Annotated in this window: 52 protein-coding genes, 1 tRNA gene, 1 pseudogene and 1 riboswitch (2 of these 55 running past the window's edge); of the genes and pseudogenes, 26 read left to right on the plus strand and 28 right to left on the minus strand. The window is 65.1% G+C overall.

Annotated features, from left to right (window positions below):
* Both D7S86_RS09135 and ggt read right to left on the minus strand, forming a co-directional pair.
* A protein-coding gene (locus D7S86_RS09135) for a 2-hydroxyacid dehydrogenase (RefSeq protein WP_121085599.1) crosses the window boundary here: on the minus strand, window positions 1-712 show its 5' portion. 302 nt of this gene lie to the left of the window's left edge; only the first 712 of its 1,014 coding nucleotides appear in the window; it begins with the start codon at window positions 710-712; its stop codon lies beyond the left edge, outside the window.
* 118 nt (window positions 713-830) lie between these two features.
* Window positions 831-2,732 carry a gamma-glutamyltransferase gene (ggt, locus tag D7S86_RS09140; RefSeq protein WP_420813222.1) on the minus strand — a complete coding sequence of 634 codons (1,902 nt, stop codon included), beginning with the start codon at window positions 2,730-2,732 and terminating at the stop codon, window positions 831-833.
* Between the two features lie 348 nt (window positions 2,733-3,080).
* On the opposite strand from ggt, the gene D7S86_RS09145 reads away from it, so the two are divergent.
* From D7S86_RS09145 to trxA, 3 genes are all read left to right on the plus strand, one after another.
* Window positions 3,081-4,793 (plus strand): glutamine--tRNA ligase/YqeY domain fusion protein, encoded by a 1,713-nt coding sequence (locus D7S86_RS09145; protein ID WP_121085603.1) that lies wholly within the window; start codon window positions 3,081-3,083, stop codon window positions 4,791-4,793.
* Window positions 4,794-5,138: 345 nt separating this feature from the next.
* Window positions 5,139-6,038, plus strand: coding sequence for a pirin family protein (locus D7S86_RS09150; protein WP_121085605.1), 900 nt, complete (start codon window positions 5,139-5,141; stop codon window positions 6,036-6,038).
* A gap of 61 nt (window positions 6,039-6,099) precedes the next feature.
* The gene (trxA, locus tag D7S86_RS09155; RefSeq protein WP_121085607.1) at window positions 6,100-6,948 is read left to right on the plus strand and encodes a thioredoxin; all 849 of its coding nucleotides are present in this window, start codon (window positions 6,100-6,102) and stop codon (window positions 6,946-6,948) included.
* A gap of 114 nt (window positions 6,949-7,062) precedes the next feature.
* Here the strand turns inward: trxA and D7S86_RS30135 are convergent, their stop codons facing one another.
* On the minus strand, window positions 7,063-8,109 hold the full coding sequence (locus tag D7S86_RS30135; RefSeq protein WP_121085608.1) for a tRNA threonylcarbamoyladenosine dehydratase: 1,047 nt from the start codon (window positions 8,107-8,109) through the stop codon (window positions 7,063-7,065).
* A 211-nt stretch (window positions 8,110-8,320) separates the two neighbouring features.
* Here D7S86_RS30135 and pdxH point away from each other — a divergent pair, with 211 nt between their 5' ends.
* The 3 genes from pdxH (at window position 8,321) to D7S86_RS09175 (ending at window position 11,711) form a co-directional block, all read left to right on the plus strand.
* Complete coding sequence (gene pdxH, locus D7S86_RS09165; protein ID WP_121085610.1) at window positions 8,321-8,956, plus strand: pyridoxamine 5'-phosphate oxidase; 636 nt, start codon at window positions 8,321-8,323, stop codon at window positions 8,954-8,956.
* A 206-nt stretch (window positions 8,957-9,162) separates the two neighbouring features.
* A complete protein-coding gene (locus D7S86_RS09170; protein ID WP_121085612.1) occupies window positions 9,163-10,389 on the plus strand; it encodes an SAM-dependent methyltransferase in 1,227 nt (408 codons plus the stop codon).
* Window positions 10,386-11,711: a DUF72 domain-containing protein gene (locus tag D7S86_RS09175; protein ID WP_121085614.1), complete on the plus strand. Its 1,326-nt coding sequence runs from the start codon at window positions 10,386-10,388 to the stop codon at window positions 11,709-11,711. Before D7S86_RS09170 ends, D7S86_RS09175 begins: the two co-directional genes overlap by 4 nt.
* A 239-nt stretch (window positions 11,712-11,950) precedes the next feature.
* Here D7S86_RS09175 and msrA read toward each other — a convergent pair whose 3' ends face one another.
* Window positions 11,951-12,565, minus strand: a complete 615-nt coding sequence (msrA, locus tag D7S86_RS09180; protein WP_121086088.1) for a peptide-methionine (S)-S-oxide reductase MsrA — start codon at window positions 12,563-12,565, stop codon at window positions 11,951-11,953.
* A 329-nt stretch (window positions 12,566-12,894) separates the two neighbouring features.
* Here msrA and D7S86_RS09185 point away from each other — a divergent pair, with 329 nt between their 5' ends.
* Together D7S86_RS09185 and D7S86_RS09190 are read left to right on the plus strand one after the other, a co-directional pair.
* Window positions 12,895-13,413, plus strand: coding sequence for a flavin reductase family protein (locus tag D7S86_RS09185; protein WP_121085616.1), 519 nt, complete (start codon window positions 12,895-12,897; stop codon window positions 13,411-13,413).
* Window positions 13,414-13,512: 99 nt separating this feature from the next.
* Window positions 13,513-14,706: an acyl-CoA dehydrogenase gene (locus tag D7S86_RS09190; RefSeq protein ID WP_121085618.1), complete on the plus strand. Its 1,194-nt coding sequence runs from the start codon at window positions 13,513-13,515 to the stop codon at window positions 14,704-14,706.
* A 118-nt stretch (window positions 14,707-14,824) separates the two neighbouring features.
* On the opposite strand, the gene D7S86_RS09195 is transcribed toward D7S86_RS09190, so the two are convergent.
* The gene (locus tag D7S86_RS09195; RefSeq protein WP_121085620.1) at window positions 14,825-15,463 is read right to left on the minus strand and encodes a peroxiredoxin; all 639 of its coding nucleotides are present in this window, start codon (window positions 15,461-15,463) and stop codon (window positions 14,825-14,827) included.
* A 281-nt stretch (window positions 15,464-15,744) separates the two neighbouring features.
* Between D7S86_RS09195 and D7S86_RS09200 the strand changes: the two genes are divergently transcribed.
* From D7S86_RS09200 to D7S86_RS09210, 3 genes are all read left to right on the plus strand, one after another.
* Window positions 15,745-16,047, plus strand: coding sequence for an ElaB/YgaM/YqjD family protein (locus tag D7S86_RS09200; RefSeq protein ID WP_121085622.1), 303 nt, complete (start codon window positions 15,745-15,747; stop codon window positions 16,045-16,047).
* A 237-nt stretch (window positions 16,048-16,284) separates the two neighbouring features.
* Complete coding sequence (locus D7S86_RS09205) at window positions 16,285-16,668, plus strand: phage holin family protein (RefSeq protein WP_121085625.1); 384 nt, start codon at window positions 16,285-16,287, stop codon at window positions 16,666-16,668.
* Between the two features lie 86 nt (window positions 16,669-16,754).
* Window positions 16,755-17,180 carry a DUF3318 domain-containing protein gene (locus tag D7S86_RS09210; protein ID WP_147432278.1) on the plus strand — a complete coding sequence of 142 codons (426 nt, stop codon included), beginning with the start codon at window positions 16,755-16,757 and terminating at the stop codon, window positions 17,178-17,180.
* Window positions 17,181-17,445: 265 nt separating this feature from the next.
* Here the strand turns inward: D7S86_RS09210 and D7S86_RS29055 are convergent, their stop codons facing one another.
* The 5 genes from D7S86_RS29055 to glyA form a co-directional block, all read right to left on the minus strand.
* The gene (locus D7S86_RS29055) at window positions 17,446-17,652 is read right to left on the minus strand and encodes a hypothetical protein (RefSeq protein ID WP_147432279.1); all 207 of its coding nucleotides are present in this window, start codon (window positions 17,650-17,652) and stop codon (window positions 17,446-17,448) included.
* Window positions 17,653-19,169: 1,517 nt separating this feature from the next.
* Window positions 19,170-19,808, minus strand: a complete 639-nt coding sequence (locus D7S86_RS09230) for a hypothetical protein (RefSeq protein ID WP_147432280.1) — start codon at window positions 19,806-19,808, stop codon at window positions 19,170-19,172.
* Between the two features lie 703 nt (window positions 19,809-20,511).
* The gene (locus tag D7S86_RS29485; protein ID WP_158601910.1) at window positions 20,512-21,168 is read right to left on the minus strand and encodes a pilus assembly FimT family protein; all 657 of its coding nucleotides are present in this window, start codon (window positions 21,166-21,168) and stop codon (window positions 20,512-20,514) included.
* Window positions 21,169-21,664: 496 nt separating this feature from the next.
* On the minus strand, window positions 21,665-22,165 hold the full coding sequence (gene nrdR, locus D7S86_RS09250; RefSeq protein ID WP_121085641.1) for a transcriptional regulator NrdR: 501 nt from the start codon (window positions 22,163-22,165) through the stop codon (window positions 21,665-21,667).
* A gap of 9 nt (window positions 22,166-22,174) precedes the next feature.
* Window positions 22,175-23,422: a serine hydroxymethyltransferase gene (gene glyA, locus D7S86_RS09255; RefSeq protein WP_121085643.1), complete on the minus strand. Its 1,248-nt coding sequence runs from the start codon at window positions 23,420-23,422 to the stop codon at window positions 22,175-22,177.
* Window positions 23,423-23,562: 140 nt separating this feature from the next.
* Window positions 23,563-23,662: riboswitch (ZMP/ZTP riboswitch) on the minus strand.
* Window positions 23,663-23,791: 129 nt separating this feature from the next.
* Between glyA and ybgC the strand changes: the two genes are divergently transcribed.
* The 11 genes from ybgC to D7S86_RS09305 all read left to right on the plus strand — a co-directional run bounded on the left by ybgC (window position 23,792) and on the right by D7S86_RS09305 (window position 33,046).
* Window positions 23,792-24,253, plus strand: coding sequence for a tol-pal system-associated acyl-CoA thioesterase (gene ybgC, locus D7S86_RS09260; RefSeq protein WP_121085645.1), 462 nt, complete (start codon window positions 23,792-23,794; stop codon window positions 24,251-24,253).
* A gap of 215 nt (window positions 24,254-24,468) precedes the next feature.
* Window positions 24,469-25,146 carry a protein TolQ gene (tolQ, locus tag D7S86_RS09265; protein ID WP_121085647.1) on the plus strand — a complete coding sequence of 226 codons (678 nt, stop codon included), beginning with the start codon at window positions 24,469-24,471 and terminating at the stop codon, window positions 25,144-25,146.
* A 10-nt stretch (window positions 25,147-25,156) separates the two neighbouring features.
* A complete protein-coding gene (gene tolR / locus D7S86_RS09270) occupies window positions 25,157-25,600 on the plus strand; it encodes a protein TolR (protein ID WP_121085649.1) in 444 nt (147 codons plus the stop codon).
* Window positions 25,597-26,613, plus strand: coding sequence for a cell envelope integrity protein TolA (tolA, locus tag D7S86_RS09275; protein WP_121085651.1), 1,017 nt, complete (start codon window positions 25,597-25,599; stop codon window positions 26,611-26,613). The genes tolR and tolA overlap by 4 nt, the downstream gene beginning before the upstream one ends.
* A gap of 281 nt (window positions 26,614-26,894) precedes the next feature.
* Window positions 26,895-28,208: a Tol-Pal system beta propeller repeat protein TolB gene (gene tolB / locus D7S86_RS09280; RefSeq protein WP_121085653.1), complete on the plus strand. Its 1,314-nt coding sequence runs from the start codon at window positions 26,895-26,897 to the stop codon at window positions 28,206-28,208.
* Between the two features lie 133 nt (window positions 28,209-28,341).
* Window positions 28,342-28,851: a peptidoglycan-associated lipoprotein Pal gene (gene pal, locus D7S86_RS09285; protein WP_121085655.1), complete on the plus strand. Its 510-nt coding sequence runs from the start codon at window positions 28,342-28,344 to the stop codon at window positions 28,849-28,851.
* A 15-nt stretch (window positions 28,852-28,866) separates the two neighbouring features.
* On the plus strand, window positions 28,867-29,616 hold the full coding sequence (gene ybgF / locus D7S86_RS09290) for a tol-pal system protein YbgF (protein WP_121085657.1): 750 nt from the start codon (window positions 28,867-28,869) through the stop codon (window positions 29,614-29,616).
* Window positions 29,617-29,995: 379 nt separating this feature from the next.
* A tRNA-Lys gene (locus D7S86_RS09295) sits at window positions 29,996-30,071 on the plus strand.
* Between the two features lie 629 nt (window positions 30,072-30,700).
* On the plus strand, window positions 30,701-30,952 hold the full coding sequence (locus D7S86_RS09300; RefSeq protein WP_121085659.1) for an antitoxin: 252 nt from the start codon (window positions 30,701-30,703) through the stop codon (window positions 30,950-30,952).
* A 200-nt stretch (window positions 30,953-31,152) separates the two neighbouring features.
* A complete protein-coding gene (locus D7S86_RS29490; RefSeq protein WP_158601911.1) occupies window positions 31,153-31,299 on the plus strand; it encodes a hypothetical protein in 147 nt (48 codons plus the stop codon).
* Between the two features lie 13 nt (window positions 31,300-31,312).
* Window positions 31,313-33,046, plus strand: coding sequence for a tetratricopeptide repeat-containing sulfotransferase family protein (locus D7S86_RS09305; protein ID WP_121085661.1), 1,734 nt, complete (start codon window positions 31,313-31,315; stop codon window positions 33,044-33,046).
* A 154-nt stretch (window positions 33,047-33,200) separates the two neighbouring features.
* On the opposite strand, the gene D7S86_RS09310 is transcribed toward D7S86_RS09305, so the two are convergent.
* The 16 genes and pseudogenes from D7S86_RS09310 to D7S86_RS09380 form a co-directional block, all read right to left on the minus strand.
* Window positions 33,201-35,813, minus strand: coding sequence for an autotransporter outer membrane beta-barrel domain-containing protein (locus D7S86_RS09310; RefSeq protein WP_121085663.1), 2,613 nt, complete (start codon window positions 35,811-35,813; stop codon window positions 33,201-33,203).
* 242 nt (window positions 35,814-36,055) lie between these two features.
* Window positions 36,056-37,288, minus strand: a complete 1,233-nt coding sequence (locus D7S86_RS09315; protein WP_121086090.1) for an acyl-CoA dehydrogenase family protein — start codon at window positions 37,286-37,288, stop codon at window positions 36,056-36,058.
* A 139-nt stretch (window positions 37,289-37,427) separates the two neighbouring features.
* Window positions 37,428-38,747 carry a sugar ABC transporter substrate-binding protein gene (locus tag D7S86_RS09320; RefSeq protein ID WP_121085665.1) on the minus strand — a complete coding sequence of 440 codons (1,320 nt, stop codon included), beginning with the start codon at window positions 38,745-38,747 and terminating at the stop codon, window positions 37,428-37,430.
* Between the two features lie 32 nt (window positions 38,748-38,779).
* The gene (locus D7S86_RS09325) at window positions 38,780-40,141 is read right to left on the minus strand and encodes an NtaA/DmoA family FMN-dependent monooxygenase (RefSeq protein ID WP_121085667.1); all 1,362 of its coding nucleotides are present in this window, start codon (window positions 40,139-40,141) and stop codon (window positions 38,780-38,782) included.
* A gap of 127 nt (window positions 40,142-40,268) precedes the next feature.
* Window positions 40,269-41,270 carry an ABC transporter permease gene (locus D7S86_RS09330; RefSeq protein WP_121085669.1) on the minus strand — a complete coding sequence of 334 codons (1,002 nt, stop codon included), beginning with the start codon at window positions 41,268-41,270 and terminating at the stop codon, window positions 40,269-40,271.
* 12 nt (window positions 41,271-41,282) lie between these two features.
* Window positions 41,283-42,887, minus strand: coding sequence for a sugar ABC transporter ATP-binding protein (locus D7S86_RS09335; protein WP_158601912.1), 1,605 nt, complete (start codon window positions 42,885-42,887; stop codon window positions 41,283-41,285).
* 176 nt (window positions 42,888-43,063) lie between these two features.
* Entirely contained in the window at window positions 43,064-43,687 is a 624-nt protein-coding gene (locus tag D7S86_RS09340) for a glutathione S-transferase (protein ID WP_121085673.1), read from the minus strand.
* A complete protein-coding gene (locus tag D7S86_RS09345; protein ID WP_121085675.1) occupies window positions 43,684-45,450 on the minus strand; it encodes an FAD-dependent oxidoreductase in 1,767 nt (588 codons plus the stop codon). The genes D7S86_RS09340 and D7S86_RS09345 overlap by 4 nt, the downstream gene beginning before the upstream one ends.
* Complete coding sequence (locus tag D7S86_RS09350) at window positions 45,447-46,160, minus strand: ABC transporter ATP-binding protein (RefSeq protein ID WP_121085677.1); 714 nt, start codon at window positions 46,158-46,160, stop codon at window positions 45,447-45,449. Before D7S86_RS09350 ends, D7S86_RS09345 begins: the two co-directional genes overlap by 4 nt.
* Entirely contained in the window at window positions 46,157-46,375 is a 219-nt protein-coding gene (locus tag D7S86_RS30635) for an ABC transporter ATP-binding protein C-terminal domain-containing protein (protein WP_420813223.1), read from the minus strand. The genes D7S86_RS09350 and D7S86_RS30635 overlap by 4 nt, the downstream gene beginning before the upstream one ends.
* 15 nt (window positions 46,376-46,390) lie before the next feature.
* Window positions 46,391-46,837 (minus strand): annotated as a pseudogene (locus tag D7S86_RS30640) (ATP-binding cassette domain-containing protein); the annotation flags it as partial.
* Window positions 46,838-46,902: 65 nt separating this feature from the next.
* Entirely contained in the window at window positions 46,903-48,159 is a 1,257-nt protein-coding gene (locus D7S86_RS09360; RefSeq protein ID WP_121085681.1) for a branched-chain amino acid ABC transporter permease, read from the minus strand.
* Window position 48,160: 1 nt separating this feature from the next.
* Window positions 48,161-49,102 carry a branched-chain amino acid ABC transporter permease gene (locus D7S86_RS09365; RefSeq protein ID WP_121086092.1) on the minus strand — a complete coding sequence of 314 codons (942 nt, stop codon included), beginning with the start codon at window positions 49,100-49,102 and terminating at the stop codon, window positions 48,161-48,163.
* Window positions 49,103-49,251: 149 nt separating this feature from the next.
* Complete coding sequence (locus D7S86_RS09370; RefSeq protein ID WP_121085683.1) at window positions 49,252-50,496, minus strand: ABC transporter substrate-binding protein; 1,245 nt, start codon at window positions 50,494-50,496, stop codon at window positions 49,252-49,254.
* A gap of 33 nt (window positions 50,497-50,529) precedes the next feature.
* Window positions 50,530-51,342: an SDR family NAD(P)-dependent oxidoreductase gene (locus D7S86_RS09375; RefSeq protein ID WP_121085685.1), complete on the minus strand. Its 813-nt coding sequence runs from the start codon at window positions 51,340-51,342 to the stop codon at window positions 50,530-50,532.
* A gap of 30 nt (window positions 51,343-51,372) precedes the next feature.
* The gene (locus D7S86_RS09380) at window positions 51,373-52,140 is read right to left on the minus strand and encodes an SDR family NAD(P)-dependent oxidoreductase (protein WP_121085687.1); all 768 of its coding nucleotides are present in this window, start codon (window positions 52,138-52,140) and stop codon (window positions 51,373-51,375) included.
* 308 nt (window positions 52,141-52,448) lie between these two features.
* Here D7S86_RS09380 and D7S86_RS09385 point away from each other — a divergent pair, with 308 nt between their 5' ends.
* Both D7S86_RS09385 and D7S86_RS09390 read left to right on the plus strand, forming a co-directional pair.
* Entirely contained in the window at window positions 52,449-53,165 is a 717-nt protein-coding gene (locus D7S86_RS09385; protein WP_158601913.1) for a GntR family transcriptional regulator, read from the plus strand.
* Window positions 53,162-53,959: an SDR family NAD(P)-dependent oxidoreductase gene (locus tag D7S86_RS09390; RefSeq protein ID WP_121085691.1), complete on the plus strand. Its 798-nt coding sequence runs from the start codon at window positions 53,162-53,164 to the stop codon at window positions 53,957-53,959. Before D7S86_RS09385 ends, D7S86_RS09390 begins: the two co-directional genes overlap by 4 nt.
* A gap of 16 nt (window positions 53,960-53,975) precedes the next feature.
* On the opposite strand, the gene D7S86_RS09395 is transcribed toward D7S86_RS09390, so the two are convergent.
* Window positions 53,976-54,725 carry a FadR/GntR family transcriptional regulator gene (locus tag D7S86_RS09395; protein ID WP_158601914.1) on the minus strand — a complete coding sequence of 250 codons (750 nt, stop codon included), beginning with the start codon at window positions 54,723-54,725 and terminating at the stop codon, window positions 53,976-53,978.
* Window positions 54,726-54,744: 19 nt separating this feature from the next.
* Window positions 54,745-55,632 (minus strand): fumarylacetoacetate hydrolase family protein, encoded by an 888-nt coding sequence (locus D7S86_RS09400; protein ID WP_121085695.1) that lies wholly within the window; start codon window positions 55,630-55,632, stop codon window positions 54,745-54,747.
* 138 nt (window positions 55,633-55,770) lie between these two features.
* On the opposite strand from D7S86_RS09400, the gene D7S86_RS09405 reads away from it, so the two are divergent.
* Both D7S86_RS09405 and D7S86_RS09410 read left to right on the plus strand, forming a co-directional pair.
* The gene (locus D7S86_RS09405; RefSeq protein ID WP_121085697.1) at window positions 55,771-57,498 is read left to right on the plus strand and encodes an FAD-dependent monooxygenase; all 1,728 of its coding nucleotides are present in this window, start codon (window positions 55,771-55,773) and stop codon (window positions 57,496-57,498) included.
* 11 nt (window positions 57,499-57,509) lie between these two features.
* Window positions 57,510-57,671 carry the 5' portion of a cupin domain-containing protein gene (locus tag D7S86_RS09410; protein ID WP_121085699.1) on the plus strand. The gene runs 786 nt beyond the window's last position, so the window shows 162 of its 948 coding nt (coding positions 1-162); the start codon lies at window positions 57,510-57,512; the stop codon falls past the right edge of the window.

The raw sequence follows: 57,671 nt of genomic DNA on the forward strand, positions 1-57,671 counted from the left end.
TATTGATCAGCATCGCGCCGGGCTTCATCGACGCGAGCGACGACTCGCGGATCAGATGCCGCGTGGACGGCATCAGCGGGCAATGCAGGCTCACGATATCGGCGCTCGCGAGCAGGGTGTCGAGCGAGACATAGCGGCCGCCGAGCGCGGCGATCTCGGGATGCTCGAACGGATCGTAGGCGAGAACGGTCGTGCCGAACGACGCCATGATCCGCGCGAACACCCGGCCGATCGTCCCCGTGCCGACGACGCCGACCGTCTTGCCATGCAGATCGAAGCCGAGCAGCCCGTTGAGCGAGAAATCGCCCTCGCGCGTGCGGTTGTTCGCCCGATGGAGCCTGCGGTTCAGCGTGAGGATCATGCCGACCGCATGTTCGGCGACGGCGTACGGGGAATACGCGGGCACGCGCACGACGACGATGCCCGCGCGCGCCGCGGCGGCGACGTCGACATGGTTGTAGCCGGCCGAGCGCAACGCGAGCAGGCGCGTGCCGCCCGCGGCGAGGCGCTCGATCACCGCGGCGTTGACGCCGTCGTTGACGAACGGACAGACGACTTGCACGCCTTCCGCGAGCTTCGCCGTGCGTTCGTCGAGCCGGAATTCATTGAACGCGAGTTCGATCGCGCCGAATCCCGCCTGCGCGCCCTCGGCTTGCGCACTGCGGAACGACTCGACGTCATAGGGCCGACTGCTGAACAGCATCATCCGCATGATTGCCTCGCCGCGTCCGTGTGGTGGCGGAAATTGTACGTGACGACGCCACGCATCCGCGCGGCGGCGGCGCGCAGTTCGTTCGTACACGAGGGATTTGACCGATCGGCACGCGCGGCTACGGCATCGTGCGTCCGACGCCCGACCCGCGCGGATCGGCGACCGGTTCGGGCTCGCCGTCGATGACGCGGATCGCCTGCACGTCGCCGTTGAAGCCCTGCTCCGCGATCGTGTATCCGCGCCGCGCGAGTTCGCGCTTGAGCGCATCGGCCATCGGCTTGCCGCGTTCCTCGTAAATCGTGTTGACGGGCAGCAACTGATGGTGGAAGCGCGCCTGGGCAACCGCGTCGGGCAACGGCATCCGGTAGTCGTAGACGTTCGACAGCACCTGATAGACGGTCGTCGGGATCCGCGAACCGCCGGGCGTGCCGACGACCATCGCGACATGGCCGTGCGCGTCGAGCAGGATCGTCGGACACATCGACGAGAGCGGCCGCTTGCGCGGCGCGATCGCGTTCGCATCGGCGCCGACGACGCCGAACTGGTTCGGCGCGTTCGGCTTGGCCGAGAAATCGTCCATTTCATCGTTGAGCACGACGCCCGTCTTGTCGACGACGAAGCCCGAGCCGAACGGCCCATTGAGCGTGTACGTATTCGATACGGCGTTGCCCCATTTGTCGACGACCGAGAACTGGGTGGTCTGCGGCTTCTCGTTGCTGACCGACGCGCTCGCCGAAGCGGCCGAAGCGGGCGAAACTGCCTTGGGCGCATCCGCCCGCGCGCCGCTCGCGTCCGCCGCCGAGGCCGCCGAGACTGCCGAGACTGCCGAGGCCGCCGACGCGTCGCCCGACAAGCCCGGCCGGATCGATTGCGTATCCGATATCGCGTCGGGGTTGACCTCCATCGCGCGTCGCGCGAGGTAGGTGTCGTCGACGAGGCGGTCCGTCGGATTCGAGACGAAATCGGGATCGCCGAGATACGCCGCGCGATCGGCAAACACGCGCTTCTCGATCTCGGCGACGAGATGCACGTATTGCGGGGTGTTGAGATCGACGCCCGCGAAGCGGTCCGCGAGATCTTCGCGCATCTTGAGCATCTGGAGCAGGATGATGCCGCCCGAACTCGGCGGCGGTGCGGTCACGACGCGGTAGCCGCGCCAGTCTCCGATCAGCGGCGCGCGCCAGACCGCCCGGTAGCTCGACAGATCCGCCTGCGTGACCATCCCGTGCCCGCGCATCGACGCCGCGATCGCGTCACCGGTCTCGCCGCCGTAGAAGCCTTTCGCGCCGTCGCTCGCGATGCGCTTGAGCGTCTGCGCGAGTTCCGGCTGACGGAACGTCGCGCCCTCGGTGAGCCCCGCGAAGTAGGCATCGAAATTCGTCCGGCCGCCGAATTCCCGCGACGCGACGGCCCGCGCGTTCGCGAGCCGGGCGTCGACGACAAAGCCTTGTTCCGCATAGCCGATCGCCGGTTCGAGCACCTGCGACCACTTGAGCTTGCCGAAGCGCCGCTGCGCCTCCCACATGCCCTCGACCGTGCCCGGCACGCCGACCGCGCGCGCGCCGACGAGGCTCATCTTGGCGATCACGTTGCCGTTCGCATCGAGATACATATCGCGCGTCGCGGCGCGCGGCGCGGTCTCGCGGTAGTCGAGAAAATAGGGTTGGCGATCGACGACGAGCGTCATGAACCCGCCGCCGCCGAGGTTGCCCGCGTCCGGATACGTGACGGCGAGCGAGAACGCGATCGCGACCCCGGCGTCGATCGCGTTGCCGCCGAGCGCGAAAATGCGCGCGGCCGTATCGGCCGCATAGCGATCGGGCACGGCGACGGCGTTCTCGCGCAACACGACGTCGTCGCCGACGGGCTTGGGCGCGTCCTTCGCGTACGACGGCGTTGCGAAGCCGGCCGTCGCGAGCCACGCGGCCACGATCCAGGCCGCCGCGGCGTGGCTCGCGCGCACGCCCCGTTTTGCCGACTCGTGTGCCGCACGGCACTGCCGCGCCGCGCCGCGCACCATCGCCTGCGCCTGGGTCCGCGCCTGCTGCATCTGCTGCGTCCGCGTCCGCGCACACGCCTGCGCAACGCCCGCATCCGCGTGCGCTTCGCCCGCCACAAGACCGCGCCCTGGGTTCCCTACCGCCATCGCCATCCTCCCGAATCGGTCGTGCATCCGTTTAGGGTGCGAGGCACATGGCGTGCCCGCGCACGAGAGCGTGCATTATCTCGCTCCGGCGAAGCAGGCGTGTACGGTAAAATGGCCGCTTTCCGCGGCAGCGCACCGCGCTTTCGCGACCGGACCTTCATCGGACCTTTTAACGCAGCGCGCCCACCCGCCGCGCCGACTTGCCGAACCCGACCTTTGCGCATGAGCACCGAACGTACCGACCGCACTGACGCCCCCGTCGCGTCGAATTTCATCCGCAACGTCATCGACGAAGACAATCGCAACCGCAAATGGGCCGGCCGCGTCGAAACGCGGTTTCCGCCCGAGCCCAACGGCTATCTGCACGTCGGCCATGCGAAGTCGATCTGCCTGAACTTCGGCGTCGCGCGCGACTACGATGGCGTCTGCCATCTGCGTTTCGACGATACGAACCCCGAGAAGGAAAGCATGGAGTACGCCGACTCGATCATCGAGGCGGTCACGTGGCTCGGCTATTCGTGGGAGAAGTCGGGCCAGTCGCATCTGTACTTCGCGAGCGACTATTACGAGCAGCTCTACCATTTCGCCGAGATCCTCATCGAACGCGGCAAGGCCTACGTCGATAGCCAGAGCGCGGACGAAATGCGCGCGAACCGCGGCTCGCTGACCGAACCCGGCCGGCCGTCGCCGTATCGCGACCGCACGCCCGCGGAGAATCTCGACCTGTTCCGCCGCATGCGTGCGGGCGAGTTCGCCGAGGGCGAGCATGTGCTGCGCGCAAAGATCGACATGGCGTCGCCGAACTTCAATATGCGCGACCCCGTGATCTACCGGATCCGCTTCGCGCATCACTACCGGACCGGCGACACGTGGTGCGTCTACCCGATGTACGACTATGCGCACTGCATCTCGGACGCGATCGAGGGCATCACGCATTCGCTCTGCACGCTCGAATTCGAAGATCACCGCCCGCTTTACGACTGGGTGCTCGACCAGCTCGCGCAAGCCGGCCATTTCAAACGCCCGCTGCCCCAGCAGATCGAATTCGCGCGTCTGAACGTCACGTATGCGATCACGAGCAAGCGCAAGCTGCTCCAGCTCGTGACCGAAAAGCACGTCGAAGGCTGGGACGATCCGCGGATGCCGACGATCGTCGGCCTGCGCCGGCGGGGCTTCACGCCGGGCAGCATCCAGTTGTTCTGCGACCGGATCGGCGTCTCGAAGGCCGATTCGTGGATCGACATGGGCGTGCTCGAACAATCGCTGCGCGACGATCTCGACGCCGTCGCGCCGCGCGCGATCGCCGTGCTCGACCCGCTCAAGCTCATCATCGACAACTTCCCCGACGACGCCGAAGAGGCCTGCACGGCGCCGGTCCACCCGCATCATCCCGAGCGCGGTTCGCGCGCGTTCCCGCTGACGCGCGAACTCTGGATCGAGCGCGAGGACTTCAACGAGCATCCGCCGAAGGGCTATTTCCGCTTGTTCCCGGGCAACAAGGTGCGTCTGCGCTACGGCTTCGTCGTCGAATGCACGGGCTTCGACAAGGACGAGCACGGCAAGGTCACGGCCGTCCACTGCAATTACTTCGCGGACAGCAAGTCGGGCACCGAAGGGTCGAACAACTACAAGGTCAAGGGCAATATTCACTGGGTCAGCGCGAAGCACGCATACGCGGCCGAAGTGCGCGTCTACGACCGCCTGTTCAACGAACCGCAGCCCGACGCGGGCGGCCGCGACTTCCTGACGGCGCTGAATCCGAACTCGAAGCGCGTCGCGCAAGCGTATCTCGAACCCGGCGCGGCGCAGATGAACGCCGAGGATCGCGTGCAGTTCGAACGCCACGGCTATTTCGTCGCCGATCGCTACGATTCGCAGCCCGGCAAACCCGTGTTCAACCGGATCGTGAGCCTCAAGGACAGTTGGGGCCGCTAGTCGGGGCCACATTGAGGAACCCCGGTAAAGGACCGTCAAAGGGGACCTTAGGGAACGACCGCTGAAGCACGCAGGACCGCGACGTCCGCGGCAGGCTTTGCGCCTGCCCGGACGCGGTTCGCGCGTTCGGGTGACCGGGCCGCGTCGCTCGATGCGAGCGACGGCGCGTTCGGCCGTGCGTCCCCCGCCCCTCCGCAGCCTTTACCAGGCCTGTTCCGCTGCGTTCGCGCGGTCCCCTATCCGCTGCCGTACGCGCTCGCTGCCCGCGCCCCCCACAAGCCGCCTGCGCGCCAAAGCGAACAGGCCCTAAAATGGGCGACCCCGATTCTCTTTGCCGGAGACACCATGCCCGCCGCGATCGACGTCATTCTCGAACCTCGCACTCAGGATATCGGCGTGCCCGTGCGTCGGCTCATCCCGCAGCGCGGTCACCGCCAGTGCGGTCCGTTCGTGTTCTTCGATCATATGGGGCCCGTCGAGATGGCGCCCGGCGAAGGCATCGACGTGCGCCCGCATCCGCATATCGGCCTGGCCACGGTCACCTATCTGTTCGAAGGCGCGTTCATGCATCGCGACAGCCTCGGCACGGTTCAGCGCATCGAGCCCGGCGCGGTCAACTGGATGAGCGCGGGCGCCGGCATCGTCCATTCCGAACGCTCGCCCGACGATCTGCGTGCGAGCGGCGCCGTGCTGCACGGCATCCAGACCTGGGTCGCGCTGCCCCAGGACGACGAACAAAGCGCACCGTGGTTTCGCCATTACCCCGCGCACGAGATCCCGGTCGTGCGCCGCGACGGCGCGACGTTGCACGTAATCGCCGGAGACGGTTTCGGCGCGCGTTCGCCGGTGCAGACCGCGTCGCGCACGTTCTACGTCTGCGCGACGCTCGAAGCCGGCGCGTCGCTCGTCGTGCCGGCCGACCACGTCGAGCGCGGCGTCTATCTCGTCGAGGGCGAGATCACGCTCGACGGCACGCCGCTCGCGCTCCATCACGCCGCGCTGCTCGCGCGCGACGCGCGCGTCGAACTCAAGGCCGGCCCGCAAGGCGCGCGGACGATGCTGTTCGGCGGCGACCCGCTCGACGGCCCCCGATATATCGAATGGAATTTCGTCGCGAGCCGCCGCGAACTGATCGAAGACGCCAAGCACGCATGGCGTGAACAGCGTTTCGCGAAAGTCCCCGGCGAAACCGAATGGATCCCGCTGCCGGGCGCCGCGCCCGCTGAACGCGACGCCTCGACTTGAATCCCGGCTCCGCGCCCCCAGATCCCACGTGGACCCATGCACCCGACTACGAGACGCCTCGATGGATACGACCCTCGCCACCTTTGAAAACGACGTGATCATCGCGTCGCAGCAGACCCCCGTCCTCGTCGACTTCTGGGCGCCGTGGTGCGGCCCCTGCCGCACGCTCGGACCGATGCTCGAAAAGCTCGAAGCCGAATACCAGGGCGCTTTCCGCCTCGTGAAGGTCAACTCGGACGAGAACCCCGAGCTCGCGCAGCACTTCAATATCCGGAGCATTCCGTACGTTGTCGCGTTCGTCGACGGCCAGCCTGTCGATCAGTTCGTCGGCGTCCTGCCTGAAGCGCAGTTGCGCGCCTTCATCGACAACCTGATGCCGAATCCGGCCGACAGCGAGCGCCGCGCCGCATTCCAGGCGATCGACGAAGGCCGCCGCGACGACGCGTATGCGCACCTGCAAGCCGCGCTGGCCTACGATCCGGGTTATGACGATGTGCGGCTCGACCGCATCGAACTGCTGATCGAGGACGATCGCGTCGACGACGCGAAGGCCGAACTCGAACGCGTGTCGCCGAAGGTCGCGCAGGGGCTCGATCCGCGTTACAACGCGATCAAGACGCGCCTCGACGCGGTCGAAGTCGTCGCCGAACTGCCGGCGCCCGAGGCCCTCTCGACGCGCATCGAACAGCATCCGGCCGACCTCGACGCGCGCTTCGATCTCGCGAACTGGTACATCGCGCAGAAGCGTTACGAGCCGGCGCTCGAACAGTTGCTCGAGATCGTTCAGCGTGATCGCGCGTACAAGGAAGACGTCGGCCGCAAAACGATGCTGTCGGTGTTCGATCTCACGTCGGGCCGCCCCGAACTCGTATCGGCCTGGCGCCGCAAGCTCAGCGCGGCGCTGAACTAGGCCGTCCCATCCCGGATCGCAGGGCCCTGTGGCGTGCGATCCGGCTGTGCGCGCCTGGCGGATCGCGCGCAACGGCGATGTCCGCGCGGCCGGGCCGGCCTCTCGAAAAACGCCCTAACGCGACGTCTGCGCGAGCGCGCGCAGCACGTGCGACGCCGCCGCGAAACCGAACGGCGCCGTCACGCAGACACTCGACCCGAATCCCGCGCAGTTGAGCCCGACCGGCCCCCGCGCGGGCGCTTCCGAGACCGGCGTATCCGCGTATCCGAGCGCATCGTCCGCGACGAGATCGCTGCCGGTCGCGCTACCCGCGAACGCACTCGCCGCCCCGCTTGAACCCATATTGGACCCGCCGCTCGACCCGCCCTGCGCGGCGATACCCGCCGCTTCCGGTATCGCCAGCGCGTGCGCGCTGCCGTCCTGTTCGCGCTCTTCATTGCCGGCCGATGTCGCCACCGCGGGGTAAATCAGCGGTTCGTCCGAATAGACCGCGGGCACCTTGAAGCGCGCCTTCGGACCGCGCGGAAAGCCGTGCGCCTTACGCAATTGCGCGCGCACTTTCGAGAGCAACGGGTCCTGAATCGTCTGGGCGAGATCGTCGATGCGCAGCCGCGTCGGGTCGAGCTGGCCGCCCGCCCCGCCGACCGTGATCAGCGGCTGCCGATGCGCGACGCACCACGCGATCAACGCGACTTTCGTCCGGACGCTGTCGATCGCATCGACGACAAAGTCGAAGCCGCCCCCGAGCAAACGATCCATATTGTCGGGCTCGATGAAATCCTCGATCTCCGTCACGCGGCAGGCCGGGTCGATCAGTCGAATCCGTTCGGCCATCGCCGTCACCTTGGCTTTGCCGTAGTTGCCGTCGAGCGCGTGAATCTGGCGATTCGTATTGCTCTCGGCCACGTTGTCGAGATCGATGAGCGTGAGGCGCCCGATCGCGCTGCGCGCGAGCGCCTCGGCTACCCACGAGCCGACCCCGCCGATGCCGATGACGGCGACATGCGCATGCTCGAACCGGTCGAGCGCGGCAGGCCCGTACAGGCGCGCGATCCCGCCGAAGCGGCGCGCGCGATCGGGCGTCTCGAATCCCGGCGATGCCGCGCCTGACTTGGCGGCGGCCTCGGGGGTACCATGAGGCGAGCTGGAAAAATCGGACATGACTCGTGCAGTGAACGCATCAAAAAGATGCGCAAGGGAAAGCGTAGGAATCGCCCGCACGCATGCGCGATCGAACGGCGCGCCGCGCGGCGCGCGCGTGCCGGCATTGTGCCGGAAAACCCGCCGCTTGCCCGAATCCACGACTCCAGCGCGGCCGGCGTCCTTTGGCTATACTGCTCAACAGACTTTAAGCGCACGCATAATAACCATCGTGACTTCCTTCGCCGACCTTCGCCAGACCTACGCGCACGGCGCGCTGTCAGAAGCCGACGTCGATGCCGATCCGATTCGTCAATTCGAAACGTGGTTCGCGCAGGCGCAGGCGGCCGACGTACCCGAACCGAATACGATGAGTCTCGCGACGGCGAATGCACAAGGCCGTCCGTCGAACCGGATCGTGCTGATCAAGGGCGTCGACGCGCGCGGTTTCGTCTTTTTCACGCATTACGAGAGCGCCAAGGGCGGCGACCTAGCCGACAATCCTTACGCGAGCCTGCTATTCTTCTGGCAACCGATCGAGCGTCAGGTACGCATCGAAGGTCGCGTCGAGAAAACCTCCGCGGCCGAGAGCGACGCTTATTATCATTCGCGGCCGCTCGGCTCCCGTATCGGTGCGTGGGCTTCGCATCAAAGCAGCGTCACGGATCGCGCGACGCTCGAAGCGAACGAAGCGCGGTTTGCAGCGCAATTCGGCGACCATCCGCCGCGTCCGCCGCAATGGGGCGGATACCGCGTCGTCCCGGAGAGCATCGAATTTTGGCAGGGCCGCCCGTCGCGGCTGCACGATCGAATCAAATACATACGGACGGCCGAGGGCACGTGGGACATCGTCAGGCTATCGCCCTGATTGATATTTCCACTTTGCGCTCGCGCATCACGATATTCACAGTTGCAACGCAGCACTTTTTTGCTTTCGTCTTGTTTGAATAGGTAGGCTGTCGGACTTCGGTAGCGACCCTGTTCCCAAGGTCACTTTTCCATCAGGAAAAGGGGAAGGGCTTCGCAAGCATTCCGTTTCCGGCATCGATCGAATCGTTGAGCACGGAGAAAAGAATGTTCTGGGAGAAAAAACTTGCACACTGGGTCGACGAGATGCGCGCGAAAGCCAATCTGCCCGCACGCCTCGTCCTCTGGGACGGACAGAAGTACGACTTCGGCAACTTCACGACGCCGCAAGTCACGATGCACGTCAAAGGCGCGTCCGCGATGCCGTATCTGCTTTCGCCGAGTCTCGACAATCTCGGCGAAGCCTATGTCAAAGGCAAGATCGATATCGAGGGCAAGCTGAGCGACGTCATCGATGTCGGTTATGCGCTCGCGCGCTCGACGATTACCTCGGGCCGCAAACTGGACCGTGTGCTCCGTTATTTCTCGCATACGAAGGCGTCGGACAAGAAGGCGATTCAATACCACTACGACGTATCGAACGACTTCTATCAGTTGTGGCTCGACCCGAATATGGTCTATTCGTGCGCCTATTTCGAAAACGGCGACGAAGACCTGGCGACCGCCCAACTCAAGAAAATCGACCATATCCTCACGAAAATCGATGTCCAGCCCGGGCATACGCTGCTCGATATCGGCTGCGGCTGGGGCGCGCTCGTGATTCGCGCGGCGAAGAAATTCGGCGCGAAATGCGTCGGCGTGACCTTGTCGCAGAATCAGTTCGATCTGGCGACGCAGCGCGTCAAGGATGCGGGCCTCGAAAACCAGATCGAAATTCGCCTGCAGGACTATCGCGACGTCGAGGGCCAGTTCGACCGAATCACGAGCGTGGGCATGTTCGAACACGTCGGCCGCAAGAATCTGCCGGAATATTTTTCGCGCGTGCGCGCCTTGCTCAAGGACGACGGCGTCGCAATGAATCACGGCATCACGTCGAGCGATGCCGACAGCGGCGAGACCTCGCTCGGCGGCGGTGAATTCATCGACAAGTACGTGTTCCCCGACGGCGAACTGCCGCATCTGAGCCTCGCGATCGAAGCCATGCAGCGCGGCGGCCTCGAGGCATTCGATATCGAGAACCTGCGACGTCACTACGCGCACACCTTGAATTTCTGGGCCGAGAGCTTCGAGCGGCATGCGGATACGGCGCACGCGCTCGTCGACGACGAGAAATTCCGGATCTGGCGCGTCTATCTCGCGGGCTGCGCGTACGCGTTCGCGAACGACGACGTCTCGCTCTACCAGATCGTCTGCCGCAAGGCGGGACGCAGCGCGAACACGCTGCCGTGGTCGCGCCGGTATATCTACGATCGCGCGACGCCGCTCGGCGCATGACGTCCATGTCGGCCTCGACCGGTCACGACGCGCAGTTCGACCTGTTCGGCGAGGCCGATGATGGATCCGACCCACTCGGCGCCCGGGACCCGCATGCGGGTCCGACACACGCGCCGGCGCGCACGCGCGGCGCGCGCGTCCATCGACCCGAGGGGACGCCGGATGCGAAGGTCCCCGCCACGCTTTCCGCCGGTTCGGCCGCTTCCACGGCAAGCCAGGCGAGTCTCGACGGCCTCGGCCTCGACGACACGGCCGCGCCGCTTGCCGCCCCCGGCACGCCACGTCAAGCCGCATCGCGTGGGCGTGCCCTGCCCGTCATGCCGGCGTCGGTCGACGACAGCGTCGCCTTGCTCGGCGACGCGCTGCCGCAGGGCATCCGTCTCGGCACCTCGACGTGGTCGTTTCCGGGCTGGAAAGGCATCGTCTATCGAGACGAGGTATCGAGCGCGAAGCTGTCGCGCGACGGGCTCCATGCATACGGACGCCATCCGGTGCTCGGGTGCGTCGGGATCGACCGGTCGTTCTACTCGCCGCTGACCGTCGCGCAGTACGCGCGCTATGCCGCTCAGGTGCCCGAGGACTTCCGCTTCGTCGTCAAGGCGCCCGCATCGGTCTGCGACGCGACGATCCGCGGGCCGCGCGGCGGCGTCGTCGGCATGAACATGGCGTTCCTCAATGCAGACATCGCGCGCGACGACTTCGTGTTGCCGTGCCTCGACGGTCTCGGCCATAAAGCGGGGGCGCTCGTCTTTCAGCTCTCGCCGATGACGCCTGAGCTGCTCGCCGAGCCGGCCGCGCTGATCGACCGGCTCGGCGCGTTCTTCGCGGCGCTTCCCGCGCTCGACGCGCGCGAGGGGGCGCCCGTCTATGCGATCGAGATCCGGGATCCGGTGCTGCTGACGCCGCGCTTCATCCGGATGCTGCGCGAGACGCGCGTGCGCTATTGCATCGGGGTCCACGCGCGGATGCCCGACATCCTGCGGCAGGCTGCCGCGCTCGCGCTGCTCGACGACGACGTGCCCGGGCCGTTGATCGTGCGCTGGAGCCTGCATGCCGGATTCGAATACGAAACGGCGAAGGCCAAATATGCGCCGTTCGACGCGATCGTCGATGCCGATCCGACGACGCGCGCGGCGCTCGCCGAGCTCGCGGCCCGCTATGCGCTCGCGGGCCAGAGCGTACTGATCACGGTCAACAACAAGGCCGAGGGATCGGCGCCGCTCAGTTGCATCGACCTGGCGAGCACGATCCTCGCGATACTCGACGGCGAGCGTGAAGACACCGACGCACAGACCGCGGAAGCGCACCCGCTCGATCACTGATTCGTTCACTCGGACCGCGGCCGATCCGAATCCCAGCGTCTCGTTGACGGCCCGCGCGGACTCGATCGTTTCGAGCGCGATGTTTCAAGTCGGATGCTGAAGTCCGATGTCGCTTGAGGCCGATGTCTCAAGTCCGATGCCTCAACCCCGATGTCTCAAGCCTGACGTCTGAAGCCCGCCGTCTCACGGCCGCCATCTCACGCGCACAGTCTCACGCCCGATGCCTCACGCCCGATGCCTCACGCCTGATGCGATCTGAGCCGGTTCGCGAACTGCTTTCTGAACTTCGCGACCTTCGGCGCGACGACGAACGCGCAGTACCCTTGATTCGGATGCTGCGCGAAGTAGTTCTGGTGATACGCCTCGGCCGGCCAGTAATTGCCGTCGAGCGGCGTGACCTCGGTCACGATCGCGTCGTCGTAGATGCCCGCCTTTGCGACCGCGTCGATGACCGACAGCGCGGCCTCGCGCTGCGCCGCGTTCTCGGTGAAGATCGCCGAGCGGTACTGCGTGCCGACATCGTTGCCCTGGCGATTCAGCGTCGTCGGATCGTGAATCGCGAAGAAGATGTTGAGGATGTCGCGATAGCCGATCTTCGCGGGATCGAATTCGACGCGCACGACCTCGGCATGGCCCGTGTCGCCGTCGCAGACGCGCTCGTAGCTCGGGTCGCGCAGATGGCCGCCCGCGTAGCCCGACTCGACGCGCGTCACGCCGTCGACGTCGAGATAGACGGCTTCGAGACACCAGAAACAGCCGCCGCCGAGCGTCGCGACCTCGGTGCCGCGCGCAGCGGCGGTGTCCAGGTCGGCGGCGCCGCGCGCCTCGCCTTCGTTGGGATGCAGATCACTCATGATGTCCTCTTGATCAATCGAACGCCGCGCGCGCATCGGTACGACGGGCACGACGGGTGCAGCCGGCGCGATGAGCGCATCGAGCGCATTGCAGCGTCCGCCACCCGTCCGTCTTGCGGCAAATCGCAGGCCGACACGCGCCCCGACGCGAACACGGTCACAGGCGGCAGCTTAACCACTTTCCGCTAGAATCGCCGAAAGGCTCGTCGACCGGCGGCGTTCGACTTCGACCCGAATGCCGCCGGCACGCATGACCTGCCGCCGCACGCATTCCGGAACCTGAACTTGATCCCTATCGACCGCATGTCCGCTCGCAGGAACGCCCAGCCATGACGTCCTCGGCCACCCTACCCAATTTCGATGCCGTAGCGTTCCGACGCGTGCTCGGCAAGTTCGCGACCGGCGTCACCGTCATCACGACGCGCGCCGACTCGGGCGAGCTCATCGGCATCACCGCGAGTTCGTTCAATTCCGTTTCGCTGACGCCGCCGCTCGTCCTCTGGAGCCTCGCGACGACCTCGTCGTCGATGCCCGTGTTTCGCGCGAACAGCCACTACGTCGTCAATGTGCTCGCCGCCTCGCAGCTCGACCTGTGCCGGCGCTTCGCGACCGTCAAGGGCGACCGGTTCGCCGGCGTCAACCATCAGGCGAGCGAAACCGCGGGACTGCCCGTGCTCGAAGGCTCGCTCGCATGGTTCGAATGCCATAACCGAAGCCGTTACGAGGAAGGCGATCACGTGATCTTCGTCGGCGAGGTCCAGCGCTGCGGCATCGCCGACGACAACGGCTCGATCACGCCGCTCGTGTTCCAGGACGGACGTTTCCACACGATACACCCGCTCGAATAGGGTCCCACAGGCTCGCATGCGCTAAAACAGGCTCGAACAAGCTCGGATAGGCCGACCGCCGGCCCGGCGCGACGGCCCCCACTCAGGAGGAGACATACGATGACGACCCACGCCCGATTCCAGTGGGATGACCCGCTGCTGCTCAACGAACAACTGACCGAGGAAGAGCGCCTGATCCGCGACGCCGCGCAAGCGTATGCGCAGGACAAGCTCGCGCCGCGCGTGCTCGAAGCGTTTCGTCATGAGCGCACCGATCCGGCGATCTTTCGCGAGATGGGCGAACTCGGCCTGCTCGGCGCGACGATCCCGGCCGAGTACGGCGGCGCGGGGCTCAACTACGTGGCGTACGGCCTGATCGCGCGCGAGGTCGAACGCGTCGACTCGGGATACCGCTCGATGATGTCGGTCCAGTCGTCGCTCGTGATGGTGCCGATCCATGCGTTCGGCACCGAGGCGCAGAAACGCACCTATCTGCCCAAGCTCGCGAGCGGCGAGTGGATCGGATGCTTCGGCCTGACCGAGCCCGATCACGGATCGGACCCGGGCGGCATGCGCACGCGCGCACGCAAGGTCGACGGCGGCTTCGTGCTCAACGGCAGCAAGATGTGGATCACGAACTCGCCGATCGCGGACGTCTTCGTCGTCTGGGCGAAACTCGCGAACGAGGCGGGCGAGGACGAGATCCGCGGCTTCGTGCTCGAAAAGGGGATGCAGGGGTTGTCGGCGCCCGCGATTCACGGCAAGGTCGGCTTGCGCGCGTCGATCACGGGCGAAATCGTGCTGCAGGACGTCTTCGTGCCGGACACGGCGATCTTCCCTGACGTGCGCGGCCTCAAGGGGCCGTTCACCTGCCTCAATTCCGCGCGCTACGGCATCGCGTGGGGCGCGCTCGGCGCGGCCGAAGCGTGCTGGCACACGGCGCGTCAATATGTGATCGACCGCCAGCAGTTCGGCCGGCCGCTCGCCGCGAACCAGTTGATCCAGAAAAAACTCGCCGACATGCAGACCGAGATCACGCTCGGCCTGCAGAGCGTGCTGCGGGTCGGACGCATGAAGGATGAAGGCTCGGCCGCGGTCGAGATCACGTCGATCATCAAACGCAATTCATGCGGCAAGGCGCTCGATATCGCCCGGCTCGCGCGCGACATGCTCGGCGGCAACGGGATCTCGGACGAATTCGGGATCGCGCGACACCTCGTCAATCTCGAGGTCGTCAATACGTACGAAGGCACGCACGACATCCACGCGCTGATTCTCGGACGCGCGCAGACGGGCATCCAGGCGTTCGTCTGAACGCGTCGCGCGCGCGTCGCCGCACACGGTGTGCGGCGCGCGGCGCGCGAACTGCCGGCCGGCTCGACAGATCGACCGACCGACCGACCGACACAAGGCCGATCGGTCGAGCGTCGGCTTACTTGTTCGGCTGCGGCGTCGTGCGCAGGTACGGACGCACGACCTTGTAGCCCTTCGGGAACTTCTGTTTGAGGACTTCTTCGTCCTTGAGCGACGGCACGATGACGACGTCGTCGCCGTCCTTCCAGTTGCCCGGCGTCGCAACCGAGTAGTTGTCGGTCAGTTGAAGCGAATCGATGACGCGCAGGATTTCATCGAAGTTGCGGCCCGTGCTCGCCGGATACGTGATCGTCAGACGCACCTTTTTCTTCGGATCGATCACGAACAGCGAACGCACGGTCACCGTCTCGCTCGCGTTCGGGTGGATCATGTCGTACAGCGTCGAGACCGTGCGGTCGCCGTCCGCGAGAATCGGGAAGCCGACGCTGGCCGCCTGGGTCTCGTTGATGTCCTTGATCCAGTCGACATGGTGTTCGGTCGTGTCGACCGACAGCGCGATCGTCTTGACGTTGCGCTTGGCGAATTCGCCCGCGAGCTTCGCCGTCAGACCGAGTTCGGTCGTGCAGACCGGCGTGAAGTCGGCCGGGTGCGAGAACAGCACACCCCAGCTGTCGCCGAGCCATTCGTGAAACTTGATACGGCCAACGCTGGATTCCTGCTCGAAGTCGGGCGCAATGTCTCCAAGACGCAAACTCATTATGATGCTCCGGTGACGGGGAGTTCCCCGAGGTCAGTGGGACGATTCGGAAGGTGCGCGGCGGCGCCTCCGGGAGAGGAGAAGGATACGCCAGCCCCCGGACCCGGCGAACGAACTTTCGTTTCTTTGCACATAAGTTTTTGTAATTTTTAACGCGATCGGCGAAACTTTTGTGCGTTGCACCTGCTCCATCACTATCCTCAATACGCATGGCCCGGCGCTCGCTATCGGGTCCATATTTGGCTAGCATGGAACACGTGACGCCATCGACGGGAGTGGTCATGTCGGAAATCAACAAGGAGAAACTGATGTCGGATATCAAAACCGTACTGTCGGACGCCGAAGAGCTGCTCAAGCAAGCCGCGAGCACCACGGGCGAGAAGGCGACCGAGTTGCGCGAGAAGGCGGTCTCGCGCCTGAAGCAGGCCAAGGAAAAGGCCGCGGACGTGCAAGTCGTCGTCGTCGAGAAAGGCAAGAAGGCCGTACGGGCGACCGATGACTATGTCCATGAACATCCGTGGCAAGCCGTCGGCATCGCGGCCGGCGTCGGCGTACTGGTCGGGCTGCTGATCAACCGCAAATAAGTCGACTGTGCGGGTCCCGCGCGAAGCGCGTCATGTGCGTTGCGCCATGACGCGTCGTCGGGACCGAGGATTGCGTGTCCGAGGACGCCAGGTCAGCGGATGCGTGCGATGCATGGGCTCGCAGGTGTTCGGCCGCATGCGTGCGGGCCGCCCCGGGGGCCACGGGCCGGAGACGCGCCGTCCGACCCGGCTGTCCGTCTCATCTGTTTTCGCGACTCATACCGACCGCCTGCCTCAATGACAAACGAAACACACGCGTCCGAAGCGCAGCAGGGGCCGTTGCGCCGTATCATCGGCGCCCTGCTCGGGATCCTGCATACGCGGATCGAGCTGCTCGGCATCGAACTCGCCGAAGAGAAAGACCGTTTGCTGGCGGCGCTGTTCGTCGGGCTCGCGGCGATGCTGTTCGCGACGATGGCGCTGATTGCCTTTACGTTCCTCATTGCCGCGGCGTTCTGGGACACGTACCGGTGGCAAGCGCTCGCGATACTGTGCGGCGTCTATCTGCTGATCGCGATCGTCTGCGGGCTCGTCGCGCGACGCAAGATGCTCGTGGCGCCGATGGTGTTCCACGCGACGCTGACCGAACTCGAGAAAGACCGGGAACTGTTCAAACACTGATCGGGGCCGCATGGGCCGCCGTCGACGTGCATTCGTGCGCACGCAACGGGGGTCGCGCATTCGACCTTGCGAAGGATCACACCATCATGAATCGGCCAAACGACCCGCGTGTCGCGATTGAGGTCCACCGTCGACGTAACGGGGGCACCGATCGCAAGTCGCTCGCGATCCGCAAGGAAATCCTGCTGTTGCGTTGCGAACTCGAGCGACTCGAAGTCCGCGAAGCGACGGCGGAATTGCGCGGACGGTTTGCGCACTTCGGCTGGCTGCGCATGCTGATGCCGCGCATGAGCGGCCGAGGCGGACTCGCCGGCCTCGGGCACATGCTCAAGGACTATCCGTTTCTGAGCTCGGTCGTCTCGCTCGCGCTCACGCATGGTCCCAAACTCAAGGGACTCGGACGGCTGCGTCCGCTGCTCAAATTCGGCGCGGTGGGTTTCGGCGCATGGCAGGTCGTCCGGCTCTGGCGCGCGGCGAATGAACCGAGTGACGCGTCGGCGCCGGGTGCATAACGGCGCGTACGGGTGCGTGAGCGCGCGAACGTGCCTGAAAGACTGAGCGGTACGCCGAGGCGACCGGACCGTTGAGCAGCGTAACGTTGCGCGATGGAACGCTTCTTTAAGTCTGCAGGCCCAGCAGCGGGCTCGCCAGGCTCGTGTTAGCAGGTCCGCGCGCCGAGTAGTCCGGTCGTCGTGTGACCGATTGAATACGCCGAACCGGCCTGACCATTGAGCACCGAGGCGCTGGTTAGAGTTTGCACGCTCTGTAGTGAACTCCCTACGGACCGTGCCAGCAAGTCTGCGCGCCGAGCGGTCCGGTCGTCATCGTGCGGCCATTCGAATCGAGCGCGAAGGTCCCGCATGCGTCGTGCTCCATGAAATGCCCGCGCGCGGGCACCGCATAGATCGTGTAAGCCCCCGGCGCCGCGAAGGCGACCATCACGCGATACGCGGGCCGATGCGTGCCGGAAGGTGCGACCGCCAACTCCGCGGGCAGTCCGCCCTCGACAGCGCCGCCACGGCTGGCGCCACTCCCACTATCGCCCCCACCCCCGCTGTCGCCGCCACTATCGCTGTCGCTGCCACCGACGCTTCCACCGACGCCTGCATCCACGCGTACGCGCGCAGCGGTCGCATCATTCGATGTCAACGCCATGACACTGAGTTCGCGAGACTCGATGTATTGTGCCGCCCGCCAGAGTCCAAGCGCGGCGGCCGCCCGAAGCGCGCGCGTTTCATGGATGCGGTACGCCGGAATCGCGTAGGCCGCGATCACCGCGGCGATCGCCAATGTGCAAAGTGCTTCAAACAGCGTAAAGGCCGCGTTCGAGCCGCGTTGGTGCGGCACGCGCGTCGCGCGGATCGCCCTGCCATGCGACACGCTCGGGGTCCGCAATCGATCGCCACGCATGCACGGCGGTGACAAGCGCCGTCGTCGATGCGCGCCTCCAGCCGAAGGTTGAAGCCTAGCGCCACGCCGATCGCAATCCCGATCTCGATCCTGATCCCCATACCGACGCCGATACCGACGCCGATATCGACGCCGACACCCATCCATCCGCACTCGACAACCGCGCGCGACCGCGTCCGGACGACCACGCCGATGGATATCCGCGTCGCAGGCAGAATGGCCTCGCGCGTGTCTGTCCGGCGCATCTCGCACGTCGCCGCCGCGCCTTCGCCGGCGGCGCACGCCGTCACTGTTCGATACCACGATGCCGGTACGTTCGATCGGCAGCCCGGGCGACCAGCGTGTCTCGATTGCGCGTCCCGAACCCCAGATATCGAGTTGCGCCGATGCCTGCACCTGGCGCGATGCGCCGTAACCCACGGCGCGGATCCGATACCCGAACGCATGCGTTCCGACGGAACCCACCTGCTCGATCGCGCACATGGGCTCGGCCGCGCTGGCGGGCCAGCCCGCGAGTGCCTTCCAGCGGCCCGAAATTGGTTGATCGGCGCGCCTTCGACCCGATATGCGATCTAGCACATCACGCTCGCATGCCATCAGCGCCGCGTCCGCGGCATGGAACGCAAGCAAGCGCTCGATCTCGTTCCGCGCGCCGAGCACGTGTTGCGTCGCGACGTGCAGCGTCGATGCACACAACAGGCCGATCAGCATCACGAGCGCAATCGTCGCGATAAGGACTGCGCCGCGTTGTGTCGGACACGGCCGCAACGCCCCTCGGATCGGCACGACACGCCGCGCACCGTGTCGCGCGCCGTCGCGTCGCCCGATATTCCGATGCCCAATATGCCGATGGCCGCCGTCCCAATGCTTGGCGCCTCGATGCTTGGCGATCCCATGCGCAGCGTCGCGATGCACGGCGTCCCGATGGCCGGCATTCCGATTCTCGGCGGACCAATGCGCGACGTTCCGACGCTCGGCCAAGTGGAACCCGGCGTTGTGGAACCTGGCGTCGAGGCACCCGACATCGTGACGCATCGTCCCGTCGCTCACGCGAGGACAGGACGACGGCATGACGAGACACGTCGCCGCGCTCATGACGCGCTCGATCGCGACCGCAACGCGATGCGCGCGCGGAACGCATGAGGTGGCGCCGCCGTCTCGGCGCAGTCGGCGCCTGTCGAGCGACGCGTCGATCTCGACCGCCCTTCGGCACTCGGCTGCACCGGGTTCAAGCAGACGTCGAGCAACGCGATCTCACGCAACAGATCGTCGTGCGCGGGTACGCCCTTTCCCTCGCGCATCGCTCGCCCCGGATGCGCCTCGGCGGTCAGCGCACGCACGTCGACCACAACCGGCATCGAATAACGGCTACTACCCGCCTGGCAATAGAGTTCTCGGCGCGACCCGTCGTCCGAGACCTCGACACCCCAATAGGTCGTAGCGCGCGTCGCCACGTCGTGGCTCGACACGACGCCATTGCGCTCCGATCGGGCACCCTGCCGCTCGAATGTCAAGCACAGCGGATCGGACGCCGCCGGGTTTGCGCGCGGCGGCAGCGCGGTCACGCGATATTCGAGCGCGATTCGATCACCCAACCCACGACGATGTTTCAAGACCTTGGCGTCGGTCGCCTGTCGCGCCGCCTGCCGGATCGTATCGAGCGCATCGCTTGCATGCGCATACACCGCCGCGACACGCCACATCGCGATCTGTACGGATCTGTGTTGCATATAAGTCTCCACGCTCGCCAGAAGAACGATGCCGCCGAGGACCATCGCGATCGACAGCTCGATCAGCATGTGTCCGCGCGACGCGGTGCACGACGCGCGCTCGCGTCTCGATCGCATGCGCCCGGATCGGGTGCGATCAGGGCGAAAACATCGCCACCGCGGATAGGCCGATCGGACACGTCTCGGTCGAATGGGTCTCCAGCGCGCGCATTCCCGCCGCGCGCGACAGGGTCGAGCCAAGCCATTCCGCATCGGACTCATGAAGCGCCGCGCCCATTTGACGCAGGGACACCGACCGGCAAGCGCAAACACGCACGCTCGCGCATGCCGCGACATCCCGCGCCGTTTGCAACGTTCCGCGATGACCATGCGATCTCGATCGTCATGACCGTCTGCCGATCGAATTCAATCGCGACGCGTCCGTCACGAAGCTCGCGACGCGCCCGCGCATCGTATTCACGCCGCACCGCATCGCGCGGCAAGCCGCCGCGCAGGGATTCCGCCGCATTCGCGGCCAACCCGTGCGCGACCCGATATTCGTTCGCCGTCTGCAGCATGCGAAGCGCCTGGACCTCAGCCGCGCAAGCCATCAGTCCCACCCAGCACAACAGCGAGAGCGCCACGCAAACCTCGATCAATGCACTGCCCGCGTGCGCTCCGCGCGACCTCGCGATGCCGTGCGCCCGCGTGCCGACGCTGGCCGCTACGTACCGACGCATCGGCCCTCCGTCATACGAATGCGTCCGCCCGACGCGATCGACATGCATCGATAGGCACGCCGATCGCGCACATCCGCATCGACCCGCGGCCCGATTTCGAAGCCGCGCGCGAACCCCGTGCGTCCGAGGGGCGGCGAAAAGACCAGCGCCCGTGGGCTCCCGCTCAGGCGAATGGCCGGATCGATCGCCCATTCGCGAAGCCATTCGATATGACGTCGATCTTCGGTCAATGCGACGAAGCGCGCGCAGTGCCAGTCGACATTGTTGGACGGCCGTAAATGCATCGCGTCACGCAGGCTCGCGTCCGAACACCAGGCGGAGGACTCCGCGTCCGGGCAGGCGCGTCGAGACACCCGGGTCGATGCGGGATCGCCGACGCCCGCCGCGCATATCGCGACCGTCCGCCCTGTTCGGCGCACCTCGTCGCGAGCGTGCTCGAACAGGGTCATCCATTCATGCGATGCCGCCTCGACACGCGTATGGCCGCCCCATCGCCCGATCCACGGCGCCGCCCATAGCGCCCCGATCGCGACGATCGCCAGAACGAGCATCGCTTCGATCGTGCCGAACCCCGGCGCGCGTGTGGCGTTCACATCGTCGTGGCCGAAGTCGTCGTGATCGAAGCGGGCGTGCGAGCGCATCGAACACCTTTCGCGCCCTTCGCACCTCGCCTTGCCGCCTGCTATCGCTCCCACGGTGGCCTCCGACATCGCTGATCGCATTCGGACACTCTATGGGCCTGTCACTCGTCGCGACAGTCGGCCGAATGGCCAACGTTAGGGGATCGTCTTCGAGGCGTGCGCTCAAGCGCGATCGTCAATCACACGCGATCACCATCGCGGCATTCCGTCATCGACGCGTGCGCGCCCGAAATTCCATCGGCAGCACCCGAACGACAACGCGGCAGAAGGCAGAAGGCAGAAGGCAGAAGGCAGAAGGCAGAAGGCAGAAGGCAGAAGGCAGAAGGCAGAAGGCAGAAGGCAGAAGGCAGAAGGCAGAAGGCTCCGTCCCTGGGATACGGCATGCAATCCGGATTCGCCTGGACTCACACGTATCACGCGCGTCCCGCGCGCCGATCCTGCATCGCGCGCCCCGCTCATCGAACGCTCGACCGGATCCGAGCGCTCACGACCCGCGCTACGACACCCCGTTCTTATCCTGACGTTTGCGCGGCGGCCGTTGCGGCCCCGAGTTCCGGATTTCCTGAAGCAGATCCTGGAACTCCGCGACGTCTTCGAATCGGCGATAGACCGACGCGAAGCGGACATACGCGATCTTGTCGAGCCGGCGCAGCTCGTTCATGACAAGCTCGCCGAGCTGACTGCTGCCGATTTCGCGCTCGCCCGACCCAAGCAACTGATACTCGATGCGGGCGACCGCATCGGCCACCGACTCGGCGCTGACGGGGCGCTTGCGCAACGCAAGCTGCAAACTCGCCGCAAGCTTGGTGCGGTCGAACTCGACGCGGCTGCCGTCCTTCTTGACGACGACCGGCATCGCGAGTTCGACACGCTCATACGTCGTAAAGCGCTTGTCGCATTCCGGACAACGCCGACGACGGCGAATCGCCGCCCCGTCCTCCGAGACGCGCGAATCCACCACTTGCGTGTCTTCGTGTCGGCAGAACGGGCAGCGCATCGCGACGCCTCAGCGGTAGACCGGAAAGCGGCGCGTGAGCTCGGCGACTTCCGCCTTCACGCGTTCGATCGTGGCCGCATCTTCGGGATGGTCGAGCACGTCCGCGATCAGATTGCCGACCTTCTCGGCTTCGGCGACACCGAAGCCGCGCGTCGTCATCGCCGGCGAACCCACGCGGATGCCGCTCGTGACGAACGGCTTCTCGGGGTCGTTCGGGATCGCATTCTTGTTGACCGTGATATGCGCCGCGCCGAGCGCCGCTTCAGCCGCCTTGCCCGTGATCTGCTTCGCGCGCAGATCGACGAGCATCACGTGGCTTTCCGTCTTGCCCGACACGATACGCAGACCGCGCTTGACGAGCGTCTCGCCGAGCACGCGCGCGTTCTCGATCACGCGCTGCTGATAAGCCTTGAACTCGGGCGACAGCGCTTCCTTGAACGCGACGGCCTTGCCCGCGATCACGTGCATCAGCGGTCCGCCCTGGATACCCGGGAAGATCGCCGAGTTGATCGCCTTTTCGTGCTCGGCCTTCATGAGAATCACGCCGCCGCGCGGACCGCGCAGGCTCTTGTGTGTCGTCGTCGTCACGAAATCGGCGAACGGCACCGGGTTCGGGTAGACGCCGGCCGCGATAAGACCCGCATAGTGCGCCATATCGACCATCACATAGGCGCCGATCGACTTCGCGATCTTCGCGATACGCTCGAAGTCGATGCGCAGCGCGAACGCCGACGCGCCCGCGACGATCATCTTCGGCTTGTGCTCGTTCGCGAGACGCTCCATCTCGGCATAGTCGATGTCTTCGTCTTCATTGAGGCCGTAGCTCACGACGTTGAACCACTTGCCCGACATATTGACGGGCGAGCCGTGCGTCAGGTGACCGCCGTGCGCGAGGCTCATGCCCATGATCGTGTCGCCGGGCTTGAGCATCGCGAAGAACACGCCTTGGTTCGCCTGCGAGCCCGAGTTCGGCTGCACGTTCGCCGCTTCCGCGCCGAACAGTTGCTTCACGCGGTCGATCGCGAGTTGCTCGACGACGTCGACATATTCGCAGCCGCCGTAGTAACGCTTGCCCGGATAGCCTTCGGCGTACTTGTTCGTGAGCTGCGAACCTTGCGCTTCGAGCACCGCGGGACTCGTGTAGTTTTCCGACGCGATGAGCTCGATGTGCTCTTCTTGACGCGTGTTCTCGTTCTGAATCGCGACCCAGAGTTCGGGGTCGACGTTGGCGATCGTTTGCTTGGCTTTATCGAACATGACAATTCCGTGGACATAGAGGGTTCGGCCCGGCTCGCATGGGTTGCGAACGGCGCGAAGGCGGCGGCACGGTGGCGGGATGACCTTCGGACAGCCGCGCAAACCGGCGCAATATGCAACGCATCGCACACGCATCGAGTCATGGCTGCCCAGGCGAACGGCTGAAAACGCCTCTACGCTTCACGGTGGTGGCCCACCTCGGACTCCGGAAAGTCGCTATCGCCAGTTACGCAGAGGTTTGCGCGGTAGTGTATTGGATGGCGAGTGAATAGGCAATCGAGCGCCGCGCCGCATGGCCGTGCGGCACGGCGCTCGCCGCCGGACGGCCATGCGCGGCGACCCCGTCCGTGTTTTCGGTAGAATGCGCGCATGAACCTGCCTGCAGAATCGAACGCCCGGCCCGAGGCATTTGTCTGGCCTATTCGTGTTTACTTCGAAGACACCGACACGGGCGGCATCGTCTTCTACGCGAACTATCTGAAGTTTTTCGAGCGCGCGCGCACCGAATGGCTGCGCGCGTGCGGTATCGAGCAAAGCACGTTGAGCGTGACGAACGGCACGATGTTCGTTGTCCGGAGCACGGCGGTCGACTACCGCGCGCCCGCGCGGCTCGACGATGAGGTCGAGATCCGCAGCGTCGCGAGCCGCATCGGCCGCGCATCCGTCGATTTCGACCAGGAAGCCTGGTGCGCCGGCACGCTGCTCGCGACGGGCACGATCCGCGTCGGCTGCGTCGATCGCGCGACGATGAAACCCGCCGCGCTGCCGGGCGGTGTGCTCGAAGCCCTGCAAACAGGGCCGGCTCGGAGCCGGGCCGATGCGCTCCGGTAAGACACTGCAATGAACGAATCGCATTCAAGCCGCACTAAGACGTGTCTTTTTTCATAAACACGTCGTCCAATTCTGGCTCCCGAACGTTGGAACCCCGGACAGACAGGCTCAGACCCCCGGCCGGCCATGCGCCGGCGGGCCCAGGATTTTTTTAGTATCGATGACGCCCAGACAGACAGCCCCCGGCGCAAACCGGTGAACACCTGCCAATCTTTATGAACAACGCACAAGACCTGTCGATCATTTCCCTCGTGCTCAACGCGAGTCTGCTCGCGCAGGCCGTCATGGCCCTGCTCCTGCTGCTCTCGTTGCTCTCGTGGACGTTTATCTTCCGCAAGTGGTTCGCGATCCGCCGCGCGCGTTCGCAGACCGAATCGTTCGAACGCGATTTCTGGTCGGGCGGCGATCTCCAAGCGCTCTACCAAAGCGCGGCGAACAGCCGTCATTCGATCGGCGCGCTCGAACGGATTTTCGAATCGGGCATGCGCGAGTTCCTCAAGGCCAAGGAGAAGCGCCTCACGGACCCGGGCCTGCTCCTCGACGGCGCGCGCCGCGCCATGCGCGCAGCGTTCCAGCGCGAGCTCGACGTGCTTGAAAGCAATCTCGCGTTCCTCGCGTCGGTCGGCTCCGTGAGCCCTTATATCGGCCTGTTCGGCACGGTCTGGGGGATCATGAACGCGTTCACGGGACTCTCGAACGTCCAGCAAGCGACGCTCGCGAGCGTCGCCCCCGGCATCGCCGAAGCGCTGACCGCGACCGCGATCGGTCTGTTCGCCGCGATTCCGGCCGTCGTCGCCTACAACCGGTACTCGCACGACATCGACCGCCTCGCGAACCGCTTCGAGACGTTCGTCGAAGAGTTCTCGAACATCCTGCAACGACAATCCCACTAGGAGCGCGGCCATGGCAGGAGGCATCCAGCAAGGCATGCGCGCGGGCCGGCGTCGCCGCGCGATGGCCGACATCAACGTCGTGCCGTATATCGACGTCATGCTCGTGCTGCTCGTGATCTTCATGGTCACGGCGCCGCTCGTCGCGCCGTCGGTCATCAATCTGCCGAGCGTCGGCGGCAGCGCCCAGCAGCAGCAGATTCCGCCGCTCGTCGTCAGCATCAAGGCCAACGGCAGCGTATCGGTGCGCTACAAGGACGAAAACGGTTCGCACGAACAGCAAATGTCGCAGGCCGATCTGAAGAACTTCGTCGCGCAGCGCGCCCCGTCCAATCCGGATCAGCCTGTCGTGATCGCGGCCGACAAGACCGTCCAGTACGACACGGTCATGAACGTCATGTCCGATCTCAAGAGTCTGGGGATCAAGCGCGTGGGCCTGCTCGTCAAGTCGAAATGATGAAGCGCGCAGCATACCGACCGATCCGGCCGCCGCGCGAGCGCGGTACGACGCGAGCCTTCGTGCTCGCGATCGTCATGCACGCGCTGCTCGTGGCGTTCCTGTACTTCGGCATCCATTGGAAAAACAGCTCGCCGACGGGTTCCGAGGCCGAACTCTGGACCGACGTGCCCGACACCACGCCGCCCGTGCCGCAGCCGGTCGCGCCCGCGCCGATTCAGCCGGCGCCGCCGCCTCCGCCGCAGGAAGACGCCGATATCGCGCTTCAGGAAGCCAAGCGCAAGCAGCTCGAACAGCAGCAGCAAGAAGCCGCGCTGCTCGCCGAGCAGCAGAAACAGGCGCAGATCAAGCTTCAGCAGCAGGAAGCCGCGCGCCAGAAGCAATTGGCCGACCAGCAGGCCGCGCTCGCGAAGCAAAAGGCCGCGCAGGACGCCGCAGCCAAGGCCGCTCAGGCCGAGGCGCAGAAACAGGCGCAGATCGAGGCCCAGAAGAAGCAGCAACAGCTCGATCAGCAGAAACAGCAGGCTGCCGCCGATCAGCAAAAGGCCCAGCAGGAAGCTGACGCCAAGGCCGAGGCGCAAAAAGCGGCCAAGGCGAAGGCCGAAGCGGATGCGAAGGCCAAGGCCGCGGCCGATCAGGCCCGGCACGCGCGCCTCGCGGCGCTGCAAGGCGCCGCGGGCGAAGGCGAAACGACGGGCACGGGCGCGGGTACGACCGGCACGGCGACGGGCGGCGGCGGCAACGGTTCGCCCGGCTATGCCGAGAAGGTGCGTCAGCGCGTGAAGCCCAATATTCACTTCGCCGGGACGGTCGACGGCAATCCGGCCGCCGTGGTCGCCGTGACGTGCGCGCCGGACGGATCGATCCTGTCGGCCCGACTCGCGTCGTCGAGCGGCGATCAGGGCTGGGACGACGCGGTGCTGCGCGCGGTTCAGGCCTCCGACCCGATGCCGCGCGACACCGACGGCAAAGCGCCGCGGAGCTTCCAGATCCGCTTCCGGCCGAAGGACTGATGCGATGGATGGCCGACGGTTTCCCGCGTGTGCCGTAAACGCCCGTTCGCGGGCGATATCGGTCTCGCGATCGGCCTCGCGTCATGCCGTCGGCTGGCACGTTTTTTTCTTCATATCGACGGCCCGGGCGGGTCGTCGCGATCTCGTCGACCCGCGGATGTCAGCCGGAATGGGCTGCGGCGCGCGGCGCACCAAGCGGATGGAACGTTCAGCCGGTAATTCTGTCTAGCGTGGGTGCGTCAGGCGCGCGCCCTTTTTTTCTCGCCTTTCACCAAAAGAGCATGAGCGTATTCAATCGACTAGCGACGTTTTTGGGCTTGCGAGCCATTCTTCTGACCAGTTTCACGGCACTCTCGGCCGTATCGGGTGTCGCGCATGCGGACCTGACCGTCGATATCACGGGCGTCGGTTCGAATCTGTATCCGATCGCGATTGCGCCGTTTGCGAATGAAGACACCGCCCAGGCGCAAATCAGCGCGATCGTACGGGCCGACCTGCAGAACAGCGGCCGGTTCTCGAACATCAACGCGGGCGGGCAGCCGGTCAGCGAAAGCGATTCGGTCGATTTGGCCGGCTGGAAGGGCAAAGGCGCCGACGCCTTCGTCGGCGGCAGCGTGAACAAGCTCGCGAACGGCGATTACGACGTGCGCTTCCGTCTGTACGACACGGTCAAGCAACAGAGTCTCGGCGGTCTCGCGCTGACGAGTTCGCAGGCCAATCTGCGCATGACCGCACACAAGATCTCCGATTTCATCTACCAGAAGCTGCTCGGCGTACGCGGCGCATTCGCGACGCGTCTCTCGTACGTTCAGCGCGTGGGTAATCGGTACCAGCTCAAGATCTCCGATTCGGACGGCCAGAACGAACACATCGCGCTGTCGAGCCCCGAGCCGATCATTTCGCCCGCGTGGTCGCCCGATGGCACCAAGGTCGCGTACGTGTCGTTCGAGCGCAAGAAGCCGATCGTCTATGTCCACGACCTGCCGACCGGCCAGCGCGTGATGATCTCGGATCAGAAGGGCAACAACAGCGCGCCCGCGTGGTCGCCCGACGGCAAGCATCTGGCGGTCGCGCTCACGATCACGGGCAATACGCAGATCTATCTCGTCAACGCGGACGGGTCGGGTCTTCGCCGGCTGAGCCAGACGGGCGGCATCGATACCGAGCCGTCGTTCTCGCCCGACGGCCAGTCGGTCTATTTCACGAGCGACCGCGGCGGCCAGCCGCAGATCTACAAGATGTCGGTCCAGGGCGAATCGGCGGGGGCTGCCCAGCGCGTGACGTTCCATGGCTCTTACAATACGAGCCCGCAGGTCAGTCCCGACGGCAAGTACCTCGCGTATATCTCGCGCGTCGGCGGCGCGTTCAAGCTCTATGAGCAGGATCTGTCGACGGGCGACGCGACGGGCCTGACCGATACCGTGCACGACGAATCGCCGACTTTCGCGGCGAACGGCCAGTACATCCTCTACGCGACCGAGAGCGGCGGACGTGCCGTGCTCGCCGCGGTGTCCGTCGACGGTGCGACGCACCAGGTGCTGTCGGTCAAGGGCGGCGATGTCAGCCATCCGTCGTGGGGACCGTTCATGCAATAGGGGTCGGGGCCGAGCGCAGGCGCGCCGGCCGCGAACTCGTGTATGGCTTGTAGCAATCGCAGTAAAAAGTGGCACCACACGCAACGTCGTATATGTCGTACGGCTTCACGCAATAACACAAGGAGAGTTTCAAATGATGTCCAAGCTTCGCCTGATCCTCGTCACGGGCCTGGTCGGCCTGCTCGCCGCTTGCCATTCCGGTGTCAAGCTCGATGAAAACGCCAACGCCAAGAACGGCGCTGTCGGCACGCAACCGAACCCGAATGCCGTCCAGGAAGTCAACGTCGATCCGCTGAACGATCCGAACAGCCCGCTGGCCAAGCGCAGCGTCTACTTCGATTTCGACAGCTACTCGGTCAAGGACGAGTACCAGCAGTTGCTGGGCCAACACGCTCAGTACCTGAAGTCGCATCCGCAGCGTCACGTCCTGATTCAGGGCAATACGGATGATCGCGGCACGAGCGAATACAACCTCGCGCTCGGTCAAAAGCGTGCGGAAGCGGTTCGCAAGGCGCTGTCGCTGCTTGGCGTGCCCGACTCGCAAATGGAAGCCGTGAGCCTCGGCAAGGAAAAGCCGGTTGCGACGGGTCATGACGAAGCTTCGTGGGCGCAAAATCGTCGCGCCGACCTCGTCTATCAATAAACGGAAGATCGCCCGATGCTGTTTCGTATGAGCTGGCTGCGGGCCTCCGCAGCGGCCGGCGCGGTGGGTGTGGCGATGATCGCCGCATCCGCGCACGCAGGCGTGTTTGATGACAACGAGGCGCGCCAGGCCATTCTGGATCTGCGCGCCAAGACGGATGCGCAATCGGGCCAGATCGCGGCTGCGCAGCGGACGATCCTCGATCAGTCGAACCAGCTCGCGACGCTGCAGCAGCAAGTCGCGACGCTGCGCGGACAGAATGAGGATCTGGCCAATCAGGTGACGACGCTTCAGAAGGCGCAGAAGGACTATTACGCCGATCTGAACGCGCGCCTGCAGAAGCTCGAGCCGCAGCAGGCCACGGTCGACGGCATGCAGGGCACCGTGCAGCCCGGTGAGTCCGACGCGTTCAACGCCGCGCTTCAGCAGTTCAAGAACGGCGACTTCAAGAGCGCGACGGCGGCGTTCCGGGACTTTGTGCAGAAGTATCCGCAAAGCCCGTATCAGCCGACGGCGCAGTACTGGCTCGGCAACTGCCTGTATGCGCAGCGCGACTACAAGGCGTCGACGTCGGTGCTGCAAGGCGTCGTGAACAACTATCCGACGCACCCGCGTGCGCCGGAAGCGTTGCTCGCGATCGCGCAGAACCAGCTTGAGCAAGGCCAGAAGCCGGCCGCGCGCAAGACGCTCCAGCAGATCGTTGCGCAGTACGGCAACACGGAAGCCGCGCAGACCGCGCAGAACAAGCTCACGCAGATTCGGTAACGTGCGTTGTCGTGAGACCGATTCGGGACGGCTCGATGGCTGGCCCGGATTCGGTTGCGCGTGGGTTGTGGGCGTGGGTCGTTGTTCTGGGTCGTTGGCCGTTGTGGTGGATCCTGGATCGTTGTCCTGAGTCGCTGTCGTAAGTCACCGCTGTCGATCACCGTCGTTGGGCGCCGCGGTTGGTGTCATTGACGGCTGGATGGATCTCATTCGTCGTCGATGAGGGTCGGTCGGCAGCTCAGATCGGCGATGGCGGATCCCTCCGTACGCACGGATAGCAGCAACGCCGGACGCGCCTTGCACAGGCGATTCGGCACGCTGACGCTCGGCTTTCTGGTTGACGGAGCCGGTCTGCCCGGCTATAGTAGCGGACTCTTTTGGGTCGTTAGCTCAGTTGGTAGAGCAGCGGACTTTTAATCCGTTGGTCACGTGTTCGAGTCACGTACGGCCTACCACTTTCCCTCGGGGAAGGAAAATCAAGCACTTGCGAGCAATCGCGGTGCTTTTTTTTCGTCTGCGGCAAGGCCCTCCTCGCGGCAACAACGCCCCTTTGCCGGATATTTGCCGGACCGGAAAAATCCAGATCAAGCGAATCTCACTTTCGTACGGAGTCTGGCATTCCATATATCAGCCAACATGGCGACGCTTGGCGCGCCGAGATTCGCCGGCGCGGTCACAAGCCCCCCTATCGAGCTGCTGCCTGCCGACACGCGTTCTTGATCGGACTCTCGTTTCCATTTTCGTGCGGCCTTGGGACGCTCGCTCTCGACGCTGGCGCCTGATTCGTGTGTGTCGACTCGCGCGACGCGGACTATGGCGTGGGCCGCAATCGCCGACGTCCAGGCTCACGCGGCAGCTTGGCCGGCTTGAAGAAAAACCTGATCGTGGCCTTTGCGCGAACTTCTCTCCCGTGCGCCCGTCAGCCCAGTAGTTCCACGCCCGGATCTGGCTTACGTCACCCCGGCACTTCTCGCACGGACGGAAAGAGGTCTCGCCGATCTCCAACCGATGTACACACGCGTATTTACTTTAAGGGGTGGGTGAACTAAAGCACATCCACCGTACACACCTGATCGAATCTGCAATGCATACGACCCGAGTTTTCAAGAACGGCAACTCACAGGCCGTTCGTATTCCGGCCGATCTTGCCTACGAGCGCATGGATATTGAGCTCGAAATCGAGCGGGTGGGTGATGAGATTCATATTCGCCCGATGCGTCGGCCGCTTGCCGGGGTGCTCAAGAAATTCGCCAAGTTTGGGCCGGATTTCATGGCCGAAGGGCGCGGCAAGCAGGCGCAGAGCGAACGAGACCCTTACCGGCCCTCGAGTCTTTAGTCGAAACGGCCTGATTGCGATTCGCCGTGAGATCTTCGAGGCCTCGTTTTCAAGGCGTCTTTCGATTCGTGGCATGATGCGACGCGAAGTCATCTGAAGCCCCCCGCCCGCGCACGAGTATTCCGCGTCATGAGCATTGTAATTCCTTTGACCACGATCGATGCACGTTGCGCGTGCGGCAGTGGACTCGCACAGCAACGTTGCTGCAGCTTCGACGTTTCGGCCGCCTCGACATTGCCCTCGCCCTCGCCCTCGCCCTCGCCCTCGCCCTCGCCCTCGCCCTCGCCCTCGCCCTCGCCCTCGCCCTCGCCCTCGCCCTCGACATCGACATCGACATCGACTCCTGAATCGACCTCAGCATTGGCATCGCCCTCGGCATCCTCAGTTTCAGCCACCGCGACCAGCGCCGCCGACGCGCTCGACGCCGGCGACACGGCGCTCGCGGCGCGCCTCGCCATTGCGCTGCTCGACGAGGACCCCGCGAATATCGACGCGCTGACCGTGCTGTTTCTCGTGCGTGAAGAGACCGGCCCCACCTCCGCCTGCATGGCGCTTGCGCGTCGCATCTGCGCACTGGATCCGAACAAGGCCTGGGCCCAACTCGAAGCGGCCGAACGACTGCTGCTTGCGGGTCAAGCTCCGGAAGCGGAGCCTCATGCACGCAACGCCGTGCGCCTCGACCCGACCGATCCCGGCGCGCATCGACTGCTCGCATTGTCGTTGTCCGCGCAGCAACGTTGGCCGATCGCCGAGTTTCACTTTCGCCGCACGCTCGAACTGACGCGCGCCGACGATCCGATCCAACTCGCCAATCTCGCCGCGTGTCTCAAGATGCAGGGCCACCTCGACGAAGCACGCCACCTTTACAAACGATCGGTCTCACTCGCGCCCGATATCGCACAGACGCTCCACGGCTGGTCGCAACTCGAAGAGGCGGCACGCGATCTGCCGCGCGCGCTCGACCTCGCCGACCGCGCGATCGCCGCCGCGCCCGACGACCTCGATATCGCGCTGGCCCGCGCGGCATTGCTCGCGCGCACGAACGAGACCGACCAAGCCATCGAGATCATCGACGCGGTCGCTCGCCAAGGGCGCCCCGCACAAGCCATCGACGCAGCCCTGCTCAACGGCCGCCTGCTCGATAAAGCCGGCCGCTTCGACGACGCGTTCGCATCGTTTGCGCTCGCCAAGCACATGATCCGCGAAGGAGGCCGCACCTATCCGAAACACGCTGCCGATGTCGAGACAACCCGGCTCAAGACATTCTTCCGCGCCTCGCGGCTCGCGCTGCTGCCCCGCGCCTCCGATGCGCCCGGTCCCCGCCCCGTCTTTATTTGCGGCGCCCCGCGCTCGGGTACGACGCTGCTCGAACAGATGCTGAGCCGACACGACGCCATGGCGGCCGGCGACGAACTGCCTTCGCTCGGCGAGACGATTCGCGCAATGCCGCGCCTGCTCAACAGCGCGTCGGGCTACCCCGAAGCCCTCGGCGAACTCTGGCTCGGCGACGAGGCCGACGGACTCGACACCTTGCGCGATTTCTATCTGCGCAGCGCGAGACGCGCAGGCGCGTCGATCTCGGGCAAGCCGTTCTTTACCGACAAGATGCCGTTCAACGAAACCCATCTGGGCCTGATCGGCCTGATGTTTCCGAACGCGCCCGTCATCCGGATGGTTCGCCATCCGCTCGATGTCGTGTTGTCGATGTTCTCGTACGACATGACGCATGGCGCCGACTGCGCGACCTCACTCGAAGGCATCGCGCACGAATACGTGCGCGCGCACGGTCTCGCCGAACACTATCGCGCCGAAATGTCGCTGCGCGCGCTCAGCGTCAAATACGAAGCCTTGATCGACGAGCCCGAAGCCGTGTTGAGGTCGATCTTTTCCATGCTCGATATCCCGTTCGAGCCGGCATGCCTGCGCTTCGACGAAAACCCCCGCTACGCACGCACGATCAGCTACGCGCAAGTCACGCAGCGGATCACGAAGCAGGCGCGATATCGATACCGTCACTATCTGCGGCATCTCGAACCCGTCCTGCCGATACTCGAACCCGTGATCAAGGCACTGGGTTATACGATCGAAACATGAGCGGGCCGGCATCTGCGCAACCCGCGTGCGCCGAGGTCGGCGCAACTGCCGGCGCAAAGCTCGATGCAAACGCCGGCGCATAGATCGACGCAATACTCGACGCAAAAACCGGCGCATCGAACGATCGACGCGCCGGCGCACTCGCTTCACGCGATCACCACAGCCAGCGCACGCCGGCGGTACCGGCGATCAAACGCTCGCCCTTGCCGAGCACCGCACTCCCCTGCACATAGGCCGACACGGTCGAGTTGAACGCGTAGTTCGCGCCGACCTTCGCGACAGCTTCGTCACGCGCCTGCTGAACGCCGTCGACCGTGAACGTGTACGACGCGGCCGACGTAAAGGCGGCCGACAGCGTTTGCTGGACCGGACCGATCGTGTGCCGCCACGCGAGGTCGGCCTGCCATGTGAGCCCGTGACCGCCGAGGTCCAGTTCGCGACGCACACGTGCACCGAGCAGCGAAGCGCCTTGCGTCGTCGTATCGCCGTCGTACGTGAGCGCGAAGTCCGTGTCGCCGTTCGTCGTCGATTCCGTGAAGCTGTTCTGGTGATAGCGCGCGACCGATGCCCCGATATACGGCTCGACGGTATAGCGCGCGACGCGCATCGTCATGCCCGTCTCGGCATAGAGCGCGCCGCCGAGCACATTGAAATCGCCCTCGGTTCGACCGCTGAGCACGCCGAGCGTGACATCGCGTTCAATCGTATTGCTCCACCATCCGACGCTGGCCACGCCCTTGACGTAGAACGGCGACGCTTCGGGCCGATAACGCGCGTAGAGCGCGCCCTGCACGCCGTCCGAGCGGCCATGGCTCGAACCGTCCTCATAGTCGACGTCGTCGTCGCTGCCCGAGAGCGCGGCGCCGACGAGCCACTCGCGGTTGATCGCCTGGTCATGCCCGAACGACAGCGCGGCCGACCGGTCGACATACGCGCTCGCGCCCGAGATATCGTTGCCCGCCTGACGCTCGTTCGCATAGCTCACGCTGACCCACGGATCGCTGAGCGCATCGTGCGCGCCATCCTTGGCATTCGACGCACGCGACTGCGGATCGAGCGCGGCGTTCGACGCGAGATCGGCCATCGTCAGCCGGTCGCTGATCGCGTCCTGCGCGGCGCGCATATGCAGCAACGCGGTGTGTCCGAGACCGATCGTGCTGTCGCCCGACATCGTCGCGAGCGCATGGCGCGCTTCGTCGGTCGATGCGGTCAGCAGCGTGTTCGTCAACGTATTGCCGCCCGCCGCATAGATCGCGTCGAGCGCCCCCGCGACGGCGTGCTGATTGGTGCTTTGCGCCACGAGACCGAAACCCGAGCTCGCGAACGTGCCCGGCCCCGAAGGCGTCGACGAGCCCACGGTTCCCGTCGTGTTGAGGGTGACAAGGACGCGATCGTTCGCGGTGTCATACGTGACCGAGGGGTCGACGTAGGCGAAGCTCGCCGTGACCGAGGAGAACGTGCCCGTCAACGAACCCGCCGACAAGATGACATAGGTCGTGCCCGCCGTGTACGTGCCGGCGATGCCAGTGAGCGTCAGATTCCCGCCGAGGGTCGCCGCGCCCGTCACCGCTGTAAAGCTGCCGGCGGTCGGACTCAATTGTTCAACGAACGTCGAGCCGTTCTGGAGCGTCAGGGCCCCGCCGATCGCCAACTGGGACGAGGATGTCGGGGCGCTCGCCTTGAACGTTCCGCCGGACAAGACGGTCACGGAGCCGGCAATCGTGCCGGTGCCGGTCAGCGTCGCGCCGCTGTCAACCATGGCCGGATTCGAGTTCTGCAAGGTGCCGTCGACGGTCAACGTGCCGCTCGCGACTTCCACCGACGTCGTCGCGACCGTGTTCGTGAGCGTCCAGGCGGTGCCTTGCATCGTCACCGTGTTAAACCCGCTGACCGCGCTGTCGAGCGTGCCGCTGCCGTCGAACAGCAGCGTGCCGCCGCCGCCGACGATCGAACCGTTCACGACGCTGTTGTTCTCGAGTTCGAGCGTCCCGCCGGCGAGCGCGACGGCAAACGTGCCGCTCGTCGCGGTAATCGTCCCGTAGTTGATCACGGTGCCGCTCGAGCCTCCCATGTAGACGCCGCGGGTACCGGTAATGGTGCCGTAGTTCGTCACGGAGCCGCCGCCGATCAACGCGACGGCAAACACATTGTTCGACGATGTGGTTTCGACGGTGCCGTAATTGGTCAGATTGACGGTTGTCGGCGATCCCTGGTTGTTATAAACCGCCGAGCCGGACGACGCTGAAATGGTCGCACTCGTATTGGTCGCCGAACCATTGATGACGGTTGCGCTCGATCCGCTCACATCCACGCCCGCCGCTAACCCCGAGAGGGTGCCGTAGTTATCGACTTCGCCCCCATTCATGAGGTCGACGCCGGCCCAGCCGGCCGACGATATCGACGCATTCGCGTCGTTGATCACCGTCCCGCTTTTGGACAGGTACACACCCGACGACGCGTTCACATTCGCCGAAGCGGTCGACTCGATCGTGCCTTCGTTCGTGATCGTCACGCCGATGATTTGCTGTGCGCCCCCGGCAATCCCGGCGCCGCTCGTCACGGAGATCGTCGAACTGGCGGCGACGGTCACATTGGTGTTCGTGCCGCCCAGGTTATAGGTGCTGCTCTGGCTGCCGACCGTCTGCGCGTGCACCGATGGGCTCAGACACGCACCCGCGATGACGGGCAGACAGGGGACGACTTGGCGCATGTCGTCGAGCAGACGACGACGCCGTTTGATGTTGATCGTGGTGGATGTGGGCTGCATGGCGATGGAGCAAACGTATGAGACGTGGACACAGATCGCGCGTTGGACGCACGATCTCACGACGCAGACTAAGCCGCATGCTTCTTATGCAACCGCCTAAAAAAGGCCGGAGTTTCTCGCCTTTTCGTTGAATTGAACGCGCAGAAATATGGTGCGCGGCAGAGGTATCTTTGGCAAATCGCCACGGCACGGCGTTTTTACAGACATGCCGTGCGCGATACGCACGTTTCCGCGACCCAAAATTATCCCTGCGCAACCGCGCGCCCCACGCGCCACTGATACGGCGGGGGGGTGCCGTTGACGGCGAAATCGCCGACGATACGGTCCTTGTAGATACGCGGGTTATGCGACGCCAGCGTGCGCGCATTGCGCCAGAACCGATCGAAACCCGCGGGGGTCAGCGTCGCCGATGCGCCGAGCGCATCGAACAGCAAGGTCGTCGCGTCGAGCACGAGATTCGACACGACCGTCTGGGCCTGTGCGACTTCGAGTTCGGCGATCAGATTGACTTCCTCGATGCTCGCCTCGTCGTGCGCATCGCGCACCTCGTACGCACGCTGGATCGCTTCGGCGGCCTTGAGCACGGTCGCGCCCGCCGCGTAGGCATTGCCCTGAACGCGTCCGACGATCTGCAGCACCTGCGGATCCTGACTCGAACGCGCCGCCGCCGCGTGCGTATAGGTCCGTTCGCGGCGCGCGACGGCCTGCGCGGCTTCGCGTGCCGCCGCGCGACCGATGCCGGCCAGCGTCGCGAGCTGCACCTGCTGAAGAAACGCCGACCAATAACGATGGTGGTCGCTTTCGCGCACGATCGCCGTATCGTCGACGCGCGCATCGACAAAGCGCGCGGTGCCGCTCGCGGTCTGCCGTTGCCCGAAGCCGTTCCAGTCGTCGAGCACGTCGACACCTTCGGCCGTGCGCGCGACCACCGCCGAGATCGGCTGCCCCTCGGCGTCGGTCGCGCCGACGCTGATCCACTCCGCGTAAAGCGATCCGGTCGTGTAGAACTTGGTGCCGTTCAAGCGCCATGCTTCGCCGTCATGCAACAGGCTGGCCGAAAAGGCCGACAACTGAGCGCCTGTCTCGGTCCATGCGCTGCCGATGATTTCGCCCGCCGCGATGCGCGGAATCCAGACCGCGCGGCGCTCGGGCAAACGCGAATTCAATAGATCTTCGACAAAGCTCAAATGTGCACGCAGCGCCTGCGCGATATTCGAGTCGGCCTCGGCAAGCTCGATCAGCAGCGCGAACAGCTCGGGAATCGTCGCGCCGTCGCCGCCGTCGGCCTCGGACAATCGCAGCCGTGTGAAACCCGCGGCCTTGAGCCATTGAATCGGCTCGTGCGGCAACGTGCGCGTCAGCTCGCGGTCGAGATTGCCCGCGCGAATCCGTTCGAAAATAGGCCTGAACCGCGCGGCAAGCGATGCATAGCGCGGACTCGGGCCCGCGCCCCACGGGGAAAGAGAAGTCGTCATATCGGTGTTCAAACGAAAAAGGAAAAGGCCGCGCCGCGGCCGTCGACGCGCTATCGCGCGAAGACCGCGCGCATCGATCGCGCCGGCACCGCAATTCAAGCGCGGGCGCCGATATCGATGCGTATGCGAGTTGAACGCGTCAGGCGTGCACCGGCGACGGTCCGCCGAAGGGAATCGTGTAGTGCGCCTTGTATTCGGCTGCGACGGTCTCGAACTCTCCGTTCGCGCGCGCCTGCCGATACGCTTCGGGCAAGGTATAACCGGCCGGTCGAGCGATCCCCGTCCATTCCTTTTCGAAATCGAGCGGATACACCTCGGCCTGCAAATCCCAATCCGTCGGATGCGCGACACGCGAGAGTCTGCGGTAGTCGAACGGCGCGACCTTGCCGTTGTCGACGAAGCGCTTGCGATAGACGTCGGCATTGGCCTTCGTGATCGTCAGCGATCGCCAGTTCAACGCACGCTCGGCGGCGCGCGGCTTCCACCCGTGCGTGACGTCGTAGATCCGCGCGGTAAACAGACCGGCCGCATACGCCGGGCTATTGCCGCTCGTCGCGAGCTGTTCGCCCTTGATGATCGCGCGCACCGCTTCAGCCGTGCCGTCGGCGCCGACGACCAAGACATCGTGTCCCGGCCGCAATCCGCGCGCACGCAGCGCCGCGAGCACCCCCTGTGCGATATCGTCGTTCTGCGCGACGATGCCGACCACGTTCGGATTGCGCGACAGCAATGCGTCGGTGGCCTTGAGCCCGTCTTCACGATTCCAGTTGCCCGGCAGATGATCGACCAGCCGCGTCTTCGGAAAATCGGCGAAGGCGGCATCGCGGCCGCGACTGCGCGCGATATCGGTCACGTAGCCATCGGTGCCCGTCACGGCCACGATATCGCCGCCGCCGAAGTGTTCAGTCACGGCCTTGAGCAATTCCGACGTCACGGCGCGGTGCGCGGCGAACTCCTCGGGCACGGCGTAGAGCGTGTAGTGCTCGCTCGCATCGAATGGTGTGTACCACGGCAAGGTGTTCCAGAAATTGCCGAAGAACACATTGTTCTGCTGGGCGTCGGCCGCGATGCGGCGGATGGCGCTGCCGTCGGCGAGATTGAATACGGCCCCCGCCGAGCCCGCGACGATCTGCTGCTCGAACTGATTGACCTGGCGTTGCCCGTCGCTGCGGCCGTCGAGCGCGACATACGGCAGCGAGAACGCGCGGGCGGCATCGTCGAACGCGGCGCTGGCGATCGTGTTGTACTCGTTCAGATTGAACGTCAGATACGCGAGCTTGCCGCTCGACGATGCGATCGCGGTGCCGGGCAAGCCGACGGCGCCGACCGCTGCCGCGGCCGACATCAAGGCCAGAAACTCACGGCGCGATACGCCGTGCGTGTCGAGTCGATCGAGATGGTCGTCGACAGTGCGACGACGCGAAAAATCGGGAAACCGGGGAAAGGGGCGGCGCGACATCGTGATCCTCGTGGTCGTTGTTGGAAGAAACTTCAGGCTGCGAGCGCGGCTTGCGACCGCACCGCGGGATGGCGGGCATTGAGGCGTGCGCTGCGTCCGGGAAACAGCTTCTCGCGCAACGTGCCGGGCGCGTATTCGTGCTGAGCGAGGCCGCGCGCGCGCAACACGGGCATCACATGATCGATAAACACCTCGAACGAACCCGGCGTGGTCTGGTATGCGAGGTTGACGCCGTCGACGCCGGCGGCGCGCCACTCGGCGAGCCGATCGGCGATCTGCTCGGGGGTCCCGACAAAGCGGCTGCTATACGACATCGCATTGACGAGGTCGGCGAGCCTCGCACGCTGCCCCGGATGCGCCTCCTCGAAAAAGCGCGCGAAGCCCTGCAGACCTTCGTTCGGAAAATCGCTGACGGGGCGCTCGGGATCGAGCAGGCCGAAGTCGATGCCGAGATCGCGCGCGACATGCGCGGCGAGCCCTTCGGTACTGACATAAGCGTCGAGCTCGCGCGCGCGGCGCTGCGCCTCTTCCTCGGTGCTGCCGACCACGAACGAGAGCCCCTGAAAAATCAGCAGATCGTCGGCGCGACGCCCATGCGCGACCGTCTGTGCGCGCAGATCGTCGATCGCCACGCGGGCGGCATCCGGGTGATGGCTGACGATGAAGGTCGCCTCCGCGTGTCGCGCGGCAAAGGCACGGCCGCGTCGCGACGAGCCCGCCTGGATCAGCAGCGGCGTGCGTTGCGGCGACGGGCTGCTCGCATGCGGACCCGGCACGCGGTAACGCGCACCGACATGATCGATGCGCCGTACGCCGGCAGGGTCGGCATAGACGCGCGCCTGCGTATCGGCTTGGATCGCATCGTCACGCCATGAGTGTTCCCATAGCTTGTACGCGACATCGACGTATTCATCGGCCCAGTCATACCGCGCATCGTGCTCGACGAGGCGATCGAGACCGAAATTGCGTGCGGCTGCGGCGCTCGTGCTCGTCACGATATTCCAGCCGACCCGGCCGCCGCTCAGATGATCGAGCGTCGATACGGCCCGCGCGAATGCAAACGGATGCGCCTGAAGAATCGAGCTCGTGAACATCAAGCCGAGATGCTCGGTCGCGCCGATCAAGGCCGCGCACAAGATCGCGGGATCGTTGCACGGAAAGTGGATCGCCTGCTCGACATAAAGATCGAACGAACCGCGATACGTCGGATCGAGGCCGAGCGCGTCGGCGAGGAACAGGCCGTCGAAACGGCCGCGTTCGAGCAAGCGCGCGAGATGCGTCCACGTCGAGAGCGAATCGTGGCGGATCTGCTCGGAGCGCGGATGCGTCCACATTCCGTGATAGACGTGGGACACGCTCGCCATCGAAAAGGCGTTGAAGATCAGAGGTCGCATGATGGATTCGAAAGGACGCCGGCTGCCCGAACGCGACTCGGGCCGACGAGCGTCACGCCACGTGGGCGAAATCGCGCCGCGAGACCGGCGCGTGTCGGATGATTTATCGGATGGCTTATCCGCTGAGCTATTTGATGATCAGCGCGCGCGTATTGCCGCGACGGCTGACCAATACGGCGGCGATCACGACGAGCCCCTTGACGATCATCTGCGTGTATTCGGAGACGCCCATCAAATTGAGGCCGTCGTCGAGAATCGAAATGATCAGGACGCCGAGCAAGGTGCGTTGCGGGCCACCGACGCCGCCCGCCAACGATGTCCCGCCGACGACGATCGCAGCGAGGCTATTGAGCAAGAGGTCCTGACCGAGCGACGGTCCCGCCGCGCCGAGACGCGCCACCGCGAATGCGGCGCCGAGGCCCGCCAGCAAGCCCGATACGCCGAATGCCGCGATCTTGTAGGGCCGCACGGGGACGCCTGCCGTGCGCGCGATGTTTTCGCCGCCGCCGATCAGGAACATATAACGACCGAAGCGCGTGCGCGCCGAGACGACGACCGTCAACGCCCACGCGATCAGACCGAACAACGCGATATTCGGCAAACGCGGCACCCACTGACCGATCGCGATCGCATCGAACCCGTCGAAGTTGAACTGGATCGCGCGGCCGCCGAGCAACAGCAAACCGGCGCCCGAAAACACCGACAGACTCCCGAGCGTGACGACGAACGACGGGACGCGTCCGTAGGCGTAGATCGCCCCATTGAGCACGCCGAGCAGCGCGCCCGCGAGGGCGGCCGCCGGGACCACGGCAAAGCCGAGCGGCGTGGCGTTGAGCAATTGAACGGTGGCCGCGCCGACGAGCAGCACGATCGCGCCGATCGACAGATCGATGCTGCCCATCAACACGACGAACGTGGAACCCAGGCACACGATCAGCAGCGTGCCGGTCTGTCCGCTGAGCGCGGTCAGATTGCGCAGCGTCCAGAACGATGACGTCGCCACCGAGAAAAAGGCGATCAACGCGAGCACGACGACGACCGGAAGCAGCCCGCTCGCATCGAAGGACACCGCGCGTAAGCCGCCGGCGCGATTGGGCGACTTGCGGATGGGATTGACTGCAGTATTCATCGTTGACGTTTCCTATGGATGCGTGTCGAGCGCGGCTTCGTCGCGCCCCTTCGGCAGCATGTGCGCGACGAGTTCGCGCTCCGTCGGCGCGGCGTCCGGGCCGATGTCGACCTCTGCGCTGATGCGCCCGCGCTGCAGGATCAGCACGCGATTGGCCAGGCCGATCAGCTCGAGCAGTTCGTCGGTGATCAGCACGATGGCGACGCCCTGATCCGTCAGATCGCGCAGCAAGCCGTAGATATCTTCTTTCGCGCCGGCATCGATGCCGCGCGTCGGGTTATCGAGCACCAGCACGCGCGGTTCGCGACAGAGCCAACGCGCCAGCACGACTTTTTGCTGGTTGCCGCCGGACAATCGGTCGGTCGTCGTATCGGGCGTCGCCGAACGGATGCGCAGCGATTCGATGTACCGCGCCGCCACGCGTCGTTCGCGTTCGATCCGCCATGCGCCCCAGCGATTCGAGAACAGATCCCGGCCGCTCGCGAGCGACACGTTCCAGGCCGTGCTCACCGACGCGATCAGCCCGTCGGTGAGCCGCTCCGCGGGCACGTAGGCGAGTCCGTGCGCGACGGCATCGACGATGTCGGGACGGCGTGCCGGCTGACCGTTGAGCGCGACCGTCCCCGCATCGGGTTCGTCGACGCCCGCGATCCCCTTGCCCAGCGCGCTCTTGCCCGAATCGAGCAGGCCGCCGATACCGACGATCTCGCCCGCGCGGACTTCGAAATCGATGTCGTGATACTCGCCCGCGAGCGTGAGTCCTTTGACGACGAGCGCGGGCGCATCGCTGTGGGCGCGCGCGCGACGGCGCGACTGAAAATAGAAATCGTCGGCGCGCTCGCGTCCGACCATCAGGCTGTGCAATTCGTTTTCGTCGGTCTGCGACGCGGCGCGCCGGCCGACGATGCGCCCGTCCTTCATGACGTAAATGACGTCGGCGATGCGCAGGACTTCAGACAATCGGTGCGAGACGAACAGGAACGCCGCGCGCGCGCGAAGCGTCTCGATCAGCGTAAAGAACGTCTCTTCGTCGCGGCGATCGAGTGCGGAGGTGGGCTCGTCGAGCAGAATCAGCGGCGTCTCGATGCCGAGCACATGATGCGGCGCGAGGCACGCGCGCGCGATCTCGATCGATTGCCGCGCGGAAAAATCGTAGGTCGCCGTGATGCGGGTCACGTCGATATCGAGTCCCGCGTCCGCGACGATGCGCTGCGCCACATCGATCATGGCGCGGCGATCGTCGAACACGCCGAATCGGGAAAAGCGATGCGCCTGGCCCAGCACGAGGTTCGCGTAGACCGGCACGTTGAGCACGAGCGACTGCTCTTGAAACACGCGCGAGACGCCGAGTTCGGTCGCGGCGCGGTAATCGGAGGGGGCGAAGCGCGTCTGCCGCAGGCGGATCGAACCCGAATCGGGCGCGACGATGCCGCTCAGCATATTCATCAGCGTCGATTTGCCCGCCCCGTTCTCTCCGACGATGCTGACGACGCTGCCCGCCTCGATGTCGAGCGAGACGTCTTGAAGAACGGTGACCGGTCCGTAAGATTTGGAGACCGATTCAACCCGAAGCAAGGGACTGACGGCGTCGCGCCGCTCGCGGGACTGAGCGGACACGCCCATGGTCGTCTCATCGATGTCGTAGCAAGGACATTCATGCTATGAGCTTCGATGCGTCCGACAAACCAATGCGTTTTGCGAAGGTTCTCAGCGGTCCGCTTTTAAGTAATCCTTGAATAGTGGAAAAGAATCGGGGCGGCCGACGTGACGCGCGTCGAAGCCGCCCTTCTCGGTCACCGCGCGTTCAGATCGCGCGGAAACGACTGCGCCAACGACGGCCGCTCGCTCACGTGCTTGAACCACGCGGCGGCCTTCGGGTGTGCGGTACGCCAATCGAAATCGGCAAAGCGAAAATCCAGATACCCCAACGCGCATGCGATCGTCAGCGTGCCGATATCGAAGCGGTCGCCGAACGCGTCGACGCGCGCTTCGATTTCGTCGAGACTCGAACGCACTTTGTCGAGCTGGCCTTCGCGCCACGGCAGCCACACCATCTCGGGCGGACGCACCGTGAGTTCGTAGCGCGCGAGCAGCGCCGCATCGAGCAAGCCGTCGCCGATCGCCTGCTCCCGCAACGCGCGCCAGCGTGCCTCGCCGGGCGTCGGAAAGATGATCGAGCGCCCGTCGACGTGATCGAGATATTCGCAGATCACGCGCGAGTCGTAGAGGGGTTCATCCGAATCTGTAAAAAAGGCTGGTACCTTTCCGGTCGGATTGAACTTGACGATATTCGCGTCGCGCCGAATCGGATGTGCCGCGCTCGTGAGCTTTTCGAGCCGATCGTCGAGACCCAGCTCGAGCGCGGTCACATGTACCTTGCGGACGAACGGCGAGGCGGGATGGTAAAAAATTTTCATTGCGTTTCGATTCCTTGCGCGGCGGGCGCTTTCGCATGGGCCGCGATCTCGCGGCCCACGATATAGCCGAAGGTCAAAGCGGGGCCGAGCGTGATCCCCGCGGCGGGGTAGTTGCCGGCCATGACCGAGTTCATGTCGTTGCCGCACGCATACAGGCCGGTTATCGGCTCGCCCGCGTCGTCGAGCACCTGTGCATTCGCGTTCGTCTGCAGCCCGAGCGCGCTGCCGATATCGCCGGGATAGAGCACCACCGCATAGAACGGCCCCGTGCTGATGGGGCCGAGACACGGGTTCGGTCCATGCGCGGGATCGCCGAGGTATTGGCTGTACGCCTGCGTGCCGCGACCGAACTCGGCGTCGCGCCCGGTTCGCGCGCTGAGATTGGCCTTCGACACGGTCTGTTCAAGCGCGTGCGCGTCGATACCGAGTTGCTTCGCGAGGTCGGCGATCGTATTGCCGCGAATCAGATAGCCGCTGCGCAGATAGCGGCGATACGACGTCGCCCAGCCGAACCCCTGCACCGCCGGTCGTACGAGGCCGAGACCGTATTGGCGCAGACATGCGCTGTCGCAGATCAAGTAGGCCGGCAAGGTCTGCGTGTCGTGCATCGCATTGACGAACGCGTGATACGACGCCGATTCGTTCGTGAACCGCCGCCCCTTCGCGTTGACCGCAATGACCCCGGGCTTCTGCCGATCCGTCACGAGATGGGGAAAGACGCGCGCGGAACCATCGTCGAGCTTCATCCGCGAGACGGGCGACCAGAACGCGTTGCTCGCATTGCCGCGCGCGAGCTGCGCGCCGACGTCGAGCGCGAGCGTCATGCCGTCGCCGGTATTGCCCTCGGGCGACAGCGAGCTGTGCTGCTCGGCGTGCGGGACATGGCGCGCGCGCCATGCCGGGCTCGCGGCGAAGCCGCCCGACGCGAGGACGACGGCGTGCCGCGCGCGAATCGCCGTGTGTTTGCCATCGCGCACGACCACGATGCCCACGATCCGGTCGTCGGCGTGAATCAACTGGTGCGCCGACGTCCGCGACATCAGCGTGATGCCCGCGTCGATGGCCGACTTGAACAGACGCGCGGCAAGCGCATTGCCCAGCAAGAGCCGCGTGCCGCGCGAAAAGCGCGTGCGGTCGCGCAGATAGCGCCAGACGAGCTTCGTGCTATGCGCGAAGCCTTCGACCGTCGTGAACGCCGCGAGCAAGCGATCGATGTCCTTGCGATTGACCATCATGCCGCCGAGCGCCATGAATTGCGGATACGGCCGCCTGACCTCGTCGAACCGGGCGCCGAGCACACGCGCATCGAACTCGGCCGGATCGAGCGTACGCCCACCCATCGACGCGCCGTCGAGATCGGACTGGTAGTCGGGCGACAACGCGCGCGAGGTGAATCGCACGGCGGACGTATGCGCGTGCATGAACTCGACCATGCGCGGACCGTTGTCGAGATAGGCGCGCATGAGTTCGGGCCGCATGCGCGGGCCGATCGTCGCATCGAGATACCGCATGACCGATGCGCGGCTGTCGGTATGTCCGACGCCGGCCATCAGCGTGTTCTCCGGAATCCACACGGCGCCGCCCGACACGGCCGTGCTTCCGCCGAAATAGGCCGTCTTTTCGATGACCGTCACGCGCAGCCCAGCATGCGCCGCGGTCAACGCCGCCGACATGCCCCCCGCGCCCGACCCCACGACGACGACATCGCATTCGGCATCCCAGCTCCCATCCCATCCGAGATGCGTTGGCTCATCCCGCTTCATCCGCCCACCTCCAACCAGTTGCGCCGCACTTCGGCATTCGCACGCAGTTGCGCCGGCGTGCCCTCGAATACGATCTGACCGCGACCCATGATCAAACACCGATGCGCGACACGCAGCGCGATCGTCATCTTCTGTTCGACAAGCAAGACCGTCACCCCGCGCCGGTTGATGTCCTCGATCACGTCGACGAGGTGCGTCACGATCTTCGGCGCGAGCCCTTCGGTCGGTTCGTCGACGAGCAGCACCGACGGATGACCGAGCAACGAGCGGCACAGCGTGAGCATCTGCTGTTCGCCGCCCGACAGATTGCCCGCATGGGTCTTGCGCCGCTCGCGCAGCCGCGGGAAATACGCGTACATCTGTTCGATGTCCCAGACATGTGCGCCGCGCGTCGCGGGCTGCATGCCGATCTGAAGGTTTTCCTCGACGCTCAGATCGGGAAACACGAGACGCTCTTCGGGCACGTAACCGATGCCCGCGCGCGCGATCCGGTGCGGCGCTTCGTGCGCGAGTTCGCGACCGCCGAGACGGATCGAGCCCGTGGTCGGCGGCACGAGGCCCGCGAGCGCCTTGAGCGTCGTCGAGCGCCCCGACCCGTTACGGCCGAGCAGACTCACGATCTCGCCGGCCTCGACGCGAAGATTGACGCTCTTGAGCACGTGACTCTTGTCGTAGTGCGCGTGCAGATTGCTGACCTGAAGCAGGCTCATTCGATTTCCTCGCCGAGATAGGCTTCCTGCACCTGCGCATTGGCTCGGATGGCTTCGGGCGCGTCCGTCGCGATGATCTGTCCGTAGACGAGCACCGAGATCCGATCGGCCAGACGGAACACGACTTCCATATCGTGTTCGATGACGAGCAGGGTCTTGCCTTGCGTCACGCGCCGGACGAGATCGACGATATAGAGCGACTCGTCGTTCGACATGCCCGCGGTCGGCTCGTCGAGCAGGATCACGTCGCCGCCCGGTCCGAGCGCCATGCCGATCTCGAGCGCGCGCTGCTCGGAATACGTGAGATTGCCCGCCAGCTTGTCGCGCAGCGGGACCAGTCGCACGAGTTCGAGCAGCTGTTCCGCGTCGGCATTGACGGCCGACTGTCGCGACGCGAAACGCAGCAGGCCATAACGGCTGCCATGCCGCGCCATCGCGCTGATGCGCAGATTCTCGAACACGGTCATGCGCGGAAAGATCGTCGTGATCTGAAACGAGCGCGACAGGCCCTGCCGATTGATCTCGTGCGGCGCGAGGCCCGCGATCTCGCGGCCGTGAAGCCGTACGCTGCCCGCGGTCGGTTTGAGCAGACCCGAGATCAGATGGAACAACGTCGATTTGCCCGCGCCGTTCGGACCGATGACGGCATGCCGTTCGCCATCGCGAACGTCGAGCGAGAGACCGCGAATGATCTCCGAACCGCCGAAATGCTTGCGAAGCGCTTGAACCTCGAGAGCGGCGTTCACGAATTCCCCCCTTCCTGAAGCGTCGCCAGCGCAAGTCGAGCGGGCACCGCACGCGTGATCCGATGCAAGGCCCATCCGCATGCGACGATGGCAAGCACAGGCACGACCCACACGAGCGCATGATCGGGCGCCCAGCCATGCCCGAAGATCGAGACGGGATCCCAGATGCCGTCGCGCGCGATCTTGGCCTTGTAGTCGCGCGAGAACGCGGCGCCCGCGAGTTCGCAGAGGAACACGAGACACGCGGCGATCACGATCGAGAACGCGCACATGCACGCGCGCGTGCGCAGATCGCGTCCCTCGCCGCGCGCGATCTGACGCACGTGCGTCACGACGAACCCGGCGAGCCCCGACGGCGCGTACATCATGACGGCGACGAAGACGAGCCCTTGGTAGAGCAGCCACTGGTGCGTCATTTCGGAGACGGCATAGCCGAACACCGTCATGACCGCCGCGCCCGCCGCCGGCCCGAAGAAAAAGGCCGTGCCGCCGATAAAGCTGTAGAGCAGCACGTTCGCCGAATAGCTGAGATCGAACAGCAGATAGTTCGCGCTTTCGTTGGTCAGCGCGAGCAAGCCGCCCGCGATGCCCGAGAACATGGCCGACAACGCGAACACGACGATCTTCGTGCGATGGACGTTGTAGCCGAGAAACGCCACGCGCCGCTCGTTTTCGCGCAACGCGACCGTCAGGCGCCCGAACGCGGTCCGCGTGAACAGGAACATCGCGAGCGCGGCCAAGGCGACCCAGACGAGCACGAGGTAATAGACCTGGATCTCCTGTCCGAACCCGATCGCCCCCCACGGCTGACGCATCGACGACACGCCCGTCTCGCCGCCGAAGAGTTCCTTGAGATTCGGCGCGATCGTATGCAGCAGTTCCGCGATGGCGAGCGTGACCATCGAGAAATAGACGCCGCTGCGCAAGGTCGCGAAATAGCCGGCCACGATGCCGACGATCAGCGCCGCCACGCCGCCCACGATGGGCATCAGCGGAGTCGGCAGCACGAGGCTGCCCTTGTCGACCGCGTCCATCGCGTGCACCGTCGCGAAGCAGCCGATCGCGAAATACGCCGCGTGCCCGAACGACAGCATGCCGCCCTGACCGATCAGCAAACTGAACGCCAGCGCAAACAACGCCGCGATCAGCATCTGCGACATCGCGCCGACCTGGCTCGGCGCGAGCATCAGCGGAACGATCACGAGCACGGCGAGGGTCACGACCCACGCACCGACGATTGATCGAGTGTTCATGTCAGTTCCTCGTTCCAAGCAGCCCCGCGGGTCGCAGCAACAACACGGCGAGCATCACGATGACCGGCATCGCCGCGGCGAAGGTCGAGAGGTTCAGCGTCGTCAGCGATCCGAGCGCGGCGACCTGATCGTGCAGCCCGACCCATCCCGCGATATCGGCGATCGAACAATCGATGCCCGCGGCGAACGACGTGAGCAGTCCGATCAGCAGCGACGCGATCAACGCGCCTTCGAGCGAACCGAGTCCCCCGACGACGACGACCACGAACACCGTGACGCCGAGATCGAGCGCCATGTTCGGATTCGTCGTGAACAGCGCGCCGCCGACCGCGCCCGCGAGACCCGCCATCCACGCGCCGAGACCGAAGACGCCCATGAAGACGAGCGGCACGTTGTGGCCGAGCGCGCCGACCATCTCGGGCAGACGCACGGCCGCGCGCACGACGATGCCGATCCGCGTGCGCCGCAGCACGACGAACAACAGCACGAACAGCAGCAGCGAGACGAGACCTACGAACAGGCGATAGAACGGATAGTCGGCGCCGAAGACGGTAAACGCCGCGAAATGCAGCTGCGCGGGTTCGGTGTAGTTGACGGCATAGTCGCCGTAGAACATCTTCATGAGCTCGCCGAAGATAAACGCGAGCCCGAACGTCAGCAGCAATTCATGCGCGTGTCCGTATGCGTGCACGCGTCTGAGCATGAAACGTTCGACGAGGACGCCGATCGCGCCGACCGCGATCGGCGCGAGCACGATGGCCCCCCAGAAGCCGACGACGTGCGACAACGAATAGGCGAAATACGCGCCGAGCATATAGAACGACGCATGCGCGAAGTTGATCACGCCCATCATGCCGAAGATCAGCGTGAGCCCCGCGGACACCGCGAAGAGCAACAACCCATAGATGAGTCCGTTGAGGGCCGAGACAGTAAGGAATTCCATGTTGCGATCCATCCGGTTCGTGCAAGGGGGCATCGATGTCGCGCGACATGCGACGAGCGACGTCTGACGCGCACGGGACGCTGCCCGTCGTTCGTCGTCCGCGCGTCACGCGATCGATGCCGATCGGGCGGGCATCGCGCCCGCCGCGCTCAATCGGGCCGCTTCATCTTGCAGTCGGGCGACACCGCGACGGCCGCATCCTGCGCCGAGACGACGCTGATGAGCTTGAAGCCCATATCGGTCCCGTCGACCTTGTAGCGCGCATCCTTGCTGACCTCGCTGACCGTGATCGGCATGATGGCCTGGTGGTCTTCCTTGCGAATCGACCATTGACCGATCGGCGACGCATAGGTCGTCTTCTCGAGCGCGAGCGCGATCTTCGTCGCGTCGACGGCGCCGCCCTTCGCATCGACGGTCTTCAACGCGTTGCCGAGCAGCATCATCGCGAAGACGGCCGTCGGCTCTTCCGTGTACGGGTAGTGACCGATCTTGCTCTTGAAGTCTTCGATGAACGTCTTGCCGGCGTCGCCGCCCGCTTCGAGGTTGTAGATCTTGACGAGATACGAGCCTTGCGCGGATTCGCCGATATTGCCGAGCGTGCCCGGCGTATCGAGCGAGGTGTTGCCGAACCGGACCTTCAGACCCGCGTCGCCCGCGGCCTTCTCGAGCAGGATGATGTCGTTGGCCCAGTTGCCCGACAGCACGGTCTGCGCGCCCGACGCCTTGATCTTCGCGACGTAGGGCGAGAAATCCTGGATCTTGTTCGTATCGTGCAGCGTCGCTTCGACGATCGTGGCCTTGCCGTTGCTCCACTTCTTGACGGCCGCCGCCTGCGCGTTCTGCTGGTCGATACCGTATGAATAGTTCTGATTGATCGAATAGACCTTCGTGCCGAGCACGCCCGTCTGCGACATGACGCGCACGAGCGCGTTCATGCGCACGTACGGATTGGTCGCCATCCGGAAGAACCAGAACTGACACTTGTCGGCCGTGAGGTCGTACGCCTCCGAGCCCACGTTGTAGTAGATGATTTCCTTGCCCGGATTGCGCAGGTTGTACTTGCGGATGTCTTCGGTCAATTGCGCCGCAACCGCGGACGACGATGCCGACGAGACGATGCGCGCGCCGTCCGCGATCGCGAGCTTGAGCTTTTCGGCCGCGCCCGTCGGACCGCCTTGATTGTCGTATTCCTTGAGCTCGACCTTCGCGCCGTTGAAGCCGCCGGCCTCATTGATCTTCGCGACGCCGTAGCGCATGCCTTCGTCGAACGCGATGCCGGTCTGCGCGGCCGGGCCCGACAGCGCCTCGATCATCGCGATCTTCAGCGGTTCGGCGTGAGCGGCCACGCTCCAGACCGCGCCGAGCGCAGCCGCGGCAATCCATTTTCTTGTCATGTTGTCTCCTCGATGTTCAGTGACCGGCTTGATTTAGGCGCGCGCGTGTTCGAGCGCGGTGCTTGCGTAATCGCGACCCTGGCGGTGCGTGAGGAACCCCGCGGTCAGGCCGCCGTCGACGGGGATCACGGCGCCGTTGATATACGACGCGCTATCCGAGAGCAGAAACAGCACGACCGACGCGATTTCCTCGGCGCGCGCGACGCGCCCAAGCGGCGTGCGGTCGCACATGATGTCGTCGACGAAACGCTCGGGCACGCCCTTGCGCAACATCGGCGTATCGACCGCATTCGGACCGACGGCATTCACGCGGATGCCGCGGCCGCCCCATTCGACGGCGAGCGACTTCGTCATGCCGGCGACGGCCCATTTCGACGCCGCGTAGTTCACGCGGCCCGGCTGGCCGCCGAAGCTCGTGATCGACGCGATCGTCACGATGACGCCGCGTTCGCGTTCGAGCATGACGCGGCCGGCCGCCTGACACGAATAAAACGTGCCTGTCACGTTGATGTCGAGCACATCGCGCCACGCATCCTCGTCCATCGATTCGGCGGGACGCGTGCGCGTGATTCCCGCGCACGGGACGAGCCCCGCGAGCGGTCCGAGATCCTGTTCGATGCGCGCGACGACGTCGCGTGTCGCAACACCATCGCGGACGTCGAGCACATCGCCGCGCGCGCGAATGCCCTGTTGCGCGAGCCGTTCGACCGCGGCCTGCACGCCCGCTTCGCTGATGTCCGCGATCGCGACCGCGCCGCCGGCCGTGCCGATCGCCTGCGCGACCGCGAAGCCGACGCCCTGCGCGCCGCCCGTCACGAAGAAGACTTCACCCTGAATGCCTTGCATATCCGTTGCCTCGATACGTGGGGAGTCGCGTCACTGCATGCGATAGCCGCCGTTGACATCGACGACCGTGCCCGTGATGTAACCGGCGCCCGGCGATGCGAGAAACGCGACCGCGTTCGCCACGTCCTCGGACTGACCCAGACGCCCGACGGGAATCATCGAATTGACGTCGGCCGTCACACCGCCCTTGACCGTCTGATGGAACATCGGCGCATCGATAAGACCCGGCGCGACCGAATTCGCCGTGATGCCGAACGCCGCGCCTTCGCGCGCGACCGCTTTCGTCAGGCCGATCACGGCCGACTTGCTGGCGATATAGGCCGCACTCGATCGATATCCGCCGAGCTGTGCGGCGACCGACGACAGCGTCACGACACGGCCATCGGCGACCGGATTCGCGCGCCGCCGCGTGACGAAGGCGCGCGAGCACAGGAAGGTGCCGCGCGCATTGACCGAGAACGTGGTTTCCCAGTTATCGAGGTCGATCTCCCAGAGCTGCGGACGCTGACCGTTCGCGCCGGACAGCAGCACACCCGCATTCGAGACGAGTACGCGGACCGGTCCAAGCTCGCGCTCGACCGTGTCGAAGCCGCGATCCACGGAAGCCTCGTCGCGCACGTCCATTTCGACCGCGAGATGCCCGCGACCGGACAACTGGCTGCGCCCCTCTTCCGCCTGCGCCTGTTCGAGATCGGCGATGGCGATGGTCATGCCTTCATCGGCGAGCTTGCGAGCGATCGCCAATCCGATACCGCGCCCGCCTCCGGTCACGAGCGCCACGCCCGTCAGTGCATTCATGTTCTACCTCGCTGTTTTTCATTTTGGATACAAAATTAAGTTTAAGTGTTCAATGAACAAAAAATAGCTGGGGTAATCCCGGTGCAACATCCTGTCTTTACACTGAATTCCCTGTGATAACCTGCCGTCCGACTCATCAAGCTCCAACGCCAAAGCATGTTTTACATACGTGTGTATACAATCTTAAGAATTGGACGCCTGTCTGATAATGGCGCCTTCGCTTACACAGCACGAGGAACATGCGTATGAGCCCCGCCAGCGACCGACCCCAAGCGCTCGCCGATTCCCTGAAAACACGGACGCAATCCGTGACGGACGAACTACGCGAATTGATCGTGCAAGGCGAGCTCAAGCTGGGACAGCACGTGCAGGAGATGTGGATCGCCGAACGCCTCGGGGTGTCGCGCACGCCGGTGCGCACGGCGCTCAATACGCTCGCGAGCGAGGGTTATCTCGTCTATTTGCCCAACCGCGGGTATTTCGTCCGGCAGTTCGATATCACCGAACTCATGGACGTCTATGAGATCCGCGCGAGCCTGGAGAGTCTCGCCGCGCGCAGGGCGGCCGAGCGCGGCATCACGCGCGAACAGGAAAGCGTGCTCATGCGGTGCGTCGAGGAAGGCGACCGCATCTTGCGCAAGGGCTATTTCGCGGACGACGATCTGCTGCCCTATCGCCGCATGAATGTGGGCATCCACGAGGGCATCATCCAGGCGACCGGCAACGCACGGCTCGCTGAAACGATCCGGCAGAACAACAATCTGCCGCTCGTATCGGATCGCGTGATCCTCTGGCAAAACTTCGACGTCCTCAAACGTTCGCACGACGACCATCACCGCGTGATCACCGCGATCATCGCGCGCGACGTCTGGCGCGCCTCGGCCATCATGTACGAACACGTCTACTACGCGGGCCTCGCGCTGCGCGACCATCTGCGCACGCAAGACGGCCTGAGCCTGCTGATCGACCCATCCAAACTCGCGGCCGTCACGGCCGATATTTCCTCAGGAGACAACCCAAAGTGAGCACATCGTCCACCGCGCAGTCATCTCGCTTCGACGGCCGCATCGCCATCGTGACCGGAGCGGGTTCCGGCATCGGTCGCTCGATCGCACTTCGATTGCTCGCGGAGGGCGCCCGTGTGCTCGCGACGGATCGCAGCCAGGCCGGACTCGACGAGACCCGCACGCTCGCGGCGGACCACGCGCGCGTCAAGCTGCATGACGCGGTCGTCGATCTCGGCGCGAACGACGCGCCCGACACGATCATGGATACGTGCGCGCGCGTGTTCGGCACGCCTCAATGGCTCATCAACAATGCCGGCGTGGGCGCGGCAAAGTCGCTGCACGAGAGCACCGACGACGATATCGATCGCTATCTGAACATCAATGTGCGCGCATTGATGCGACTGAGCCGTTCGTTCGTGATCCGCGTCGGCCAAGGCTCGAACGCGATCGTCAACGTCGCGTCGGTGTTCGGATTGCGCGGGTTCATGAACAGCGCGCCCTATTCGGCGAGCAAAGCGGCCGTCGCCGGCCTTACGCGGCAAATGGCCGCCGACTACGGCGCGCGCGGCTTGCGCGTGAATGCGGTCGCACCGGGGCTGATCGCCACGCCATTGACCGCGGAGCGACTCGAAACGAACCCGTGGTACAAGTCGACGATGGTCGGCGCAACGCCGTTAGGACGCGCGGGCACACCCGATGAAGTGGCGGCCGCGGTGGCCTTCCTGTGCTCGGACGACGCGTCGTATATCAACGGACAGGTGATCGCCGTCGACGGCGGCTGGAGCGAGACCAAGCACTGGCCCGCTGCCTGAATCGTCGCGCGCGGCTTCAGGTCTCGGCAGCGGCCGCGCCCGAGCGGCGCGCGCGCTTCTTGCGGCGCTCGTAGCCCATATACCGCTCGTTGAGCCGTTCGAGGTGCTCGCTCATTTCGTGGCTCGCCGCGCGCGCATCGCGCGCGCGCAGCGCATCGAGAATCCGGCCGACCGCGATCAACGACAGATCGTTGCGATCCGGACCGATGTCGAGCACATATTCGAGCATGAAATCCATGATCGATTTCATGACGAAGACCAGCACCGGGTTATGCGTCGCGTGCGCGAGCACGATATGAAACTCGACGAGCTTGCGCAGCTTCGTATCGTAGTCCTTGCGAGCGTATGCATCGCGCGCGGCTTGCAGCACCTGCTCCAACTGATCCCAGTCGTCCTCGGTCGCCGTGCGGCACACCGTCTGCACGACGGCCTGCTCGAACAGATTGCGCGCCTCGGTGATCTGTTCGATGGTCACGGCCTGCAGCGTCATCAGGTCGCGCAAGCCCTGCGTGAGCTGCTCGGTGGTGCCGTGCGTCACGAACGAGCCCCCCTTGGGCCCCTTGCGCAGTTCGACGACACCCGCCATTTCCAGACTCCGCAACGCCTCGCGCAGCGCATTGCGGCCCACGCCGAGTTGCAGCGCGAGATCGCGTTCCGACGGCAGCTTGTCCCCGGGTTGCAGGTCGCCCGCGACGAGCAAGCGTCTGATCTGGTCCTCGACCTCGTCGCTCACACGCTTGGATTTGACAGGCTGGAATTCGAGCATCAGGGGAAAGGGATCGGAATCAGTATGCGCGAGGCGACACGCTTTCGCGTTCGCCGACCGACACGCTGAGGCGGCCGACGCGCTCGATCTCCATCGTGACGGTGTCGCCCGGATGGATCGGGCCGACGCCATCGGGCGTGCCGGTGGCAATCACGTCGCCGGGTCGCAATGTTACCACCGAGCTGATCATCTCGATGAGCTCGGCGATGCCGACAATCATGTCCTGCGTGCTCGCCGATTGGCGCAATTCGCCGTTGACCCAGAGTCGATTGGACAGCGCGCCCGCGTCGCCGACTTCGTCCGCCGTGACGACATACGGCCCCAGCGGCGTGAACGTATCGAAGGACTTGCGCATCGTGCGCTCCTCCTCGCCGTGCCCCTTCTCGATGCGCATCGTGCCGTCGATCAGGCATGCATAACCGAACACGTGTTCGAGCGCATGCTCGCGCGGCACATCGCGCGCTTCGCGTCCGATGATCACCGCCAGTTCGGACTCATGATCGAAGCGGCGCTGCGAGCCCTTGGGCAACCGGATCGTCGAGCCCGACCCGATCAGACTGCCGGTCGCCTTGAGAAAGAAGCCTTGTTCACGCGCCGTGCGCCCCGCGGCCACCACGGCCCGATCGCCGAGTTCGCCGATATGCTTCCGGTAATTGACCGGCGCGGCGAACATCTGGCTCGCGCCCGGGTTCGCGGCCAGCAGGTTCACATCCGACGGCGCCAGCGCCGCGCCGCGCTCGGCCGCCGCGGCCACCTTCGACTCAAGCTCCGACCAGTGACCGATCAACCAGTTGAGGCGTTGCGCGGGCAACGCGTCGAGAAAATCGGGCAGCACATGGGTCACATCGACGATGCCCGCATCGACGACGACGCCGACGCGGTAATGGTTGAAGCACGCTAATTTCATGACGGGTTCCGTGATCTCCGTGGTGTCCGTTCCAAAGCGGGCCCAGGGATCCGATAACCCGTCTTGTGTCCTTTGGTAGGACCATAGTAGGATAGAACCACTTTAAAGACAAGCGGGTACCGCCGCGGAGAAAGCGTGATGTCTCGAATCGATCGGTTGGAGTCCACGGAAGTCGTCGTGGTCGGCGGCGGTCCCGTCGGCCTCGTGACGGCCGCCGACCTCGGATGGCGCGGGCGCGATTGCATCCTGCTCGAACGCACGGACGGTGCGATCGACCAGCCCAAGATGGATCAGGTCGGCATCCGCACCATGGAGTTCTGCCGCCGCTGGGGCATCGTCGACTGGGTCGAGGCGAGCCCCTACGTCCGCGACTATCCGCAGGACAACGTCTATCTGACCGCGCTGAACGGCTATGAACTCGGCCGGGAACCGATGCCGTCGATGAACGATTCGATCGCGCCGCCCGAAAGTCCGCAACATCGCGAGCGATGTCCGCAGAACATGTTCGATCCCATCTTGCAGCGCTTCGCGGACACGCACCCGGGCGTCGAACTCCGATATCGAAACCGCTTCGAGTCGTTCGTCCAGGACGACACGGGCGTGACCGTCATCGCGCTGAATCCGGCCGGCGAGCGCTATCAGATCCGCTGCAAATATCTGGTCGGCTGCGACGGCGGACGCAGCGCGGTGCGCGAACAGCTCGGCATCGGCATGCAAGGACGCGGCCTGCTGACGCATACCGTCAACGTCGTGTTCCGCTGCGCGGACTTCAACCAGCGGCACGACAAACGGCCCGGCTACCGCTATATGTTCGTCGGCCCCGACGGCACCTGGGCCACGATCGTCGCGATCAACGGATCCGACCAATGGCGGATGTCGATCATCGGCAACGCGCAGATCAAACCCGACTACACGCAGGACGAGATCGTCGCGATCGCGCATCGGCTCATGGGCGCGCCGTTTCCGATGGAAATCTTGAGCACGCTGAACTGGGCGCGCATGGAGCTCGTCGCGGACACCTATCAGAACGCACGCGTGTTCCTCGCCGGCGACGCATGCCATCTGACCTCGCCGACCGGCGGCCTGGGCATGAATACCGGCATCGGCGACGCCGTCGATCTCAGCTGGAAGCTCAGTGCGAATCTCGAAGGCTGGGGCGGCCAGGCCCTGCTCGATTCCTACACCGTCGAGCGCCGCCCCGTCGCGCAGCGGATCACGCGATTTTCAACGGGCAATCTCTCCGTGATGCGTGACGCCAAAAGCGATCCGCGCCTGTTCGACGACACGTCCGAGGGCGCGGCGATCCGCGAACGCGTGGGCCATGCGCTCGAACACGGCTTGAAGCGCGAGTGGTACTCGATGAACATGCATCTGGGCTACCGGTACATGGACTCGTCCGTGATCGTCTACGAAGCCGACGAGAACCGCGCGCACATCGATGCGGAGAACGAGCAAGGCGCGGTCTACACGCCGAGCACGCGCCCCGGCGCCCGCGCGCCGCATCTCTGGCTTGCCGACGGACGCTCGACGCTCGACCTCTTCGGATCCGATTTCGTGCTCGTCTGCAGCGGACCCTCGCGCGAACTGCCGACGCAATTGCTGCGCGCCGCGCGGACGCTCACGCTCCCGCTGCGCGTCGAATATGTCAGTGAAGCGCATACACTTTATGCCAAGCCTTATGTGCTCGTGCGACCCGACGGACATGTCGCGTGGCGAGGCGATGCGCTGCCGAACGATCCCCTCGCGCTATTGGAAAAGGTCACCGGACTCGGCCCGTCGGCGTCGACGATCCGCTCGGCATTCGCCGATTCGCGCGCATCGCTGTTCGAACGACCCGCCGCGCTGCCGTCCGATCCGCTCGTTTAACCCAGGACCCCATGATGCACCCCGATTTCGATTCGGCGCGGGACTTGCCCCAGCTCCATCAGATGCTCGACGCCATCGGTGTCAAGAACGGCTGGAACAAACCCACGCCCAGCTTGTACCCGCAACCCAAACAGCCTTTCGCCGCCGCCCATTGGGACTACGCGAGCGCCCGC

This window comes from Pararobbsia silviterrae, from assembly GCF_003628125.1.
GTDB classification, from domain to species: Bacteria; Pseudomonadota; Gammaproteobacteria; order Burkholderiales; family Burkholderiaceae; genus Pararobbsia; species Pararobbsia silviterrae.

Coding starts and splice junctions, on each gene's coding strand:
- tolB (WP_121085653.1), top strand. CDS start 26,895: ATGAGCGTATTCAATCGACTAGCGACGTTTTTGGGCTTGCGAGCCATT.
- D7S86_RS09205 (WP_121085625.1), top strand. CDS start 16,285: ATGACAAACGAAACACACGCGTCCGAAGCGCAGCAGGGGCCGTTGCGC.
- pal (WP_121085655.1), top strand. CDS start 28,342: ATGATGTCCAAGCTTCGCCTGATCCTCGTCACGGGCCTGGTCGGCCTG.
- ybgF (WP_121085657.1), top strand. CDS start 28,867: ATGCTGTTTCGTATGAGCTGGCTGCGGGCCTCCGCAGCGGCCGGCGCG.
- D7S86_RS09175 (WP_121085614.1), top strand. CDS start 10,386: ATGACGTCCATGTCGGCCTCGACCGGTCACGACGCGCAGTTCGACCTG.
- D7S86_RS30135 (WP_121085608.1), bottom strand. CDS start 8,109: ATGTCCGATTTTTCCAGCTCGCCTCATGGTACCCCCGAGGCCGCCGCC.
- D7S86_RS09350 (WP_121085677.1), bottom strand. CDS start 46,160: ATGAGCCTGCTTCAGGTCAGCAATCTGCACGCGCACTACGACAAGAGT.
- D7S86_RS09185 (WP_121085616.1), top strand. CDS start 12,895: ATGACGTCCTCGGCCACCCTACCCAATTTCGATGCCGTAGCGTTCCGA.
- D7S86_RS09370 (WP_121085683.1), bottom strand. CDS start 50,496: ATGACAAGAAAATGGATTGCCGCGGCTGCGCTCGGCGCGGTCTGGAGC.
- D7S86_RS09395 (WP_158601914.1), bottom strand. CDS start 54,725: ATGCTCGAATTCCAGCCTGTCAAATCCAAGCGTGTGAGCGACGAGGTC.
- glyA (WP_121085643.1), bottom strand. CDS start 23,422: ATGTTCGATAAAGCCAAGCAAACGATCGCCAACGTCGACCCCGAACTC.
- D7S86_RS09320 (WP_121085665.1), bottom strand. CDS start 38,747: ATGTCGCGCCGCCCCTTTCCCCGGTTTCCCGATTTTTCGCGTCGTCGC.
- D7S86_RS09230 (WP_147432280.1), bottom strand. CDS start 19,808: ATGCAACACAGATCCGTACAGATCGCGATGTGGCGTGTCGCGGCGGTG.
- msrA (WP_121086088.1), bottom strand. CDS start 12,565: ATGAGTGATCTGCATCCCAACGAAGGCGAGGCGCGCGGCGCCGCCGAC.
- D7S86_RS09400 (WP_121085695.1), bottom strand. CDS start 55,632: ATGAAATTAGCGTGCTTCAACCATTACCGCGTCGGCGTCGTCGTCGAT.
- D7S86_RS09195 (WP_121085620.1), bottom strand. CDS start 15,463: ATGAGTTTGCGTCTTGGAGACATTGCGCCCGACTTCGAGCAGGAATCC.
- D7S86_RS09315 (WP_121086090.1), bottom strand. CDS start 37,288: ATGACGACTTCTCTTTCCCCGTGGGGCGCGGGCCCGAGTCCGCGCTAT.
- tolQ (WP_121085647.1), top strand. CDS start 24,469: ATGAACAACGCACAAGACCTGTCGATCATTTCCCTCGTGCTCAACGCG.
- tolA (WP_121085651.1), top strand. CDS start 25,597: ATGATGAAGCGCGCAGCATACCGACCGATCCGGCCGCCGCGCGAGCGC.
- trxA (WP_121085607.1), top strand. CDS start 6,100: ATGGATACGACCCTCGCCACCTTTGAAAACGACGTGATCATCGCGTCG.
- ybgC (WP_121085645.1), top strand. CDS start 23,792: ATGAACCTGCCTGCAGAATCGAACGCCCGGCCCGAGGCATTTGTCTGG.
- D7S86_RS09190 (WP_121085618.1), top strand. CDS start 13,513: ATGACGACCCACGCCCGATTCCAGTGGGATGACCCGCTGCTGCTCAAC.
- tolR (WP_121085649.1), top strand. CDS start 25,157: ATGGCAGGAGGCATCCAGCAAGGCATGCGCGCGGGCCGGCGTCGCCGC.
- D7S86_RS09210 (WP_147432278.1), top strand. CDS start 16,755: ATGAATCGGCCAAACGACCCGCGTGTCGCGATTGAGGTCCACCGTCGA.
- D7S86_RS09345 (WP_121085675.1), bottom strand. CDS start 45,450: ATGAAGCGGGATGAGCCAACGCATCTCGGATGGGATGGGAGCTGGGAT.
- D7S86_RS09375 (WP_121085685.1), bottom strand. CDS start 51,342: ATGCAAGGCATTCAGGGTGAAGTCTTCTTCGTGACGGGCGGCGCGCAG.
- D7S86_RS09300 (WP_121085659.1), top strand. CDS start 30,701: ATGCATACGACCCGAGTTTTCAAGAACGGCAACTCACAGGCCGTTCGT.
- D7S86_RS09150 (WP_121085605.1), top strand. CDS start 5,139: ATGCCCGCCGCGATCGACGTCATTCTCGAACCTCGCACTCAGGATATC.
- D7S86_RS09330 (WP_121085669.1), bottom strand. CDS start 41,270: ATGAATACTGCAGTCAATCCCATCCGCAAGTCGCCCAATCGCGCCGGC.
- D7S86_RS09170 (WP_121085612.1), top strand. CDS start 9,163: ATGTTCTGGGAGAAAAAACTTGCACACTGGGTCGACGAGATGCGCGCG.
- D7S86_RS09200 (WP_121085622.1), top strand. CDS start 15,745: ATGTCGGAAATCAACAAGGAGAAACTGATGTCGGATATCAAAACCGTA.
- D7S86_RS09405 (WP_121085697.1), top strand. CDS start 55,771: ATGTCTCGAATCGATCGGTTGGAGTCCACGGAAGTCGTCGTGGTCGGC.
- D7S86_RS09310 (WP_121085663.1), bottom strand. CDS start 35,813: ATGCAGCCCACATCCACCACGATCAACATCAAACGGCGTCGTCGTCTG.
- D7S86_RS09360 (WP_121085681.1), bottom strand. CDS start 48,159: ATGAACACTCGATCAATCGTCGGTGCGTGGGTCGTGACCCTCGCCGTG.
- D7S86_RS09380 (WP_121085687.1), bottom strand. CDS start 52,140: ATGAATGCACTGACGGGCGTGGCGCTCGTGACCGGAGGCGGGCGCGGT.
- nrdR (WP_121085641.1), bottom strand. CDS start 22,165: ATGCGCTGCCCGTTCTGCCGACACGAAGACACGCAAGTGGTGGATTCG.
- D7S86_RS09145 (WP_121085603.1), top strand. CDS start 3,081: ATGAGCACCGAACGTACCGACCGCACTGACGCCCCCGTCGCGTCGAAT.
- ggt (WP_420813222.1), bottom strand. CDS start 2,732: ATGGTGCGCGGCGCGGCGCGGCAGTGCCGTGCGGCACACGAGTCGGCA.
- D7S86_RS09340 (WP_121085673.1), bottom strand. CDS start 43,687: ATGAAAATTTTTTACCATCCCGCCTCGCCGTTCGTCCGCAAGGTACAT.
- D7S86_RS09365 (WP_121086092.1), bottom strand. CDS start 49,102: ATGGAATTCCTTACTGTCTCGGCCCTCAACGGACTCATCTATGGGTTG.
- D7S86_RS29485 (WP_158601910.1), bottom strand. CDS start 21,168: ATGCGCTCGCACGCCCGCTTCGATCACGACGACTTCGGCCACGACGAT.
- D7S86_RS30635 (WP_420813223.1), bottom strand. CDS start 46,375: ATGTCGAACGACGAGTCGCTCTATATCGTCGATCTCGTCCGGCGCGTG.
- D7S86_RS09325 (WP_121085667.1), bottom strand. CDS start 40,141: ATGCGACCTCTGATCTTCAACGCCTTTTCGATGGCGAGCGTGTCCCAC.